Annotated in this window: 53 protein-coding genes and 1 tRNA gene (2 of these 54 cut by a window edge); 27 read left to right on the top strand and 27 right to left on the bottom strand. The window is 36.0% G+C overall.

Annotated features, from left to right (window positions below; all coding sequences use genetic code 11):
* From HN014_RS19150 to HN014_RS19130, 5 genes are all read left to right on the top strand, one after another.
* A protein-coding gene (locus tag HN014_RS19150) for an aldo/keto reductase (protein ID WP_176030451.1) crosses the window boundary here: on the top strand, positions 1-765 show its 3' portion. 180 nt of this gene lie to the left of the window's left edge; the window shows 765 of its 945 coding nt (coding positions 181-945); the start codon falls outside the window, past its left edge; the stop codon is at positions 763-765.
* Between the two features lie 10 nt (positions 766-775).
* Positions 776-1,060, top strand: coding sequence for a DUF427 domain-containing protein (locus HN014_RS19145; protein WP_176030450.1), 285 nt, complete (start codon positions 776-778; stop codon positions 1,058-1,060).
* A 100-nt stretch (positions 1,061-1,160) separates the two neighbouring features.
* On the top strand, positions 1,161-2,381 hold the full coding sequence (locus HN014_RS19140) for a bifunctional alpha/beta hydrolase/OsmC family protein (protein WP_176030449.1): 1,221 nt from the start codon (positions 1,161-1,163) through the stop codon (positions 2,379-2,381).
* A complete protein-coding gene (gene egtB / locus HN014_RS19135) occupies positions 2,382-3,539 on the top strand; it encodes an ergothioneine biosynthesis protein EgtB (RefSeq protein WP_176031166.1) in 1,158 nt (385 codons plus the stop codon).
* 2 nt (positions 3,540-3,541) lie between these two features.
* Positions 3,542-4,483, top strand: a complete 942-nt coding sequence (locus tag HN014_RS19130; RefSeq protein WP_176030448.1) for an L-histidine N(alpha)-methyltransferase — start codon at positions 3,542-3,544, stop codon at positions 4,481-4,483.
* Positions 4,484-4,563: 80 nt separating this feature from the next.
* Here HN014_RS19130 and HN014_RS19125 read toward each other — a convergent pair whose 3' ends face one another.
* From HN014_RS19125 to HN014_RS19115, 3 genes are all read right to left on the bottom strand, one after another.
* Complete coding sequence (locus HN014_RS19125) at positions 4,564-5,877, bottom strand: sensor histidine kinase (RefSeq protein WP_176030447.1); 1,314 nt, start codon at positions 5,875-5,877, stop codon at positions 4,564-4,566.
* Between the two features lie 119 nt (positions 5,878-5,996).
* Positions 5,997-8,906, bottom strand: a complete 2,910-nt coding sequence (locus tag HN014_RS19120) for a histidine kinase (RefSeq protein ID WP_176030446.1) — start codon at positions 8,904-8,906, stop codon at positions 5,997-5,999.
* Positions 8,903-9,649 (bottom strand): LytTR family DNA-binding domain-containing protein, encoded by a 747-nt coding sequence (locus HN014_RS19115; RefSeq protein WP_176030445.1) that lies wholly within the window; start codon positions 9,647-9,649, stop codon positions 8,903-8,905. Before HN014_RS19115 ends, HN014_RS19120 begins: the two co-directional genes overlap by 4 nt.
* 295 nt (positions 9,650-9,944) lie before the next feature.
* Here HN014_RS19115 and HN014_RS19110 point away from each other — a divergent pair, with 295 nt between their 5' ends.
* The 10 genes from HN014_RS19110 to HN014_RS19065 all read left to right on the top strand — a co-directional run bounded on the left by HN014_RS19110 (position 9,945) and on the right by HN014_RS19065 (position 18,791).
* Positions 9,945-10,532 carry a hypothetical protein gene (locus HN014_RS19110; protein ID WP_176030444.1) on the top strand — a complete coding sequence of 196 codons (588 nt, stop codon included), beginning with the start codon at positions 9,945-9,947 and terminating at the stop codon, positions 10,530-10,532.
* 329 nt (positions 10,533-10,861) lie between these two features.
* Positions 10,862-11,518: a DUF2589 domain-containing protein gene (locus HN014_RS19105; protein ID WP_176030443.1), complete on the top strand. Its 657-nt coding sequence runs from the start codon at positions 10,862-10,864 to the stop codon at positions 11,516-11,518.
* Positions 11,519-11,587: 69 nt separating this feature from the next.
* On the top strand, positions 11,588-12,202 hold the full coding sequence (locus tag HN014_RS19100) for a DUF2589 domain-containing protein (RefSeq protein ID WP_176030442.1): 615 nt from the start codon (positions 11,588-11,590) through the stop codon (positions 12,200-12,202).
* A 14-nt stretch (positions 12,203-12,216) separates the two neighbouring features.
* Positions 12,217-12,417, top strand: coding sequence for a hypothetical protein (locus tag HN014_RS19095; RefSeq protein WP_176030441.1), 201 nt, complete (start codon positions 12,217-12,219; stop codon positions 12,415-12,417).
* On the top strand, positions 12,414-12,878 hold the full coding sequence (locus HN014_RS19090) for a DUF2589 domain-containing protein (protein ID WP_176030440.1): 465 nt from the start codon (positions 12,414-12,416) through the stop codon (positions 12,876-12,878). The genes HN014_RS19095 and HN014_RS19090 overlap by 4 nt, the downstream gene beginning before the upstream one ends.
* A gap of 215 nt (positions 12,879-13,093) precedes the next feature.
* A complete protein-coding gene (locus HN014_RS19085; protein WP_176030439.1) occupies positions 13,094-13,873 on the top strand; it encodes a hypothetical protein in 780 nt (259 codons plus the stop codon).
* A 35-nt stretch (positions 13,874-13,908) separates the two neighbouring features.
* Positions 13,909-15,180, top strand: coding sequence for a glutamate decarboxylase (locus tag HN014_RS19080; RefSeq protein WP_176030438.1), 1,272 nt, complete (start codon positions 13,909-13,911; stop codon positions 15,178-15,180).
* Positions 15,164-16,246 carry a gamma-aminobutyric-acid receptor subunit beta gene (locus HN014_RS19075; RefSeq protein ID WP_176030437.1) on the top strand — a complete coding sequence of 361 codons (1,083 nt, stop codon included), beginning with the start codon at positions 15,164-15,166 and terminating at the stop codon, positions 16,244-16,246. Before HN014_RS19080 ends, HN014_RS19075 begins: the two co-directional genes overlap by 17 nt.
* Before the next feature lie 12 nt (positions 16,247-16,258).
* Positions 16,259-17,638 carry a PDC sensor domain-containing protein gene (locus HN014_RS19070; protein ID WP_176030436.1) on the top strand — a complete coding sequence of 460 codons (1,380 nt, stop codon included), beginning with the start codon at positions 16,259-16,261 and terminating at the stop codon, positions 17,636-17,638.
* A 22-nt stretch (positions 17,639-17,660) separates the two neighbouring features.
* Entirely contained in the window at positions 17,661-18,791 is a 1,131-nt protein-coding gene (locus tag HN014_RS19065) for an MFS transporter (protein WP_176030435.1), read from the top strand.
* A 495-nt stretch (positions 18,792-19,286) separates the two neighbouring features.
* Here the strand turns inward: HN014_RS19065 and HN014_RS19060 are convergent, their stop codons facing one another.
* From HN014_RS19060 to HN014_RS19045, 4 genes are all read right to left on the bottom strand, one after another.
* Positions 19,287-20,036 carry a LytTR family DNA-binding domain-containing protein gene (locus HN014_RS19060; protein WP_176030434.1) on the bottom strand — a complete coding sequence of 250 codons (750 nt, stop codon included), beginning with the start codon at positions 20,034-20,036 and terminating at the stop codon, positions 19,287-19,289.
* Positions 20,023-20,718, bottom strand: coding sequence for a sensor histidine kinase KdpD (locus HN014_RS19055; protein WP_176030433.1), 696 nt, complete (start codon positions 20,716-20,718; stop codon positions 20,023-20,025). The genes HN014_RS19060 and HN014_RS19055 overlap by 14 nt, the downstream gene beginning before the upstream one ends.
* A 608-nt stretch (positions 20,719-21,326) precedes the next feature.
* Positions 21,327-22,775: a GH25 family lysozyme gene (locus tag HN014_RS19050; RefSeq protein WP_176030432.1), complete on the bottom strand. Its 1,449-nt coding sequence runs from the start codon at positions 22,773-22,775 to the stop codon at positions 21,327-21,329.
* A gap of 1,270 nt (positions 22,776-24,045) precedes the next feature.
* Complete coding sequence (locus HN014_RS19045) at positions 24,046-24,573, bottom strand: hypothetical protein (RefSeq protein WP_176030431.1); 528 nt, start codon at positions 24,571-24,573, stop codon at positions 24,046-24,048.
* 369 nt (positions 24,574-24,942) lie between these two features.
* Here HN014_RS19045 and HN014_RS19040 point away from each other — a divergent pair, with 369 nt between their 5' ends.
* From HN014_RS19040 to HN014_RS19030, 3 genes are all read left to right on the top strand, one after another.
* Positions 24,943-26,160, top strand: a complete 1,218-nt coding sequence (locus HN014_RS19040; RefSeq protein ID WP_176030430.1) for a DUF418 domain-containing protein — start codon at positions 24,943-24,945, stop codon at positions 26,158-26,160.
* 242 nt (positions 26,161-26,402) lie between these two features.
* The gene (locus tag HN014_RS19035; RefSeq protein WP_176030429.1) at positions 26,403-26,981 is read left to right on the top strand and encodes a Crp/Fnr family transcriptional regulator; all 579 of its coding nucleotides are present in this window, start codon (positions 26,403-26,405) and stop codon (positions 26,979-26,981) included.
* Positions 26,982-27,059: 78 nt separating this feature from the next.
* A complete protein-coding gene (locus tag HN014_RS19030; RefSeq protein ID WP_176030428.1) occupies positions 27,060-27,662 on the top strand; it encodes a hypothetical protein in 603 nt (200 codons plus the stop codon).
* A gap of 169 nt (positions 27,663-27,831) precedes the next feature.
* On the opposite strand, the gene HN014_RS19025 is transcribed toward HN014_RS19030, so the two are convergent.
* From HN014_RS19025 to HN014_RS18995, 7 genes are all read right to left on the bottom strand, one after another.
* Positions 27,832-29,112 carry a hypothetical protein gene (locus HN014_RS19025; RefSeq protein WP_176030427.1) on the bottom strand — a complete coding sequence of 427 codons (1,281 nt, stop codon included), beginning with the start codon at positions 29,110-29,112 and terminating at the stop codon, positions 27,832-27,834.
* Positions 29,113-29,223: 111 nt separating this feature from the next.
* Positions 29,224-29,934, bottom strand: a complete 711-nt coding sequence (locus HN014_RS19020; protein WP_176030426.1) for a hypothetical protein — start codon at positions 29,932-29,934, stop codon at positions 29,224-29,226.
* Positions 29,935-29,937: 3 nt separating this feature from the next.
* Positions 29,938-30,546, bottom strand: coding sequence for a hypothetical protein (locus HN014_RS19015; RefSeq protein WP_176030425.1), 609 nt, complete (start codon positions 30,544-30,546; stop codon positions 29,938-29,940).
* 16 nt (positions 30,547-30,562) lie between these two features.
* Entirely contained in the window at positions 30,563-31,597 is a 1,035-nt protein-coding gene (locus tag HN014_RS19010; RefSeq protein ID WP_176030424.1) for a hypothetical protein, read from the bottom strand.
* A gap of 48 nt (positions 31,598-31,645) precedes the next feature.
* A complete protein-coding gene (locus HN014_RS19005) occupies positions 31,646-32,563 on the bottom strand; it encodes a hypothetical protein (RefSeq protein ID WP_176030423.1) in 918 nt (305 codons plus the stop codon).
* 139 nt (positions 32,564-32,702) lie between these two features.
* Positions 32,703-33,725, bottom strand: coding sequence for a kelch repeat-containing protein (locus tag HN014_RS19000; RefSeq protein WP_176030422.1), 1,023 nt, complete (start codon positions 33,723-33,725; stop codon positions 32,703-32,705).
* A gap of 367 nt (positions 33,726-34,092) precedes the next feature.
* Entirely contained in the window at positions 34,093-37,140 is a 3,048-nt protein-coding gene (locus HN014_RS18995) for a response regulator (RefSeq protein ID WP_176030421.1), read from the bottom strand.
* A gap of 309 nt (positions 37,141-37,449) precedes the next feature.
* On the opposite strand from HN014_RS18995, the gene HN014_RS18990 reads away from it, so the two are divergent.
* Entirely contained in the window at positions 37,450-39,021 is a 1,572-nt protein-coding gene (locus HN014_RS18990) for a cadherin repeat domain-containing protein (protein ID WP_176030420.1), read from the top strand.
* A 76-nt stretch (positions 39,022-39,097) separates the two neighbouring features.
* Here the strand turns inward: HN014_RS18990 and HN014_RS18985 are convergent, their stop codons facing one another.
* Entirely contained in the window at positions 39,098-40,033 is a 936-nt protein-coding gene (locus HN014_RS18985) for a hypothetical protein (protein WP_176030419.1), read from the bottom strand.
* A gap of 249 nt (positions 40,034-40,282) precedes the next feature.
* Positions 40,283-40,356 (bottom strand) — tRNA-Met (locus HN014_RS18980).
* 151 nt (positions 40,357-40,507) lie between these two features.
* On the opposite strand from HN014_RS18980, the gene HN014_RS18975 reads away from it, so the two are divergent.
* Together HN014_RS18975 and HN014_RS18970 are read left to right on the top strand one after the other, a co-directional pair.
* Positions 40,508-40,900, top strand: coding sequence for an START-like domain-containing protein (locus tag HN014_RS18975; protein WP_176030418.1), 393 nt, complete (start codon positions 40,508-40,510; stop codon positions 40,898-40,900).
* A 66-nt stretch (positions 40,901-40,966) separates the two neighbouring features.
* Positions 40,967-41,815: an aminotransferase class IV gene (locus HN014_RS18970; protein ID WP_176030417.1), complete on the top strand. Its 849-nt coding sequence runs from the start codon at positions 40,967-40,969 to the stop codon at positions 41,813-41,815.
* Here HN014_RS18970 and HN014_RS18965 read toward each other — a convergent pair.
* From HN014_RS18965 to HN014_RS18945, 5 genes are all read right to left on the bottom strand, one after another.
* Entirely contained in the window at positions 41,812-42,372 is a 561-nt protein-coding gene (locus tag HN014_RS18965; RefSeq protein ID WP_176030416.1) for a YqgE/AlgH family protein, read from the bottom strand. The two genes, HN014_RS18970 and HN014_RS18965, sit on opposite strands and share 4 nt — an antisense overlap.
* A 134-nt stretch (positions 42,373-42,506) precedes the next feature.
* Positions 42,507-42,779 (bottom strand): HU family DNA-binding protein, encoded by a 273-nt coding sequence (locus HN014_RS18960; RefSeq protein WP_176030415.1) that lies wholly within the window; start codon positions 42,777-42,779, stop codon positions 42,507-42,509.
* A gap of 185 nt (positions 42,780-42,964) precedes the next feature.
* Positions 42,965-43,912, bottom strand: coding sequence for a methionyl-tRNA formyltransferase (fmt, locus tag HN014_RS18955; RefSeq protein ID WP_176030414.1), 948 nt, complete (start codon positions 43,910-43,912; stop codon positions 42,965-42,967).
* Between the two features lie 7 nt (positions 43,913-43,919).
* A complete protein-coding gene (locus HN014_RS18950) occupies positions 43,920-45,812 on the bottom strand; it encodes a RecQ family ATP-dependent DNA helicase (protein ID WP_176030413.1) in 1,893 nt (630 codons plus the stop codon).
* A 12-nt stretch (positions 45,813-45,824) separates the two neighbouring features.
* Entirely contained in the window at positions 45,825-46,361 is a 537-nt protein-coding gene (locus HN014_RS18945; RefSeq protein ID WP_176030412.1) for an AAA family ATPase, read from the bottom strand.
* 133 nt (positions 46,362-46,494) lie between these two features.
* On the opposite strand from HN014_RS18945, the gene HN014_RS18940 reads away from it, so the two are divergent.
* The 3 genes from HN014_RS18940 to murA all read left to right on the top strand — a co-directional run bounded on the left by HN014_RS18940 (position 46,495) and on the right by murA (position 48,890).
* Entirely contained in the window at positions 46,495-46,788 is a 294-nt protein-coding gene (locus tag HN014_RS18940; protein WP_176030411.1) for a DUF493 family protein, read from the top strand.
* Between the two features lie 126 nt (positions 46,789-46,914).
* Positions 46,915-47,553, top strand: coding sequence for a DUF4290 domain-containing protein (locus tag HN014_RS18935; RefSeq protein ID WP_176030410.1), 639 nt, complete (start codon positions 46,915-46,917; stop codon positions 47,551-47,553).
* Between the two features lie 23 nt (positions 47,554-47,576).
* Positions 47,577-48,890: a UDP-N-acetylglucosamine 1-carboxyvinyltransferase gene (gene murA, locus HN014_RS18930; RefSeq protein ID WP_176030409.1), complete on the top strand. Its 1,314-nt coding sequence runs from the start codon at positions 47,577-47,579 to the stop codon at positions 48,888-48,890.
* Positions 48,891-49,052: 162 nt separating this feature from the next.
* On the opposite strand, the gene HN014_RS18925 is transcribed toward murA, so the two are convergent.
* Positions 49,053-49,190: a hypothetical protein gene (locus HN014_RS18925; protein ID WP_176030407.1), complete on the bottom strand. Its 138-nt coding sequence runs from the start codon at positions 49,188-49,190 to the stop codon at positions 49,053-49,055.
* A gap of 243 nt (positions 49,191-49,433) precedes the next feature.
* Here HN014_RS18925 and HN014_RS18920 point away from each other — a divergent pair, with 243 nt between their 5' ends.
* The gene (locus HN014_RS18920) at positions 49,434-50,078 is read left to right on the top strand and encodes a hypothetical protein (protein WP_176030408.1); all 645 of its coding nucleotides are present in this window, start codon (positions 49,434-49,436) and stop codon (positions 50,076-50,078) included.
* Between the two features lie 183 nt (positions 50,079-50,261).
* Here HN014_RS18920 and HN014_RS18915 read toward each other — a convergent pair whose 3' ends face one another.
* Complete coding sequence (locus HN014_RS18915; protein WP_176030407.1) at positions 50,262-50,399, bottom strand: hypothetical protein; 138 nt, start codon at positions 50,397-50,399, stop codon at positions 50,262-50,264.
* Positions 50,400-50,642: 243 nt separating this feature from the next.
* Between HN014_RS18915 and HN014_RS18910 the strand changes: the two genes are divergently transcribed.
* Positions 50,643-51,299 (top strand): hypothetical protein, encoded by a 657-nt coding sequence (locus tag HN014_RS18910; RefSeq protein WP_176030406.1) that lies wholly within the window; start codon positions 50,643-50,645, stop codon positions 51,297-51,299.
* Between the two features lie 99 nt (positions 51,300-51,398).
* Here HN014_RS18910 and hutG read toward each other — a convergent pair whose 3' ends face one another.
* The 4 genes from hutG to hutH form a co-directional block, all read right to left on the bottom strand.
* Entirely contained in the window at positions 51,399-52,343 is a 945-nt protein-coding gene (gene hutG / locus HN014_RS18905) for a formimidoylglutamase (RefSeq protein ID WP_176030405.1), read from the bottom strand.
* 120 nt (positions 52,344-52,463) lie between these two features.
* Positions 52,464-54,464 (bottom strand): urocanate hydratase, encoded by a 2,001-nt coding sequence (locus HN014_RS18900; RefSeq protein WP_176030404.1) that lies wholly within the window; start codon positions 54,462-54,464, stop codon positions 52,464-52,466.
* A 62-nt stretch (positions 54,465-54,526) separates the two neighbouring features.
* Positions 54,527-55,777 (bottom strand): imidazolonepropionase, encoded by a 1,251-nt coding sequence (gene hutI / locus HN014_RS18895; RefSeq protein WP_176030403.1) that lies wholly within the window; start codon positions 55,775-55,777, stop codon positions 54,527-54,529.
* 60 nt (positions 55,778-55,837) lie between these two features.
* Positions 55,838-57,418, bottom strand: coding sequence for a histidine ammonia-lyase (gene hutH, locus HN014_RS18890; protein WP_176030402.1), 1,581 nt, complete (start codon positions 57,416-57,418; stop codon positions 55,838-55,840).
* Between the two features lie 84 nt (positions 57,419-57,502).
* Here hutH and HN014_RS18885 point away from each other — a divergent pair, with 84 nt between their 5' ends.
* On the top strand, positions 57,503-57,671 hold the 5' end (the start) of the coding sequence (locus HN014_RS18885; RefSeq protein ID WP_176030401.1) for a LysR family transcriptional regulator. Its footprint extends 710 nt past the window's final position; 169 of the gene's 879 nt are visible here — the first part of the coding sequence; it begins with the start codon at positions 57,503-57,505; its stop codon lies off the right edge, out of view.

The following is a 57,671-nucleotide window of genomic DNA, read 5'->3' as shown; positions in this document are numbered from 1 at the left end:
CAATTATTAATCGATTGGTTGCAAGAGAAGAATGATCCAGGGATTGAGGTAGCGACCAAATGGGGATATACTTATACCGCGAATTTTGATCCTAATGCTTTAATTCATGAAGTAAAAGAGCATAGCCTCAATAAATTAAATGAGCAGTGGAATAAATCAAAAGAATTGTTCCCTTTTTTATCGGTGTATCAGATTCATTCGGCAACTTTTGAATCACAGGTATTAGAAAATAAGGAGATATTAAATCGCCTGGCTATGCTGAAAAAAGAACACGATATTCGAATTGGATTGACGACTACTGGAGAAAATCAGGTAGCTGTTATTACACAAGCACTAGCGATAGAAGTAAACGGAATTCCTTTATTTGATGTTTTTCAATCCACATATAACATTTTAGATCAAAGCATTGGTACAATTGCAAAAACACTGGAAAGAGAAAATAAACAATTAGTAATCAAAGAAGCACTGGCAAATGGGCGCTTGTTTCCTAATAATAAATATACTGCGTATCAAGATTTATATAAAAAATTAGAAAGCATCGCATTAAACTATAAAGTAGGGATTGATGCCGTAGCGATTCAGTTTTGTATGCAAATGCTCACTCCATATAAAGTATTAAGTGGCGCAAGTATGAAAAAACATGTATCTCAAAACTTAATGGCAGAGACATTTAATCTGACCGATGAAGAAATTCACACCCTATTAGAAGCTAAAGTTTCTCCTCAATTTTATTGGAAGGAACGAAAAAATATGAAATGGAATTAAAAAGAATAGTATGAAAGCAATTTGGAATAATCAAGTAATAGCAGAAAGCGATACAACCATCGTTATAGAAGGAAATCATTACTTCCCTGAAGAAAGTATAAAAAAAGAATTTTTTAAAGAAAGTACTTTACATACAGTTTGTCCCTGGAAGGGGCAAGCATCGTATTATACCATAGAAGTAGATGGTAAGATTAATAAAGATGCAGCCTGGTATTATCGCGAACCATCAGAACTAGCCAGAACCATAAAAAATCACATTGCCTTTTGGCGGGGAGTAGCAGTTGTGGAAAGTTAAAAAAATAAACAGTTATAGGTAAAAATACAGAACAAACCTCAGCGTATTTAAAGCTCGATGATCGAGTAATCACACAATGTAAAAAAACAAGTTCATTACTATGAAAAACACCAAATTAAAAATATCCAATGCCCAGGGGTATGAGTTACATGCTTATTTAGAACTGCCGGCAAATCAAAAACCGAATCAGTATGCCATTTTTGCACATTGTTTTACCTGTAGTAGCAATTTAAGCGCGGTAAAACATATAAGCAGAGCCTTAACCACGCATGGATTTGGAGTAGTGCGCTTTGATTTTACAGGATTAGGAAGAAGTGAAGGAACCTTTTCCGAAAGTCATTTTTCAGCTAATGTTAGTGACCTTATTGCTGTTCATCAATATATGAGTATGCAGTATGAAGCCCCTTCTTTATTAATTGGGCATTCACTGGGAGGAGCAGCAGTAATAGAAGCTGCTTCCCGATTAGATGCTGTAAAAGCAGTTGCGACTATCGGAGCTCCGGCTTCTGTAGCACATACTAAAAAGCATTTTTCGCATCAATTAGAGGATATCAAAGAAAAAGGAGCGATAGAAGTCAATATTGGAGGAAGACCATTTGTGATTAATGAGGAATTTGTAACAAATTTTGAAAATACAGATTTGCTAAACACAGTCAGTACTTTACGAAAACCACTGTTGATTTTGCATTCTCCAAATGATCTGATCGTTAGTGCAGAAAATGCACATGAATTGTTCGTTAATGCCTTTCACCCTAAAAGTTTTGTCTCTTTGGATAAAGCCGACCACTTACTAACTAATCAGGAAGATAGTATATATGTAGGAGATGTAATAGGAGCGTGGGTACAACGATATTTTCCTAAGCAGGATAATACAATCTTAGACGCCAAAGGAGAGCAATTAGTTGGGTACTTGAATCTCAAAGAAAATAATTTTACCACTCAGATCCAGACTAAAAATCATAGCTTTATCGCGGATGAACCCGCCACTGTAGGAGGAGATGATTTTGGAGCCTCTCCTTATGAATATCTCGCTGCCGGACTTGCCGCCTGTACTGTTATGACGTTAAAATTATATGCAGAGCGAAAGAAATGGGATCTACAGGAAGTATTTGTATATATAACGCATTCCAAAAAGCATAGTGATGAATTAGGGATCGATGTAGACCAGGCAGGATATCTTGATCATATAGCTAAAAAATTAAAATTTATTGGTAACTTAGATGAGCAACAGCAGCAAAAATTGAAAGAAATTGCTTCTAAATGCCCGGTACATAAAACCCTGCAAAAAGAGGTAATTATAGAAACTGATATTCAGAAATAAATAGTGAGATCAAAAGAAATAAAACGTTTTTTTTCTGAAGTAAGAAAAAAAACAGAAGCAATATGCCGTCCATTAGCTATCGAAGACTATTCTGTACAACCTGTTGTAGATGTTTCACCTCCGAAATGGCATTTGGCACATACTACCTGGTTTTTTGAACAATTTATATTGGTACCCTATAAAAAGGAATATTCATTGTATAACGAAGACTATTCGTATCTGTTTAACAGTTACTACAATAATGCAGGAGAGCGGGTGTTGCGCCCAAATAGGGGATTGATGACCCGACCCACTGTCGAAGAGGTGTATTCATACAGAAGATATGTTACGACAGCAGTAGAAATGTTATTAGAGGAAGCACCCGATGATACAATAATCAACCTTGTAGAAATAGGGATTCATCATGAGCAACAACATCAGGAATTACTACATTATGATATAAAGTATATATTGGGAAATCAGCCAACTTTCCCTTCATATGAGACAGCTGAAATATTAACAGAGGTAGAGAGACAAAAAAAACTAATTGCTATAGAAGAAGGAGTCTATACGATTGGGCATCGAGAATCCACATTTTGTTTTGACAATGAATTAGGAGTTCATAAAACCTACATACAACCTTTTTTAATTTCGGAAACAGTAGTGACGAATGGAGAGTATTTGGAGTTTATAGAAGATGGGGGATATGAGGATTTTAATCTATGGCATGCCGATGGCTGGGACTTTATCAGAAAAAATAAAATTACAGCACCCCTGTATTGGTATAAAACCAAAGGAACATGGCATTATTATAATGGAAAGGGATTAGAAAAAATTAATAAGAACCTTCCGGTAATGCATGTGAGTTATTACGAAGCATTTGCTTTTGCAGAATGGAAGCAAATGCGATTACCTACCGAGTTTGAATGGGAGGTCGCTGCATCAAAATTGCAATATGGTCAAGTATGGGAGTGGACAGCGAGTGCTTATTTACCCTATCCAAATTTCAAAAAAGCAGCTGGTGCATTAGGCGAATATAATGGTAAATTCATGGTGAACCAACATGTACTTAGAGGAGCCTCTGTAGCCACCTCCGATAATCACAGCAGAATAACATATAGAAACTTTTTCAACCCCCAATTACGATGGATGTTTTCCGGAATAAGGTTAGCAAAATAGAGATGGATAATACGTTTGCAAAAGAAGTCATAGAAGGGCTTTCAGCTAGGAAGAAATACCTTTCCTCCAAATATTTTTACGACGATCAGGGAAGCCGCATTTTTCAGGAAATAATGAAGATGCCCGAATACTACCTTACTGATAGTGAATTCGAGATACTATCATTACAAGCGGCAAAAATAATGGAAGCAGTGAATTTTAAAGAACCTTTTAATATCGTAGAGCTGGGAGCAGGAGATGGTTTTAAAACGTTTAAACTGTTGGAATATCTGATGGCTAATAAAATAGACTTTTATTACGTGCCTATTGATATTTCAGAAGAAGCAATTCATTTGCTTACAGATAAATTGACCAAGAAATTACCCGGACTGTCAATTCACCCCAGAGTAGGAGATTATTTTGATATCTTACGACGAGAAAATGTACAAACTTCCATCCCCAGTTTGTTATTGTTTTTAGGGAGTAATATCGGAAACTACTCACGAGAAGGCGCTGTGGATTTACTACAGTTGTTTCACGAAAACATGAAAGCGCAGGACGCATTGCTACTCGGAGTAGATATAAAGAAGAATCCAGTTACAATCCATAAGGCTTATTATGATTCCTACGGAATCACCAGACGTTTTAATATTAATTTATTACTCAGAATTAATAGAGAATTCGATGGCGATTTTAAGGTAGATGATTTTGATTTTTATTGTCATTATAATCCGGTAACAGGAGAAGTTAGAAGCTATTTAGTCAGCTTGAGAAAGCAACTCATATACCTCAGAAAACTAGATAGAACGTTTGAGTTTGATTATAATGAGTTGATTTACACAGAACTATCCAAGAAATATGATCTTCAGGAAATTGAAGCCCTGGCATCAGATGGAGGGTTTAAGGTAGGAACCCATTTTTTGGATTGTAAACATTATTTTTCAGATTCGCTACTGATTAAATGATAAATGGTATCTCGAGCTTAGTATAGGAGGTATTGTACAAGAAATGAAACGTAGTTGGAAATCTATTTTTATGTGTTTTTCTAAAAAATAGGATTAAACGGAAGAATGACTTCCACCTTCGTTCCGATAGCCTGTTGCTTATCATCATACAGGTCAATAATCGTATAGCCTATAGTATCTCCATATTGATCTTGTAGTAAGTGTAATCGCTTTTTGATAGCTTCCAACGCAAAAGAAGTGTATGTTTTAGCTCCTTGTCTTTTCTGAATTTTTTTTGCTTTTGTTCTGCCGACACCATTGTCCGTAATAAAACACTTTAGTTGTGTGGTCAGTTCAAAATGGACATGCAACTTTTTATTCCCTTTTTTATGAAACAATCCATGTATTAATGCATTTTCTACAAAGGGTTGTATGAGTAATGAGGGAATTTCCACTTCCTGACTTTCTTGGGTGAATGTAATATCATAAGATAAGAGCTCCCCAAAACGAAGTTTTTCCAATTCTAGATATACTTCCAGAAATTCAATCTCCTTTTCTATAGAAATAAAACTTTCATTCGAATAATGTAATGTATTTCTCACTAATTGAGCAAATAATACAATGTAATCATAAGAAGCTTCGGTATCTTGTTGTAATACCAAATCTTGAATCGAATTAAGTGAATTAAATATGAAATGAGGATTCATTTGGGATCGAAGGGATTTCAATTGCAGGAAAGCCAACTCATTTTTTTTGCTTATTTCCAGATCATTATATGCTTTTTCTAAAAGTAATTTTTGAGAAGCAATTGTTTTGTTTTGTATGACCAACGATTGATTACTTCGAAATAATGAGGCTTCATTTTTTTGATTTAGCCGTTTGAAAAAGTCGACAATAAGGAAGACTCCTATAAATATAAAAGCAACATTCAAATAACCAAAATACGGATCAGGGTAATTCTGATACCAGGTATTAGGGAAGTAATAAAGCACAATAGATAGTGCTAAAATAAGGTAATGAATATACTTTTTATCAAAAAAGAAAAGTGATAGTAATGGGATGATTATATATTGATACTCTGCATAAAACCCTCTAAAACTATAATTGGCATGAATAAAAATAATGATTGTTACCATAAGTAAGAACAGCAGCCTGGAAAGAAAAAAGAACTTTTTTTTGTGTAGGTATAGTATGCTGGAAAAAACAATAAATTCGGTAATAAGCAGGTATGTTCTAAAAGAACTGAGGTTTTGAGTAAAGTAATCAAAACAGAAAAAAAACAGTACAGTAAATAAAGAAATGAATGTGCATAGATTGAGAACTTTGGAACGTTTTTTCTCCAGGGCAGAAGAAGTACTACTGATTCCTATATTCAGCAATGTGGAGTATTTCTCTGATATGAATTTAATTATCATAGGTATTGATCAGTAGTTTTATAGACACCACCAAAAGGCACAATAGCTCGATGCTTATCTTGAAATTGAAAATTTGTTTCTAATAAAACCCTCGTAGCTTCCCCCGAGGTAATTTACTGCTAATATCTTTTTTTATAAGGCATTCTAATAATTATTTGCGTTCCGGTAGGCAATTCGCCTTTATAGAGATCAGTAATTGTATATCCGACTCCCATATCGTGTTGTTTATTAAGAATCTGAAGTCGTTTTTTTATAGCATTCAATGCAAAAGACTCATGATGATTCCCCCGGCGATCTAAAATCTCTTTTGCCTTTTTTCTTCCGATCCCATTATCTGTAATGGTACATAGCAATTGATCAGAAAAAGAAAAGATTATGGATAACTTCTTTAATCCGTTTTTATGTAATAATCCATGTAATAAGGCATTTTCTATAAAAGGCTGAATAAGTAAAGAAGGAATACTGAATGCATTTTCTCCTATATCAGCTTTTATTTGATACGCAAAGGTTTCACCAAACCGTAATTTCTCCAGTTTTAAATAGATTTCCAAAAACTCCAGTTCTTTGTCTAGCTCGATAAAATCCTGATTCGAATAATTCAGAGTTCTACGGACTAATTCAGAGAATAACACAATGTAATCATAAGAGTTTTCCGTATCCTCATTGAGAATAAGGTCTTGAATCGAATTCAGCGCATTAAAGATAAAATGAGGATTCATCTGAGATCGTAAGGCGATTAATTGTGTGTCTAATAAGTCTGTTTGCAGAATTTGTTTTTCTAATTTCTCCTGATTTTTTTTCTTCAATAATGAGATGCGATACTTAAAAAAAAGAAAAAATACCAGGCAAAAAAGAAGACTCATACCAGTATAGAACCACCAGGTATTCCAATACGGAGGAGCAATACGAAAAGAGTAGGTAAGTGGGGTACCTGCTGTAATCCCATATTGTGGCTTTATTTCGAAACGATACTTTCCGGGAGGAAGTGATTTATAAGTGATTTTTTTAGAAAGGGCAGCTGTTGTACTCCACTTTTGTTCGAAACCCTCCAGTCTATAAGTAAATGTTCCTTCAGAATGATATGAAACCCCCTTATATGAAGGATAAAACGACAGGTGATTCTTATCATAGCTAAATGTTTCAGAAAGTGTATTGGAGATTTTCTTTCCTGATACAATAATAGAATCTAAGGAAACGGCTATATTGGGCGGTGCTACAGGAAGTTTTTTCAATTCGATAGAGGAAATACTCGAATTGTTACTTAATACCCACAATCGGTCATCACTGAAGTTAATATCATTAATATGACCCGTAAGACCTTCTCCTATCCCTATATACGAAAATGTGTGATCAGATAGCGAAATGCGCAGGAGTCCCTCTTCTGTCAGGGCATAGAGTACGTTGTTTTTTATTTTTAGCGTAGATACAGTATTACTGATGAATCCATTTGCTGTTGAATAGGAGTGGATTAGTTTGTTATGCTCAAAAACTAATATCCCATGATCCTGAGTTGCTACCCAGATTTTCCCATCATAAAAAGCAAGTTTATTCGCATTGATACTTTTGTTTTTGTATAGTAATTCTTTGATTTGATGGTGGTCTTCAATGGTAAAGAGTTGAGAAACCGTAGCCAACGCAATCTGTTTGTGGATAGTGTCGTATACCACAGATTTGCATCGGGTGGAAATGGGCATGTATCTGGAAAATATGCGATCAGTCTCTTGCCAATCGATATTGTTAAACATCTTTTTTTTACCAAAGATAAGCAAGCCGGAGGAGGATACTACAAGAGCAGTTTGTGGATCGACCCGAAACATATCTTTAATATTGAAGGCACCTAATTTTTTATTTTTGGTAAAAGGAGCATCATAGAGGAGACCCGGATGTTGTTTGTTAATCGAAAAATCAATTACAGGATCGTAGAATATACGATGATAATTTCTTTGGGTACTGGTATCAAGTACAGTAGTTTTATCGTGATGATACAAAACAATTCCCCGATCTCTTTCTGTAGTATAAATGGCATTTTGGGGACTAACAGCGAATCCTCGTATACTGTTATAACGAGCAGTAATAGGGGATGTAATAAAATGTTGGTTTGGAATAACAATAAGCCCTTCTCTGAAGGTTCCTAAGAAAAGCGTTTGGTTTGTCCCTTTGGCCATCGTAGAAATAAAGGTTTTTTTAAAAAAGTGATTCGCAACTACCAGACTGTCATTTCTGAGAAGGATTCTTTGTATACCACTGGTCGCACCTAATGACCAAACGTCTTTGTCATGATATTGAAAACAGAGCTTGGTCGTTTTTTTAGGCAGTATATTGTGTATCGAAGTATCGGATAAGGAAATAATTCCTTTATCCATTGTTTGATTAAACAAACGCCCATTGAGCATAAAAAAATTCCGAAAGTGATTGTTTTTTATTTGGGAATATAGATGAGAGAAATCCCTATAGTGAATTGTACCATCTTTAATGATGAGTGCTTTCTTTTTTGTACTGAGAATATACAAGTCTCCATTGGGAAGCGAATTCATAAGCACCGTATCGTCATTTGATATGTTGAGCACCTCTTTCTTTTCAGAAAGTATAAGCGCTTTTTTAGATACAATCACCAGATTGTTTTGGGAATCAAAAGCGATATGAACCCCATAGGGACCTACATATTCTTTGGGGAGCGAATAATATAGTTCGAGAGAATCATTAACAATCTTAAAAACCTGCCCGCTTAGGTTATTACAAAATACTGCCCCCTGTTTATCTTCAAGCAAATTAAAAAAGGAATTCCCATTTTGATGCATGGCTCTTTTTAATATGTCGAACTGACCATTCGTATACCTGTAAATCCCCTGGTTCGTAGCGACGTATAATTGTTGGTTACGCGTGTGCAATACAGAATATATATCTGCATTACCGAGTTCTTTTTTTCCAATAATAAAATGATAAGGGTCCTGTCCGAAAATAGTACTGCTTATCAATAAACAGTATATCAGCATACAATAAAAAGAGGGAGTAACTTGTGTTGATGTCATTGTATAACCTCTTGGAATTCAGTAAGCTTAGCTCTTGATACTTTAACCTGTAAATCACTGTTTAGTAATGAAATAATAAGTTTACTTTTATGTAAGGATACTACATGCTTTAAGTGCACAATCCAGGTTCGGTGAGATCGAAAAAAACAATGATCATCAGGGAATAGAGAATCGAAATACTTTAGGTTTTTACTGGTAGTGATTACCTTATCCTGCACCAAATGAATTTTGCTATAAGCTCCATCTGCTTCTATTGCCAGAATATCTTCAATAGGAATGACACGTCTGTTTCCTAATTCGGGAATAATAATTTGTTTAAATTCTTTTTTCTTAATGGTGCTTAATAATAATTGATAATCAGCCAGTTTTTTTCGAATACTAATTTTAGCTTCTAATTTTTGTACAGCCGTTATTAATCGGTTTCTGTCAATTGGTTTTACCAGATAGTCTATCGCATTTAGTTCGAATGCTTTGATCGCGTATTGATCATAAGCGGTTACAAAAATAATTTCAAAATCAATGGTATCAAAAAAGGAAGCGATCTCATACCCGGCATAATTAGGCATTTGTACATCTAGGAATACAACATCAGGTGACTTATCATTGATTTCCTGTATCGCCTCTGTAAGCGAAGCACATTGGGCGACTATTTTAATAGTCGTTGTATATCGTTTTAGTAGCTGTGTCAGCACATTGCGTGCTCTTTCTTCATCATCTACAACAATTGCATTAAAAGATCCCATAAAAGTAAATATACGGAGATCCTTTCGGATGCAAAAAAAGAGTTTGTGAATACGAAAAAGAGCTCGTGAACAGCAAGTACTTAGGTCGATTTTTATGGGGACTGTTAATAAGGAGGGTACCCGAAACTTGCCTTGAAATTGAAAATTTGCTTCCGGAGAATACCTCGGGGTAGTTTCTTTATAGCAGCAAATAGGTTGTTTATATCCATCGCTATTCGGTTCATACCATTTCAGCCATAATCCGCCTGGGCTTGCCACTACATTCGTAAGTGTAAAACCATAAAACGATATAGAAATGCAATTTGCCTTAGAACGAATACAAGAAGTACTGGATATCAAAGGATATCAGTTTTTTGACGACGGGAAACCATTCACAGTAAACATCATCGGCGTGCGTAGCGAGCAGTTAATCGCTAATTCATTTGATGACTGGTTATATCTGATTTACAAAGACGAAAATGGAGCAGCACAAATACATGAATTTCCAATCACTACAGATCCGGGAACTTATTGGTTACAACACCCTATGAATGTAAATGGAACCGCTATCGTTGTTCCGGGGCAATATATCAATATCTATGAGGTAGGGTTGCATCAGGGAAAATACGAAGCCCTGAAACAAAAACGACCTATAAAGATTTGGAGAGATAATACCAAAGACAATAAGATAGATCAAGGCGGAACGATTTATGAAGGAGTTTTTGGGATTAATATTCACCGTAGTAATGCTAAAACAGCCTCTACAGTCGTAGAAAAATGGTCTGCTGGTTGTCAGGTATTTAAAAAGGCATCAGATTTTAATTTCTTCATGGAAATTTGCAAAAAATCGGCTCATAAGCAATACTCATACACTCTGTTAGAAGAAAGTGATTTTTCACATTAAGATAAAGGGGGATTTTTGCAACTATCATTTGTTTTCTGAAATATGCTGGAAATTGTTAAGAAGCTATTAGTCTAACTTGGCAGAAGTTTTCTGGATATTATTTATAGAGATTAATAGCGTAGTAACAATATAGCTAACAGTTACGAATATAGTAAAGCAACAGTCTATCCCCCCTTTTTTCTATAGCGATACGCTCAGACTTTTCGATGTTGTACCATTCTGTAGATGGAATCGTACCGGTCTGTACTTTTTAATCCAGCATCGAATGTAGAGAATATAGCTATCAGAAAGGATTCAATTATTTCACAAATTAATTAAAACAAAAAATTATGTCGAAGAACTTAGTCTCTATGGCGCAGCAATTTTCCGGGTTACCTATGGATTCCTTAATAGGAGGACCGTTGAATGCAGCTGCAAAAGCAAATGCGAACATGGCATTAACACAAACCAAATTTTTATTGGATACGTGTTTCTCAAAAGAAAAAGATGGGGATAATTACAAGCCCATTATGATCAGTATGGAATTGGAACGAGGGGTATTAACTCCTGCTGTATTAAAGGAAGATGGTACAGTAGATACGCCGGCACAAGTTGATACTGTGGTAACCAAGTTCAATTTGCCAATACTAACGATTATTCCATTAAACTCATTAGCAGTGGAAACGGTAGATATAGGGTTCGAAATGGAAGTGAAATCTAGTTATGGAGAAGAAGAGTCAGAGTCTTCTACTCAGAAAAAATCAGGAGAAGTAAGTTTCGAAGCTAAAGTAGGATATGGATGTTTCTCTGCTACAATTCAGGGATCTGCCAGTTACTCTAGTGAAGATACCAAATCCAGAAACTCTCACTACGAGAAGAGCAACTCTGCCAAGTATACAGTAGGTGTACATGCAGGTCAGTTGCCATTACCTAAAGGGGTTACGACCATCATTCAGGCGTTTTCTAATGCTATTGAACCGATTGAATTACCTGCTACTAAAGCATAATCATAGCTGTGTAAAAGAGGTTCGGTGGGAACCGTGCCTCTTTTCTCAACATATTAACACATAAATCATATGGCAAAGAAAACACCAAATAATAGTCAGGGGATTGCAATAGAGCAATTATTAGCGGCTCCATTTGTAGCTGCAGCCAGTGCTAATGCTGCTATGGCTAAAAAACAAACTGCTTTTTTGATGGATACTTGTTTTGATGTGGAGAATGATGATGGGTTTGGAGAAGATGTATATCATCCCAAAATGATTAGCATGACCATCACTAAGAATACACTTTTGTCAGATAAGGAAGAGAAAGGAACGCCCAAAATGGAACAAGTTACCTCTACATTTCAGGTTCCATTACTGACATTGATTCCGTTTAATTCATTGTCGGTAAAAGAAGTCAATGTAAAATTTGATTTGGAAATCATATCCCAAAATGATGAATCTGTTACAACTACTAAAAAAGGGGAAAAGGGGAAAGATGAAGCACAGCTAAAAGGTGCTGTGAGCTATGACTCGAGTACTAAAGAACAAAATCAATATCAAAGGCGCAATGCATCAAAGTTGTCTGTAGAGATGAATGCAGGAACCTTACCCTTACCAGTAGGATTTACAGCATTATTAGACTTATATACCAAGAATATCAGCTCGAGTTCATTGGAGCGAAAAGCAATAACAGCCAATAAATAAAACCAAGAAATATCATGTTTGAACAACGTATCAATTGTCCGAATTGCGGAACCCCTATACCCTTTGATGTACACATCCTGTTGCAGGGGAAAGGATTTACCTGTAGTGGGTGTAATGCAAGTATAAAGTTATCCCGGGAGAGTAAGGATACTGTAGCCTCCTCCATGGAAGAATTCGATAAAATAAAGAAAAACTCATTTAAAACTGCACCATGATTAAATTAAAGAAACTAGTAGAAGCTATCAATGATGCAGCTGAGATCGCCAATGCGACCTTAGCAAACTCTCAAGATCAGGTCATCAATGATTTTTTTGATCAGGATGAAGAAACAGAACGATATACCGCCAAAACAGTAAGTATTAATTACCCCAGGACAACCACAGACGGTACCGTATCCGAGCATATTGTAGAAGTTCCTTTGCTGACAGTGGTGCCTATTTCATCTGCCAGAATTGAAGAATTAAGATTCACGACCAACTTAGATATTGCTATTGAGAATGATGAGCTCCTGGTAAGCTTTAGTAATAAATCAGCAGAAAATTCAGAGTGGAATACCAGTACCAAACAACCTTCAGCAAAGTTAGATTTAGTCATCAAACCTCAGGAAAATACAGAAGGGTTGAATAAGTTGATCGAGGGGTATGAGAAAGCCCTGCGAGCTCAGATACCTGGTTAGGAAGGAGATTGTATATCTTTTGAAAATCAATAAAATATCCTTTGTTTCTTACAGTATCACTTCATTGTTGTCTATCCGTAACAGTATGTATACACACCATGTATTTCGCTGAGTAGTGTACCTGTGTATGATATGAAACTGCTACAGTAAAAGAAGCATGTTCCCAACTCCACAACCGCAAAAAAACAACGAAATAAACGATTAAAACCATGGTCATGAATAAACCAACCTACCTAAGTTATTTTCTTTTGTGGGTAGCTTGTCCTTCCGTATTGATGGGGCAGGACACTATCCCTATTGAAATCCCAAAAGAAACCCCCATGATATCAAAAATATCAGATACCCCGACAAAAGAACCCCCCAGTGTATTGGATTTTCAGCTATATGTAACGTCTAATTATATATGGAGGGATATTGTAACAGATTATGAAGCCATACAGCCCAGTACTACCTATACATTATATGATACCGGATTATCACTTAATATCTGGACGAGTTTTGGAGTAAAGTCTACTACCCATAATCTGGAAACCTCAGTTACGATGAGTTATCAAAATGAAATCGCCAGAAACATTTCTTTTTCCATCGGTGGGGTGTATTATTATGCGCCTGCTGATAGTGCTTTGGGAGTGGAGTACAATACCAATTTTTATGAAGTTACAGCAGGGATCGGTTATACGAAATACCTCAATCCATACCTACAGATTTATGTTAATAATAAAGAAGAGATCTATACCATTCTTACGGTAAACGAAACACTCTTCAAAAAGAAAGGGAAATATATAGATTTGAGTGGAAGTGTAGCCTATCGCAGTAATACTGTATCTATTGAGGGGATACCAGCTACTGATGGGTTTAGAGATGCTACGCTGAGATTAGCAGCACATACAACATTGCATAAAAAGGCAGTTGTTTCTTTTTCTTTAGGAACCACCTATATCATTGCAGAAAAGACCACTCATTATCAGGCAGGATGCAACCTGAGTTTACAGTAATTAACATCATAACCTAACTTAACCTTGTTTGATCTATGCAAAATAATAACACGCCTTATGAAAAAATACATGTGCTTCAGGAAGGAATCCCTGCCTATGAAGCACTGGAACGAATATCAAAAGAATTAGAAAAAGATGGATTGCCTAATTATGATCTGGGAAGTTATACAGCTATAGAAATGCCTGCTGAGGCAAAGTTACTTATACAACTCACTCTGGGAAAGAATATGATTAATAAAAATGAGTATTCACAAACGACCATTATTCATGAACGTCTGGTTAAAATTATAGGGAATTTATTACATGTACCCGATGAGAATGATATTTGCGGAAGTTCTACCACAGGCTCTTCTGAAGCGATTTTTATGGCGTTACTGGCTGCTAAATGGAGATGGAAACAAAATGGAAATCAAGGAGATCCTAATTTGGTGCTCTGTAGCAATGCACATATATCTTGGCATAAATCTGCCCGGTTTTTAGATATCCAGGTTAGGGAAGTCCCCCTTCATATTGTTAATGAATACCCGATAGAAGCCGTGAGAGCCTCTATTGATGAAAATACCATAGGAGTAGTGGCAGTTCTGGGATGCACCTATGTAGGATTTTGTGACCCGATTGTACAAATCAATGAGATGCTGGAAGCAGTTAATACGCAATACGGATGGGATGTAGGAATTCATGTAGATGCAGCCATCGGAGGGTTTGTATATCCATTTGTAGCACATTTGCAAAAAGTACGATGGGACTTCAGGTTACCCCTTGTAAAGTCGATAAACCTTTCCGGACATAAGTACGGTTTGGTATATCCCGGCTTGGGATGGCTTTTGTTTAGAGACCAAAACTGTTTCCCCGAAGAATTAAAAACTACTGCAGAATACCTCTATGGGGTATCAAAATCTTTTACGGTAAGCTTTTCCCGTTCATCTTCCCTGATTATAGCCCAGCAATTCTGCTTTTTGCATTATGGAATGAATGGGTATAAGAATATTATAGAAAACTGTTTGTGGAATGCCGAGATTCTGACAGAAGCCATTCAAAAATGCAATTTCCTGCAACTGGTGTCAGAAAGTACCTTACCCATAGTAGCATTTAAGTTTACAGAAGAACCCTCTTTCCCTTTAGTGATCTATACTGAGTTATTAAGAAAGCGAAAGTGGATGTTACCCTATTATAAACTCTCTGGGGAATTAGAAGATACGGTGATGCGAATTGTCATCAGAAAAGATATGACACTGGAGATGATTTTTCGATTAGTAGAAGATCTGGAAGAATGTTATAAAATCGTAAAAAATGAATACACTACTTGATCATATAGTACGGAGCTGTTTCGTGTGGTTTTCGGTTTTATTGTTTGGTATATTGACTGTTTATGGAAATGATAAGCCGGATGATGCAGACGGATTAATAACGCATCCTGAGTTAGCGGGTATTCCAAAAACGCCGGTAGCGATGGATGTCAAGATACAGGTGAATAAGATTTATGGGATTAATACCGTAGACGAAACCTATAGTGTTGATGGATATTTTGTAGCAAGCTGGTATAATGATGCTTTTGATAAAGCTGCTCAGGATATACGAATTTATGAAAATAACAATGCTGATGAGATTATTGGAAAGTTGATATGGATCCCTGCATTTGAGTTTATTAATGTAATCGGAAACCGCAATGTATCCAATAAACAGATTATCATTCATCCCAATGGGAAAATCACATATAATGAACGGTTTAATGCGGTTTTTACGACAGAGATGAACTTTAGGAAATTTCCTTTTGACAGCCAGAAATTTGTCGTACAGTTAGAGGGCTTCTCCTATGATACTAATACTCTTTTCTTTTCAGAAGTAACCCCGGAGCTGTATTATACGCAAGGTGAGATCACCGAAGAATGGAAGATCACAGATAAAAAAGCATTTATCAGTGCCCATAAATATTCTCATTTAAATGAAAAAGATCCTATTAGTTTTTCCAGATATAATATAGAAATTACAGCTACGCGCTCGGTAGTCTATTATTTTTGGCAGTTCATTTTTCCATTATTTCTTATTATCAGTATATCGTGGTCTGTTTTCTGGATTAAAAGTATGTCTGATCAACTAGCGACCAGTTTTACCCTGATGTTAACTCTGGTAGCTTTTAACTTCAATGCCTCGAGTATACTGCCTAATTTGCCGTATAGAACCTTTATAGAATCACTGATTACTCTGGGGTATCTGAGCATATTCATCAATCTGGTAATGATTGTCATAGGGAACTCTATCCTGAAGAAAAAATCCAAGGCATCGTATAAAAATCTGATGCGCTACTGTCGCTATATATTCCCCATTGCATTTTTTGTGCTTACGATACTACAAGCTATTGCATTTTTATATTAAAAAACGAATCCTATGAATACGCATAAAATAATGGCCCATATCAGACCCAAAACAGAAGCAATTACAACTGCTTTTATCGTAGTAGTACTCATCTTTTTCTCTACTTACCTTACCTACCTGAAATCTATTGAAGCTTTAGAAGCAGAGATCAAAATCGGACTAAAATCAAATGTAGAAGCAGCAGCTACTACCATTGACGGAGATAAACACCAATTATTTAATAAACACACTGACAGAAGCGATAGTCTGTTTATAGCACATAATGATCCGCTGGAAAAGATTCGAGCAGCGTCTAAAGACATCCGCTATATATATACCACGGTACTTAGGGATGATGAGGTGTATTTTGTACTGAACCCCAGTCCGCAGGATGATAATGATAATGATGGGGTACCGGATCAGGCACCAGCTCTAATGGACCCGTATACAGATCCTGCTCCGGAGTTATTGACAGCCCTAAAAGAACAAACCACAACTGTTTCGAATGCCTATCAGGATGAATGGGGGATTTTTATCAGTGGATACGCGCCATTTTATGATTCTAAAGGCACTTTTGTAGGTGTATTGGGAATGGATCTGGAATTAAATAACTTTTACAAGCGTTTGGAACCTATTAATATTGCATTCGAAAAGTCTGCAGTCATTATTCTTTTTATAGGATTAATCATAGGGTTGTTAATCTTGTATATTCGTAAGCATACACAGAAAACTCTTGATAATAGTCAACTGTATATTCAGACAGTGGACCAGTTACATCATACGATACGAGAAGCGAATTCAGAAAGTATAGCAGTACTAAAGAAAATCAATAATAGGTTGTTGTATAGAGGAGTCCAAAAGGAGAAGTATCAAAAACAATTGTACAACTGGATTACCCATGTAATAGCCTATAAAGAGAGTAAGCAGGAGCAAGCCGCTGTATTAATCGGGTATGAGAATTTTGATCTCGATGACTTGTTTTCAGGTCTTGTATTAGAAATGAGTACACGACAGATAGTATTAGAGATCAGTCAGGAAACAAAAATGCCGAGTAGGGTATACGGTCCTTCCGTTATCTATTGTCAGGAATTAGTAGCGAAGCTCATTGCCTTTGTAGCCGATAATGGCTGTTCTAATACGATACGGATGAAAATAGGTATGATAGAAGAAGATATTACCCATATCAAGCTAAACTGTCGTATTGAAGGAAGGTATACAGAAAACTTTGCGGCATATTTTAGAAATTACCATCACCCCGCTATTGATAGCAACAGTCATAGCAATGCCCGGGAGTTTGATCTAGCCACCCTAATAAATCAACTAGGACGATATCATATGGTCGTCATTCCATTAACAGCATCTGATGTTTCGGGAATCGTACTGCAAATGCATTTGGAAAAACACAAAGAATAACCCTTTTTTTAAAAATAATCTTATGTCTGGTAGAATTATTCCTGTAATTATTATCATATCCACCTTCTGTGTTCAGGTAAGCTCGGGTATAAACTATATTATTTTTCCTTTGACCATGCAGGCACAAAACTATACGACCACATGGATAGGAATTGTGATGTCTTTTGAGATTTTAGCCACCATCCTTTTGTTTAAGCATGTGTCTCTGGCTGTACGAAAATTAGGGATTACTCAAACAATTGTTGGCGCCTCTATGATTCGGATGTTTTGTATCTATTTTCTGGGAATGAATGAAAGCTTTATAGGATGGTTGTTAGGGGTTTTTATGTATGGATTGACAACTAGTATGTTGTTAGTTGTAATACAGACCTGGTTAAACCTGATGGCAAAAGGAAAGTTAAAAGGACTTTTTCTGGGACTTTATTCAGCATCCTTATCATTAGGGATAGCCTCTGGTCCGGTAGTATTACAATTTATAGATGATATGAATGTACGTTTCCTTCTCAATAGCATGCTTCCGGTTATTCCGATTTTTTTGCTGATTGGGATTCGGCAAAAACCAAGCATTCATACGGATACCACCATCCGTCTCGGATTTATTTTTAAATATGCCAAAATCGTAATGCTGTCAGCACTTTTGGGGGGCGTTTGCTTTTTTGGATTGCCTTCTTTTTTAACCATCTATGGTGTAGCGAATGGTTTATCTTACAGCGAGTCCTCCTTATTAGTGACCATGTTTATGATTGGGAGTGTCAGTATTGGAACTTTAGTCAGTTCCTTATCTGTATTTATCGATCGTATTCGCATTATATATGCTTGTGTATTTATCTCCGTAATCTGTGCGGTGTTTCTGGCTCTGGCTGTATATGCCAGTTTGGGAGTGGCACTGATTATGCTGATTATCTGGGGAGGATGTATGGGAGGAATTTACGCCACCGGTTTAGGTTATATCGGTAAGGTCTTTAGGAAAGAAGATCAGATATCAGCCAATGCTTCCTTTGTTTTTATGGATGCACTGGGAGGATTTTTAGGGGTTTGTATTATAGGAAGCAGTATGGATCTTATAGGAAAAGAAGGATTGACATATACAATTGTCATTGCAGCTACTCTGTATTTGATCTTTATCACCAAGCGCTCAATTAGTAATTTATAGATGGAATCAATACGATGACACATAACATATAAAAACGGGAAGAAAACCTTCCCGTTTCTTATGTAATATCCTAGCTTCATATAGCTCAGAACCTATTCTGATTGAACCTTTAGAGGGCTGCCAGAAGGAATAAATAACCAGATACGTATAGAAATACCTCGTAACCTTTTTCTGAGAGAGGATACTTCTTAGTATAAGAACTCATATCCTTAAACCGAGGGGGTTCCCTCAATAATGGTAACCCGGATTCTGTATTAGAAAATATAGTACGGACCTAAACTATTTCAAAATAGATGACTGTATAATGTATCATATGATCGAACTTCATAACGAAGTGCTAATGCATAATCCGGGTTTACAATGCGGAGCACTGCGGAGGTTGTGTTACAGATAAAAGGGATAAGAATGAGAAAAAGTAATTTATACAGTCAGTTTACTAAAACAGAAAAATTAGTTTTCTTAGCCAGGACATTCAAAATACAAATGATATTGTCATTATGTTAGGATTTCATAATGCCGAACAAACTCCTGCCGATATTGCCTGCCCAGGGTAATATTTGCTTTGTTTTGCAATACGATGAGGTTGTCCGATAAAAATACCCGCTCGATTTTATCCATATTAATTACGTAATTGCGATGTACCCTGATAAAATTAGGGGTGTTTATTTTGGCAAGAAATTGTTTTAATGACAGTTGAATAATAAATCGTTCCTGGGCGGTTTTAATACTGCTATATCGATCTTCTACTTCGATACAGTAAATATCAGATAATTTTACTTTGATCAGAATGTTGTTTTTTTTGATAAAAAAAGTTTTATCAATTAATAAAGAAGCATACGGTGCTGTTATAAATGTATTAGGAGTGTTGGCGAATTTTTCCAGTGCTAACTCCAATGCGTATTGTAACTGTAGTTCATTGAATGGTTTTAGAAGGTAGCCATATGGGTGGGTTAGTTTGGCAGTATCAAATACCAGCTTAGAAGTAGAACTGGTCAAAAAGACAAAAGGTTTAATGGCTTCCGGGTGCTTGGAAATGATTTCAGCAAATTTGATGCCTTTAGGCTTTCCTCCCAGAAAAATATCAATAATAACCAGATCGATTTCTGAAGAAAAATACAAATGAGTAGCTTCTTGTAATGAAGAGGTAATGGCTACCACATTGTATTGTAGTTGTACTAAGCATGTTTCCAGAATTTCTGCCTCAAAAGGGTCGTCTTCAATGATGAGAATATTAATTTTTGACATGATTGTGTGATTTTAATGTTGGTATCGTTAGTATGATGGTGGTTCCGATATGTTTCTTGCTTTCTATTGTAATAGAAGCTCCGTTTTTGTGTAATAACTGTTTGCATAACTGAAACCCGATCCCCATACTATTTTTCTTTTCAGGATGTTCTTGTACGCGTTCCTGAGTATGTAATAGTTTGTGTACGGTATCTGATTCCATGCCTTCTCCGTAGTCTCGGATCGTGAACTTGCAATACTCCATAGTACTGATATAGGAAGCTACAATCCGGATGGTTCCTTTCTGAAAAGAATACTTGAGGGCATTGTCTATAAAGTTTTGAAAAATAACTTTATAAGAATGCAGATCTCCATGGATATAGATGTCTTTAGGGATATTTTTATGAATGCGAATCTCTTTGTTTGTGATTTTCATGCGGAAATCATGAAGTACCTGATCAATAAGGGCATTGCCATGAATATGTTCTTTTTGAAACAGTAGCTGATTACTTTGCAGCATTGTCCAGTTGAGCATATTATCCATAAACTGATAGGTGTGCTGATTCATAGTGATTCCCTGGTGTAGGGTATCAGTAAGTTTGTTGTATTCTTTGTGATCTGCCAGTTGTATGGCACGCCTCCAGAGATGGGTTAACTGGTATAGAGGGGATCTCAGGTCATGAGCCACCATCATCAGCATCATATCTTTTTGTTGATTCGCTTCTGCCAGGGCTTTATTCTTTTTATATAAAGCTCTTCTTTGCTGTAGCAGTTTATAGCAATAACAAAAATTGATAAGACTAAGAAAGGAGAGTATTATAAAACCGATAAGAATATAAATTAGAATTAATCAACTACATCTTTTATATATCCCTTATACAATTTTCCCAGTTGTATGTTTTCAGAAGGGTATTGATTACTAAAAAGTACCGTGACCCGTTTGCAGATCTCGATATTCGTTGTATCCTTTATCCCCTGGCTATTGTTTGTACATTACTTAGGAATATCTTTTGGGGAGTATTCCCTCAGACAGGGGCTAAAACTTAGCACCCTTCTGTTTCATTGTAGGCAAACATTAAAAAGTCAGGGGTCTCGGGCTAAGCACTCAAGGTGTCCCAAGAAAACCACTATAGAATATTTCAATACCAGTGTCGGAGCATTTACATCTTACTTAGTGAGTAAAAATATGGATAAAACGTAGAGTGTATATGGGTGAAAATACCTAAAAGAGCATTTTTGTAAAACCGCAACATAGTGGTTATCTGTTCAGTAATAAGAAGTAACACCATTATCATTTCTACAGACAGAGATTTAGTATGAATAGGATAGTTTTCTCATATTCTCAGTACTAATGTCCAGTTCTTTACTTGTTCCTTTTGGTTTTCGATAATCACTTCTTTGCCAAACTACATAGCCTTTTTTCTTCCATGCCTCAGGGAGTTGAGGAGTCGTTGTTTGGGTCGTGTCAATAAGCCATAAGGGATAATTGCCAAAAGGAGCATTCGCATCCGATAGGTAGGTGTTGGCAGTACCTGTATCTGTATAAACGATAGGGGTTTTCTTTGTTTTTTGCTTAAGTTGTTTCAGAAAATGGATAAATTCTTTTTGGAATTCCGGTACTGTTTTTTTCAATTTTTTAGAAAAACTCTTTTGAGAAAGATATACGATAGGAGGTAATTCCAGAGAATCAATCCTTTGCAAAGCCTTATAATAATTAGTTGCTTGTCTTGCCGGGGTTTTGTTAGCAAGATACATATGGTAGGCACCTTTTAACCAGTTATGCTCCGCCGCAAAAGCGTACTGTTTTTTTAAGCGGGCATTTTTATACCAGGTACCTCTCGAAGCCTGAAAAATAGCAAAAGACATCGCCTCGTTTTTAGCCAGTTGCTTTAAGGATTTAGACGGGTATAAAGAGAGGTTTGCTCCGTAATACTTGTCAGAAGCAGGGGAGGTAGGTTGTTTATCTGTTACCAGGCGTTTTTTTCTTCCGGATTGTTGCTGCACGTTTAGTTCTGTTGTCATTACTTCTTTTTCTACAGTATCAGATGTTTTTGGTGTAGTGGATTCGTGTGATGTAGGGCGGTAATAGGTGTATCCCAGAAATACGACAGTACCTATGAGGAGGAGCATCATTATATGGATGATGAGGTTTAGTTTGCTAAAAAATGAAAGAGATGCAAGGGAAGGAGTATGGTTGGGTATGGGGGGAGCTTCTTTTGTATCAGCAGAAGGGGGAATCAACTGTTTGATCGCTGGGGATATGCATAAGGTTCCGGTGAACAATTGACTCATCCGGTAAAAAGCATTTGTAGTAAAAATAACCCCTTTGTAGATCACTTTGCCATCCTTATCCCGGATGATTTCTGATTGAGAGGTGTTGTCTCCCCGGGCGTTGAGAATTATTTTCCCATCTACTGTTTTAGGGGCGATAAACTGATCATTGAGGAATATCATCGTTCGTTCCTTCAAGATATTTTTGCTGTGTAAGGTGATATAAGATGCTGTTTCCAGGAATTGCAATAATTCGATAAGGGCTACTAATTGTTGAATCTCCTGATGTTTTTTGAGAGGATTCGAAAATGTCAATACAGGCATGTAATAAATGGCTTGTTTTGCCTGTAGTTGTAAGATCATGGAGCGCCCAGCTGCTGCTTTAAAAAAGACCTCTTCCAGAAAGTCAATCATCTGGATTTCTGTATCCTCACTACGCTGTGCCAGACGTTCCAGTAGTTGCTTTTGTACTTCATTAAATTGTTTCATGATGTGTGTTATTATATAACCGAAAGCTATCAGAAAATGGGTAGCTTATAAGGAAGAGATGGTATAAAGTGTTGATTTTTGGTTGTAAACTGCACATGGGGTGATATAGAAACCGGAACCGTGGATAAGCAAACTTCCTTAGGTAAGGGAATCATATTATTAAGCAGCTAAATTCCTGTTTCTACAGTTGTAGATACCAAACAAGGGGGAGTCTCCCTTTGAGGATGGGGACAAGCCCATCAGGAAGTATTTCGAAGCGTTAATTTACTATTTCGAAGGCTTCCGAAACGGGTTCTGAGCCTTTCTATTAATAGCTGTTTGCCCAAAATAATAGAAAAAGGGCTTGGCTTATGGGGAGGTTGCCCAAAAAATAGGATAGATGAGTGCTACAGTAATGTCTCGATTGATTAAAAGCATTCTTCGAAGTAGTTTGAGAATACCTGGAACGCGTCTTATAGGGGATATCAGTAAGTGTATGTATCCATAGTGTACTTATAAGATACGCTAAGGGGATATTCTACGGGGGAATCCTTATAAGAGGATGCTACTGCTAGGCGTGCCTTGAAATTAAAATTTGTTTCTAACGAATAGCTCGTGGAATTGTCTCGAGGTAGTTTACCCGAGCAATTTCAAAGCAAAATAATATAAGACAAAAAAAGCGATATCCTTTGGATATCGCTTTTTGCCCATTACCCGGTAATCGAGATATAACTGCTAGAAGGTACCCCCTACGAATAAAGAGGTACTTCTGATACAGTTTTATCTGTTTACACCGAGTTTATTTAACGAATACCATTTATACTTTAAAGCTACTGGAATAAAATGTTCTTTTTTCATCTTAGTTTCAGAATAGAAATAAACCGTAACGCTCTATGCTTGATTTTTTTCTTTACTGAAACAAAAAAATAATAATTTTCTTTGTCAGTACTTTCAAAATACAAATGGTACAACTAAAATTAGTATATCACGATGTATCTTACGGAACTTGTTTCAACAAATTCATTATACATATTGATATGAACCCGCTACAGTGCGTGGATGTTCTCCTCGCCTGTCTGACGAGGAGACTCATACGATTCGTACCTTACATTTACCGGAATGAAATGTTCTTTTTCATTTCAGTGTTATAAAAACAGTGTAGCGCTGCTATGCTTGATATATTGGCATCGCCAAAAGATATATTACCACAAGGTTTGTCCCGGGGTAGTATACTGAAAAAAACATATTTTTTTTGCCGGTATATGTAAAATACAAATGGTACAAGAGTTCTCTACTTGTTATAGGTTGCCAGTCCTTTCCAGCGGTCACTATAACACCAGGCGAGAATTACAATCGCCTTAGAGGCACCGAAATACTTTTTCCAGGTATTTGGAGGGGTATCCTGATTGACATTGACCGCTTTTACGGTTTGTAGTTCAAGGGTTTTATCCTCTGCAAAAAACACTTTTTCTCCTACAAGGTCTCCCTGGGTATTCCCGTGTGTCCCGGAAAGGATGTAGATGATTACTTTATTCATTTCTGCAGTACCCAGATCTTTTCTGATCTTGGTAACCAGCGCGCTAACTTCAGATGCATTAGTTACCTTGTCAGAAGCATAAACAGGTCGTTCGCGACCTGATGCTGCGATATTTCTATATCCCATGTTTATAAAGATTATGATTCTTACTCTATTTAATAAAGGCTTTTCAGATTCCGCCCGGGGAATCAATACGAGAAGGAGGTAGCTACTTTTTCGAATCTCCTGCTCTTTGATTCGTAGGTATGAAATCACAGGAAATAGTAGCTTCCTGATATTCATATTGAGGGTTCAAAAATGCCTGATTAGAAAGAGAAAAATCGAGAGGAATGGTATAGAACCACAGTTTTTGGCTATAAACTTCGTGTTTTTAGGGATGGAAATTAGAAAATATTTAAAATTTAGAAAGAAGATAAAAATGATGTAAAGTACAGAAAAAGACTTTTCAGTATGATATTTTTTTGGTTTTGACAAGGGTGTTAATAAACAAAATATTAACGAATTTAATGCGGTAGCCTATGGAAATAAACCTACTTTAGGAGAGCGTGTTCATTTAGCTATTGACGACATTGTCTCAGGGCAATATAGGGAAAGTGAAGCGTATTTTAGGGAGGATTCCCTGTGTATGATATTTTTTTATTATTGAATTTTATGGCTGTTGTAACACCGACCCATTCATCAGAGCGATTACAGCTTCTGGACGCATTAAGAGGATTTGCTCTTTTTGGAATATTATTAGCCAATCTGTGTAGTTTTATGGGGCTTTATACTTATACCCCCGAAGAGGTAGTGGAATTACCGGTACCCGACAGAATTGTTTTGTTTTTTATCGATTGGTTTGTGGAGGGGAAGTTCTATGGGATATTTTCTATACTTTTTGGCGTAGGTTTTGCCCTTCAGGCAGCGCGTTTTCATAGTGCTTCCGGGAATTTTAAGGCATTCTGGTGGAGACGTATGGGGATTCTTTTTGGAATTGGACTGTTGCATATGTATCTGGTATGGCACGGAGATATTCTGATGCTCTACAGTATACTGGGGGCCTTCTTACCGTTATTTATGAAATGTTCCCGAGCTACTTTGCTGCGATGGATTGTAGTTTTATTAGTCCTTCCGTTACTGATTCACGGTCTTTTGTATATGACACAGGAAGCAACTTTTTGGGGAGTACTGCGGCAGTTTTCGGGAGTGCTGAAAACCCGGTGGGGGTTCGGGGAATATTCGGTATTAGAGATGCGTACAGCGGATAACGCACGAACAGTGTTTTCTGTCAATGTTCTAAAAGCCATTCCAAGACCGATGAGTTACTTAATGTCCGGGCGGTATTTTCAGGTTTTAGGCTTATTCTTGATCGGGATCGTACTCGCACGAGATTGGTTACCAAAAATACAAAATAATGAACGATCAGTACCCACTACAGCCATTTGGATTGGAGGAATTGGACTGTTGCTGTCTTTGGTATATGCTATTATCAAAGCCGTTATAGGAACGCCTTTTGACTTGAGCATTACAGGGCTCATTCAGGGAGTTATTTATCACAGTGGTTCTACTGCATTGGCACTTGGAATTTCCACATTTTTTATGGTCATATGGAACAGAGGTAGGCTAAGGAGTATTTTTCGTAACCTGGCAATATTGGGGCGCATGGCTCTGACTAATTATATCGTACAGAATGTAACTGCCGTGCTCTTATTTTTTGGGTATGGAGCGGCATTAATGCGAAAAATTCCCTTTGTATATATTCCTTTACTGGCTATTGGAATTGTGTGTATACAATGGGGAATTAGCCGGTACTGGCTTAGCAAATTCAAACAAGGACCACTGGAATATATATGGCGCACATTAACATATCGCGCTAAAACATCTTCATGAGCAGATACGTTTTTTGGATTGTATTTAATTGATTTATTAGAGAATACCTTGAGTAATTTTTTCCCAATTTAAAATGCGTTTCTATCGGAGGTGTTTATTGCGTATATATTGTAACAAATCGTATGAGGTTCTGTCTGTAAGGTAGTGAACTGTTCAGGAAATTTCTTAAAGGATTTTTACTCGATAACCGAGATTGATATGTTCTTTGAGGTGGTGTACTGATAAATTATGCGATATATTATATGATTGAAAAAAAGTTAAAAGAAGCATTTGATCCCTATTATAATGCTCCGCTAGAGGTATGGAGTCACTTTTATACCTTATGTGAAGAGGTGAGCTATACAAAGAATGAAAAAATTAAAGAGAGCGGTTTTAGAGCTAAGTATGGATATTTTTTACTGGAAGGAGTGGTGGGGTCTTTTGTCTGGAAGAAAAATAACTATGCGTGTCTGGACTTTTTCTTTGAGGGAGATTTCTTTGCAGATGATTACTCATTAACGACAGGACTCCCTTCTGACCTGGAACTAATCGCTTTGGAAAATGTAGTAGCTTTGCAAATTTCAAAAAAGAACATCAATATACTCAAAGAAACTCCTATTGGCAAAACATTGTTTTTAGTTGGGGAAGAACAAGACAATGCAAAAAGAGAAAAACAACGGATGGATCTAATGACACAAACAGCAGAAGAGCGCTATCTGCATGTATTGCATACCAGAAAAGATATTCTAAAACGAATTCCTCAAAAGCATATCGCCTCATATTTAGGAATTACTAAACAAAGTTTAAGCCGGATTCGACGAAAAATCAGTTGCCCGGATTAGTTACCATAGGATAACTCCCTACGGAAAAAGAAGCCATAATTTGCGCTCATTATTGTTTAAAATCAATTCGTAATTACCATGAGAGTTATTCTATTTATAATTATTATTTTCACATCTATTGGAGTTAATCGCTGTTGGACTCAACAGAATACATCAGTAAAAAAAACTAAAATCAAACCTTTTGCAGCCTTGGAATTAGGACAGGCAGTGTTCAATGACTTTAAGTCTTATTCCGGGGAGATAGGAGTGAAGTTCCCTAACAGTCATATGATGCGGGTATTATACATGAATACAACTATGTCTGAGGCTCATTTATCTTCGGATTTTGTGATTGTGGTAGACGGGGATCACGTCCAGGGAAAACAAGTTGGTTTTGAGACTTTTTATGACATTCCTGTTTATAAAAAAATGCTGTATGTAAGTCCTTCTTTTGGATGGTATACTAATGAATATGAACATACCATCCTGGCAGAACGCTTTCAAAAAAAATCAGCGACCGTAGGAGTTGCAATTAGTTATAGAGAGGAGGATGTTTTTGGTCTCAAAGGACTTTATTATACAGTATCATTTCCGATGCGAACCCCATTTGAACCTATCAAAAAAACAACATTAGGTGACACGGTTATTAAAAATAATACGTTTGATAATAACCTTTTCTTTTTTGTAGGATTTCAATTTTGAAAGGTTCAGGTCGTATCGTATATAGTTTACTTAACAAAGCTGCTATATGTATATAGCAGCTTCTTTACTAACTGATTGATGCATATTTCTTAGGAGACAAAAAAAGGAATGCAATAGTAACATTTTATCTTGTATGAGAGTTTCTATCTCATTAGTTTACAGGTTGCTTTTATGATCTGTGATACCGTAATTCCATAAAATTATAATAGAGTACACCAAACCTGTCATACCAATCTTCTAATCCGTATTGTCGCTCACAGACATCTAATTCTAACAACGTATTATTAAGCTTGTTTAGCAATTCTATTCGTTTTTTATCATACGATGTATCTAAGGACGCGATACTTTTCATGATTTTTCTTCTTTCTGATTGCCATACAATGCCTACAACTCCATGATAACCGGATGCGTTATCACCAAAAGCAATGGCTGATTTAGTATAGGTGGTAGTACAGTTATAGATAGCTTGTAACTTTTCTAATTTGTACCTGATCTGATTAAATTTTTCGCGCGCATTTCTGAAACAAGGGGCACAACCTTCTTTATCGGCGCAGAAAGAAGGAATTTTAGGGGAGTTCGCTGGAGGAACCGTACTGATACAACTATCTAAGTTTTGATAAGCACCGATAAGGCTTTCCAGGGCAGAAGCCGTTTTGAAAGCCTTATTTATAGAACCTATACGATCTTTTATATATTGATTTCTTTTTTTATTTAATTCGGTTCTTTGTCGCTCTCTTTCTAATTGCTCTTCGGTACGCTGCTGTATTTCTTCACCAATCGTTGTTTGACTGGATAGGGAAGGATGAAAACTTACTATCGTGATTAACAGAAGTATTGTTTTATTTTTTTTAGACAACCTTCCGGCTAATAACCCAACTAGTAACACCAGAATTCCTATGATACTATACAACCAGGGAATACCAGATGAAGTACTATCATGCTCTTTTGCCTGGGAAGGGTTCGGGGCTGTATTTTCTTTTATAGCCTTTACAAAGGGGGATGTTAGATGGTTCTGAACAGGAGTGCTTGCATTGATAATAATGCCAAATGGAACAGGATGCTTATCTGTTGTTGTAATTTTTATGCCAATATCGTTAAAACTTCTCACCTTAAAATTAATAACTCCTTCTTCAGAAGATGAAGTGTTTTTTGTAATTATAGCGTCTCGCCAGTTCTCAATAGCTAATGCTGCTTTTAGGTTGGGGTGCCCTTCTTGAGCGTAAATAAAAATATCGACATATTGATACATATCGTGTCCTTTGACATAGTAATACTGTACAGTATCTGTCGGAATAGTGTTGTAATATTCTAAATAACCGGCACCTGGATGTTTAGGGTTCCCCTGTAAGGTTAGCTGTTTAGCTTTGATATCTTTATTTAGGGTGTAAGGTTGTGCGTACAGCGTTGTTTTTACACAAAAAAACATGATAATAACGATTGAGTACTTCATAAACGATTACTTTATTGGCACCGTCAAAGGAGGGATCTCTCCAAAACGAGCCTTGAAATTGAAAATTTGTTTCTAACGAATGTTTCGGACGTGTCCGAGGTAGTTTACTGATTAAACGAGTTCTATTCCTACAGCGTTAATGATTAAAAATAAATTAGGATCGACACGTTCTCCTTTTATCTTTATGGATATGTTTAAGGGACCGTCCAGTGGAATAGGGGATACCTCAAATACATGATGATTTGTCGGTCCCCATAGTTTTAGGTTATCTTTATTGAAAATTCGTTTTTCGGCATCGTGTACCCATATAGAAGAGATGTAAAATAACGCTTCACTAGAACTACTTTTAATACGTACCTTTTTAAACCTCTGGCGTTTATTATTGAGAATAACCGGAGTTGTAATGGCGTAATGCACCCAAAATTCGCCACTTTTATTTTTATTTTCTGTTCCTCTGTCCCAAATAAAAAAAGCCATTCCTTTTTCTGTTGATAGTGCTGTAGCAGCAGCTTTCCCTTTTAGCGCTATGGAGTTTCCAGGCATAGTACTGCCACTGCCAAACGTATGGAACCCTGCTGTGCCAATTTCATGTGCTATATCAAATACTTTGTCAAAAAAGCGTTTTTCACTTTTTCCGTTATGAGGGATTCCTTCTATGCGCCCCTGACTACCATGTATGTGGAGTACCTGGACGATATTAGGTGCGGTCTCTTCTTCTTTTTTATAAGCGAAACTTACACTGGGAAGTAGTGTAAGCCCTGTTATTGCTACTGTCTTGTTACTTAGTTTTTTTAAAAAATTTCGTCTTGTATTTTTCATCATTTTCTAAAATTTTAACCCATTAGACAGATCACTATACCCTACATTAGAAAATTGTAAATCAGTGATATGAAGTATTTCATCATGTTTGTTTTTAATGAGGTGTTTCTGATTGTAATTAATTATAGCATTAGCATTTCCTGATAAGGTATTAGCTCCCGAAGTATCTATAGTTCCTGCCATGCTTTCGTTTGAATCTTTTTTATCAGTACTAAATAATTCATAGGTAGTTCTTTGCATGCCGCCAGCAAGTCCTGTATGTTTATTTTGTTCTACATAAATACTTACACTTATATTTTTTAATTTTTTAGTGATAACATCGTAATAGAGTTGTACGCTTTCTGTTTTTTTATTGATTTTTTGTTTAAAAGTAACAGTAGCTAATGTCTCATTCGTTCTTTTGTTTTTGGTAATAATCCCGGATGCTTCGGTATAGGACCAGTTTTTTCCATTTATTAGACATAAAAGCATGCCTTGAGAAGTTGTTTTATCCGTGTTTTTGGCAAGACTTTTTTTATTGTTTTTGACTGTTGTTTCCAGTGTGCCCGGAGTTTCTTTTTCATTTTTGCAGGCTATAAAAAAGAATACGAGGATGATATAGATGGATAGTTTCATAATGCTTACTTATTTGTTAAAAAGTGATATCGGTTTTTATAAGTTTGTCATCTTTTCCGGAATGTTGTGTATTTATCCAGAGATTGTTTCCATCAGAAGTCAATCCGTAGACACCTCCTGAGTCAGATATCTCATAGGTTTCTATAGCTTGTAATTGATTTTCGATGCGTTGACATTTATGGATGTAATCCAGTGTACTTATATATAGATGACCGTTGGTGTACTCGATTCCATAGGGACGTTTGTTCAGAACATATTGTTCTTGTCCCAAATCGTTGTGAAAAATTATAGTGTTTGCGGCGGTGCTTGCTATCCAGATGTTATCATTATGATAGGATAGGTAGTTGATGGGCATATCGAGAAGTAAGTCTGCAAAGTTTATTTCGGTACCGTCCGTTTCTGTGGCATATAACAATTGATCATTGGCATTTGAGTGTAGAAATAAATCTCCTCCTAAGTCATATGTTACTGCGCGTGCCTCCCTGTTTATCCGAACTCCTCCATCAGTGCTAAGAGTGACTGTATTAAGAGAGGATAAAAAACCGGAGGAATCATCATAGCCTATTATTAGCCTATTACTATCAAAATTTATAAACTCTATATCTGTAGCATGTGCCCACGGGGTTACTGTTTCTACTTCTCTGTTTATTGTTTGTATCCAATTGTCATAAATAGAAGCATCGTCATTTCTTGTAAAAGTAGCGGTGGTATTGAGTGTGCTTTCTGAGACAGTTAACGTATTTCCACTAATTGTGTATGTATAGACAGTAGGTCCCTGGGCATTATAGGTAAATGTTGTTTCGGTTATGTTTTCTATTACATTGTGATCAAAACGACTTTTAAACCCTAATTCGTCTTGAAAAAGAAGCTTGATGTTGTTACCATTAAAGATGGCATATTTGGTTTGGTTCCCATTAAAATTACCACTGGTAAGTTTCCAGCTTCCCTTTAATTGTTCTGCATTGGTCGGTTGTACTGTAGTATCGTCATTACTACAGTTAAGCAGCAGTGCTGTAAGTAGTACAAAAGAGATGGCTTTTATTGTATTCATTTCGAGTTATATGTTTTTAATAGTTATTGAATTTTTTGTGAAGCAGGATTATAGGCAACTGGTTTTAAAACTTACTGTAGTATCATATACCCAACCATCTGTGTTAGAAGGAGGGACTTCGAATTCAGCATCGATTTGAATGCAGCTTAAATTGGGATTTCCATTAAAAAAGGCATTTGAGAAATTGTGATTATTCCCATTGGCAATATTTAAGTTGCTTAGGCTGTTATTATATGAACAAGTAATTTTTTTTAATAATTTATTGGAACTTACATCTAGTTTCTCCAGTTGATTAGAAGAACAGGCCAGGACAATCAATTCTGTATTGAATTGTAGATCGAGCTCCTTGAGATTATTTGTAAAACAAGAAAGAAGTGTTAATGCATTATTGTTACTGATATCTATATTGCTAATATTATTTTTAGCACAGTACAGTTTTTCCAAAGAAGAAAATGCTTCAATGCCAGTAAGGTCAGCAATTGATTTATTCTCAGCATCTAATACTTTGATGTCTTTTACTCTGAAGTAAGAAATTTTTTGATCCAAATCTCCATTATCAATTCCATTATCTATAAGCGATTGTTCAAAATTAGAATCCGGAATGTAAACCATATCAGAAGATGTGATGGAAAAATCGGATGTTGTTTTGTTTCCACTTTCATCTTTTGCTACAATTTTTCCGGTAAGGATAATGCCATATGAGCCGGCATCGAAAGAATACGTTAAACTTGTAGTGTTTTCTTCTACGGTTTCGTCATTAACGATAATATCGTATATCACTTTTTCATTTTCAGGGTCAATAGAAGCTTCCCAGCTAAGGGTGATTCCTAATCCTATATCGGCAGCTTTAGGTGTAACATTAAAGTCTTTTGGAGCTAAATTTAATGCTACTGTTGCGTCATCATTTCTACTACAGCTATATATAAATAATACTGTTATTAATGGAATGTATTTTAGTGTTTTCACGATTGATATTTTTTGTTAGATTGTGTATAGTAAACTACTTACTTAATAAGATGTTAATATTCCGGCACTGGTGTCTAAATAGTGTCTCGTAGTTTCCCGGCAATGCTTTGTGGCTGATCCTGAAGAAACCCTGATTATGCTAATCTTCTTTAATACGAATTATTTGCCCTGTTACTGCAGTAGTGCCTCCGGGTTCTGTCTCCAGGTATCCCCCAAATAACCATATGGCATCTTTGTAATTTAGTGCAGCATGATGTGATAATCCTAGCGCATCTGCTGTGAATCCGTCATATAAGTTCCAGTTGATCATATCATTACTATACCATATGTCTGTAAGTGCTATAGAGGTGGTGTTTTGCCCTCCGATAAGCCAGACTTTATTATTGTATACGGTTGCTGTATGGTTCCACCTTCCTGAAAAGACAGAGGAGCTTGTATTGACCTCACTCCAGGAGATTCCATCAGTACTTTCATAGATACTATTATAGAAGGTAGGTCCTGTAGTAACACCTCCAATAGCATATAATTTGTTATGGAATAATACGATATCACAATCCTCTCTATAGGGAAATGCGTTAAGGGTAACAGTACTCCAATTAGCACCATTTGGGGAATTAAAAACAGCTACGACATCAGTACCGTCATGATGTAAGGTGGTTACTATGTATAACATATCGTTAAAGACAAATGATCGATGCTTATATCCTATCGTAAACTCTGTACTGGAATCTGCCGTATCTACTTCACTCCAGGTAATCCCGTCAGAAGTTTTTAAAATTGTATTATATAGCGCTCCACTTTCATTCGATCCTCCTATTAAAAACAGCTCATTATTAAAAACAGTAAGGGTTGATTTTCTACGTTTAAAAGCATCATTACTAATGACAGAAGACCAGGTTACTCCGTCGTTACTGTTCCAGATCATTGGTGTCAAATGACCAGCCGCATAGGAGGATACTCCGCCAACAGACCATACTTTATCGTCGAATATTACCATCGTGTTTTCGGCAAAATCTCCTATCTGATCTTGCTGCGTTTCTTTTGTGATTGTCAATGAAATATCGACTGTCTTATTAGTTTTATCACGGTCGTCATCATTCGTACACGCAATAAAAAAATGAATTGTCAGTGCCAGTATGAATAGTGGTTTGATTGTGTGCATCTCCTTAAAATTTAATTATTCCCCTTATGTTTTATGAACACTCTTAGAATTACTTCTTAATGAATGTCGTTTTTTTTATCACTTTGTTTTTATGGACGATTTTTAGAACGTATTTACCAGCCTTCAAATAGTTTATATTGAGATAAATTTTTGTCGAGGGGATTCTATCTAATTTTCCTTCATATGTATCTATACTCATTTGTTGATTTTAAGTGTAAATGATTTTTGAACTAAAAAATCTAGGGTAAAAGTAAATTGCAGGAAATGAAATACTTATGATCAATGTAACATTGATTATAAAAATTGTAACATACATATAGAAAGGCGGTAACAGGAGACAGCTACAAGAAAAATTGAATATAAAAGATCAACCAGTGCGGTGTTTTTTCTGGTATTCAGAAGGGGTACAATGGTACATTTTTTTAAAGCATTTACTAAAATATGCATGATCATTAAAACCGACACTATATCCAACTTGCGAAATGTTAATATCGGATTTTTTGAGTAATTCTGATGCCAATTTTAAGCGTTGTGAACGAATGAACTCTGAAGCAGATAATCCTGTCAAAGCTTTTAGCTTTCTGTGTAATTGCATTCTGCTCATTCCTAATAATTGGCAAAGGTCTTCTATAGTGAAAGAAGATTTTTCTAGCTGATCGTCTAAAATACGTTGAAGGTTATCTAAAAATTGTTCATCTACAGAGGTTATAGCAATGCCTTTGGGCTGTAAAACTACTTCTTGACGATAACGGACTTGAAGTTTTCTTCGAATTTCTATCAGTTTTTCGACTTTTACGATCAAAAGTTCTTTGCTAAAAGGTTTATTGATATAATCGTCTGCTCCTGTTTTTACCCCTTCTAGTTTATTTTTTTCGCCGACTTTGGCAGTAAGTAAAATAATAGGGATATGGCTGGTGCGTTCATCATTTTTTAACGCATTACATAATGCAATTCCATCTTTTACAGGCATCATTACATCACTAATAATAATATCGGGAATATGTTCAATCGCAAAATCAATTCCTTCTTGACCATTTTTGGCTTTTAATACATGATAGTGTTCTGTAAAGAAAGTACTTATGTAACTTCGTATGTCTTTATTGTCATCAACAATCAAAAGGATAGGTTTGTTATAGGTCATGATTGGGGTTTCCTCTTCATCTTCTACATAAACAGAGGAAGAAAGTGGTGGAGCTTTTGAGATGCTGGGCAGGGAAGGATGTATTTCTTCTCTGGAAAAACTATGTTTAGAAATAGGTATGATTACTAAAAATCTGGTCCATGCATTTGGGATGCTTTCTAAGGTAATTGTACCATTATGAAGCGTTATAAGCTCTTTAATTAATGCTAAACCAATACCAATACCTTCTTTATGTGGGTTGGTTTGATAAAAACGGTCAAATATTTTTGATTGTTCTTTTTTTGAAATACCCTTCCCTGTATTTTTTACTGAAAAATACAATTCTCCTGATTTTATATGTACATTACAAATGACAGAACCGCTTTCGGGAGTATATTTTATAGCATTAGAGAGCAAATTAGCAACCACCTTCTCGATAATATCAGCATCAAACCAGGTTTCTTGATCTGTTGGGTGTATGTATATCAGGTAATTAAGATCCTTCTGTTGTGCTAAATAGTGAAAACTATCTGCAATACTACCAATAAATGGAATAATATTTTGCTGTGTTACTGAGAGTTGAGTTGCTCCTGTTTCTGCTTTGGAAATGGTCAATAGCTGGTCGACCAGAGATAATAACCGATTCGTATTCCTTTGGATCATTTCAAAATTTCTTCGCGCATCATCAGTCAGATCTTCACGTTGTATTTCATTCTCGATTGGTCCGGAAATAAGTGTAAGGGGTGTTCTGAATTCATGAGAAATATTAGTGATTAAATCTGTTTTTATACGATCAATTTCCCGAAGTTTTTTGGTGGTTTTTCTCAATACGCTATACCTTCCCAGCAAGTAAATGATGGAAAATATAAACAATACACAGACTGTGATAAATACGGATGTTTTATAGAATGGCTGGTGTATTGTAAAAGAGAGTTTTCTATTCGCTAAAACGTTTCCTTTTTTATCAGTTGCCCGGATCAATACTTCATTCTTTCCTGTGCTTAGGTCGTTTAATAGCAATGTGTTGTTAGTGTTTATCTCTTCCCATTTTTTTGAATTTAATTGGTATTGATAAACAATAGAGTCTATAGCGCTGCTTTTAGATAATGAAAATTTGAGTAACACATTTCGTTCATTCTCGCTAAGTTTTATGTGGGGATAATTATCAATGGATGGACGACTTTTTAATTCATTATTGGCGATGAAATCGGTAACATCAATAATCTGTTTATGTGATTGTTTTCTCTTGGTAATCGGTTTTATTGATTTAAAGATTCTACCTCGTTTTGAAGCCCAGACATACCCACTTCTGTCCGGATCTAAAAAAACGCCATCTTTCATAGGTTGTGGTGTTTTTAACCACTGATACTGATGAGTGTATTTATTATATAAACCATTACCTAATTCAACTGCATTAATAAGAAAAATGCTATCAGTAATTGATACCATGGATCGAATGACATTAGGAGCTCTTCGGTATGCCTTATTTTTTTGTGTTAGGTGAGTGGAGAATTGTTTGGCAATGGTATCAAATCTGACAACACCTAACCCATGAGTGGGAAATATAAAACCGTTATCATCTGGAATAATTCGATGAAAATTATGAGGATAACGATATGGAGCATCTTTTATCTCGAAGTGAGTAATTGCATCCGTTTTGGTATTAATTTTATAAAACCCATCCGGCATTGCTGTCCAAATAGTATTTTTTTCTTTTTCGATATAAAAAGATTCTACAGCATGGGCACTATTCCGGTGTCTAATATCTGCTCCATTGGTGAGATACTTTTTTATGATTTGATTATTGTGTTTATTAACGAGGTATAATCCGTTAGAAGTACCTACATATAAAATAGTATCGATGAGCTGTAATTTTAAAATATAATTTCTCCAATTGGGAGGGTGAAGCGGGGTGTCTAAAACTATTTTATGTGCTGTTTTTTTTTGCAGGTTTATCTTGTACAGACCTTTGCGTTCTCCATACCAAATTATTCCATTTTGTTCAATAAAAAAAGTAACCCCTGCCTGTTCTCCAACATCCAGATTGTAAAATGTCGATAAATAATTATTGATATTTATAGCAGAAAATCCATTGAATCGATATAGTCCGTCATCAATGATACACCATAGAATACCGTTTTTATCTTCATAAAACTGTTCAATGTTTTCCCAGGCTTGTAGTCCGTTATCTTCAGCAATTATGACTTCTTCAAATAAAAAAGTATCTGATTGTTGAGAAAAGTTTTCCAAAGAGAAAGTAAGAAAAATCAACAATAGGAACCCACTGTTTTTCATTTAGTATAGAATTTGAGTACAATTATATACGCTCACGGACATAATAGCTATAACCATTGTAACAAAGGTTCGTACAATACTTATAATTGTTATAAAGATACTAAAATATAAGAGTTTTTTTATCTACACGCACGCTGAGTAATGTAAACTCAGAAAGCTTATTAGGTAATTGTAACTTTAATACGACCGTTGATAAAACTTCTTTGTTAATTGGTTGATTAATGTATCTTTAGCTCGTCAAAAAAGGAATGCTATAGTAACATTTTGTTTTGTTGTGACAATTATACTATAGATTGTAATTAAAAAAATATGTTGGAAAAAAAAATACATTTGTGGGGGCTGTTGATAGGGTTGCTGGTAGTGGTTTCGTGTAGTGATGATAATTCAGTAGAAGATCAGGAGGTTTCGATTACAGTAACGACAGAGGATATGTCTTTTTCGATTAAAGAGAATCCGGAGGAAGGAGCATTGATCGGAATGGTTACAGGAAGTACAAATCAGGGAAAAGTGAAATTCTCGATCATTTCTCAAAGCATAACAGATGCTTTTACAATTGAAGAAAGTACCGGAAAGATATATGTAAAAAACAAAACCATATATGATTATGAGGTGACTACTACGATTACAGGAGTTGTAAAAGTAGCTAACGGAACAGCACAAAAGGAAAGTAAGATCAATATACAGATCAAGGATGAAGAAGAGGTGTTCTCAGGAGAAGTAAATCTGAAGACTCAGGAAGAAGTAGATGCATTTGCAGCGAATAAATACAATACGATTGCCGGAAATTTACATATCGGATATACAGAGGAAGGGGATAAGATTACGGATATAGCTGCTTTATCAAGTTTGAAAACAATCACCGGGAATTTGCAGGTAGTAAAAAATGATGCCTTAAAGACGCTGGAAGGGCTACAGAATGTCACTACAGTAAAGGTTTGTGTAGTATATGATAATGCGATGCTGGAAGATATTTCTGCCCTGGCGAATCTCAACTCAATAGAATCGATACGAGTGTCTTCCAATCCGCTGCTTACCAATGTTAATTGTTTCTCCAAGATTACTTCTTTGCGAGGGTTTATAGAAATAGGTAGTAATAGCGCATTGATAGATCTGCAGGGATTGCATAATATTACCACAACAGGGCGCAGTGTTCAGGTTTTTGGGAACCCCCAGTTAAAAAACTTAAAAGGGTTAGAAGGCTTAAAAGAAATTGATCGCCTTCTGGTTAATAGTAACCAATCAATGATGAGCTTAGAAGGGATTGAGAATTTAGAAACCATAGAAGAGGGAATACAGATATGGAGTAACGAAAACCTTCTAGAAATAGATGCATTAAATAAAATTACTTCCCTGACGTATGTTGATATTAATGAGAATCCCGCGTTGAACTCCCTGAATGGATTGCGCAATGTAACTACTTTATCAGCTTTCTCGAAAGAGTCAACTGTGGTCAATATTCGTAAGAACCCGTCATTACCTAATTTAGAAGGCTTACATAATGTTACACAAATTAATGGGAAAGTAGTTATAGAACAGAATGAAAAATTAGAAAAGATAGATGGGTTTGGGAAGGTTATCTCTGTATCAGGACTGGAAATAGGAGAGAATCCAGCACTATACTCTTTATCAGGTTTATCAAAGCTGGAAGAAGTAACGGAAACACTGATTATCGATAGAAATACTTCCTTACAATCATTAGATGGGCTCAATCGGTTAACCACTGTAGGGAAGGCTGTATATATACAATATAATGATCAATTGAGTGATTTTTGTGGTGTAACGACCTTAGCAGCAAATAACTTCCCTTCGGATCATATTATAACTGCGAATCAGTTTGATCCGTCTTTAGATGATTTAAAGAATGGAAATTGTAGTATGTAATCGGCTACTAATAAAATACGCCCCTATATTTCATAGGGATTATAAACTATGAAATATAGGTGTGTTAGTACCGCGATTATTGCTTTTTCTTTTGAAAAGCTTTATACTCCTGTATAAGTGCTTTTAGTTTTATTCTGGCAATAAAACGAGTAGGAATACCCAGATTTTTGACAATGTGAAATGGGTTTTGTCTACGAACATAAGCTACTTGTATAATCGCTTCTAGTAAGACCTTAGCATCTACATAGCCAACCTTATTATATTGATCTGCGGTCTTTACATAATCATACCCATCCAACATGATAAAACCGAATCCTACATAAACAGCACAGATTTCTGTAAGAAATTCATTTTCGTTGGTATTTGCCATTCTGATATTGTGATGTTCTAAGTAGTAATGAGTAATTTCATGCGCCAGGATGGCGTATTTTTGGTGGATATTATGCTTTGATTGGTCTCCATTGATAAAAATACAATTCATCCCATTGATATGCTCAAATTTTCCGGCATCAACAGTATTAATTGTCATTACCTTGATGGGTTTATCTAGTAATAAATGTACACACATCTTATCTGCGATAAGCTGTAACTGCTGATTTAATGTAGTGTTAGGTGGTATTCCTTCTAATAGTTTATCAAGGGGAATCTGATAATTGTATTGTGTAGCCTTGGGAAGACTTTCTTTGAGATGCTGTACAAAAAGAAGAATCTTATCTTTTTGAACATTACTAAAATAATCGGTGCCTGATTTAGTGCTAAACAGGTATTTTCTAAAAAAAATGACAGGACTGATAATGAGATAAGCGATTAATGCGATGACGAGCCCTATAATGGTACTGTAGATAGACCTGGCATGTACATTGGCTTTTTTGACATCACTCCAGTAATGTGCTACCGAATTAATTTTAAAACAAAAAGAAATAATAGAGAAAAGATTCGCACTGGTCACAAATAAATTATAAAGAATGATGATTACAAATGCGACAATAGAGATGATGTAGATTACTTCCATATAGTATTAAAGTTAGTGAAATAGTACAGTATACAATGTATCAAAAGGTACAAATGTTACTATATCCGAATACTTGACATGATCTAAACCTACATAAAATAGATGACAAAAGGATGTAAAAAGTAATTATTGATAATGATTTAGTAAGGTGGAATATTGTTTAAATACTTGTTGTGTAGGATGTTATCAGAGGAGGAGGAAGGTTGTGTATAGATATAAAAAAACCTCTTGATTTCAAGAGGTTTTTAGTAGCGAGAACGGGAGTTGAACCCGTGACCTCCGGGTTATGAATCCGACGCTCTAACCAACTGAGCTATCTCGCCATTTCCGTTTGTTTGCCGTTGTTTCGGTAACGCGGGTGCAAATATAAAAACAAAAAACAATCGTGCAAATAATAATTGAAAAATTATTTTGTTTTAAATACTTTTAAAGTCGGTAATTAATGTATATATTGGCATTCTAACAAATTATAATATGGCTGAAAAGATTAAATATGAGCTTGAATTTGTGGTGCATTCTTCGCCGCAATTATTATTTCAATATATTTCTACACCATCCGGGCTTTCGGAATGGTTTGCAGATAATGTAAATTCTCGTGGAGAGCTATTTACTTTTATATGGGATGATTCTGAAGAAGCAGCTAAATTATTGAGTAAGAAAGCAGGAGAGAAGGTGAAATTTAAGTGGGTTGAGGATGAAGAAGAAGGAAATGATTATTTTTTCGAAATGAGGATTCAGGTTGATGAAATTACAAAAGATGTTTCTCTGATGATTACTGATCATACCGAAGAGGATGAAATGGAAGAAAATAAAATGCTATGGGAAAACATGATTAGTAACTTAAAACATGTTTTAGGTTCAGCCTAATTTCTATGCTATAAAAAAATGTATATTTGCCCCCGATAATTATTAAACTAATTAAGGGGTTTTTTTATGATCAATATTAACGGAACATTATGGAATGATCATGAGGCATCATTAACGGTAGATAATCGCGGATATGCCTATGGAGATGCTGTTTTTGAAACCATACGTGTAAATGCAGGAAAAATTCTTTTTTGGGAGGATCATTACTTTAGACTAATGGCTTCTATGAGAATTATGAGAATGCAAATCCCTATGAGTTTTACTCCTGAGTTTCTACAGGAAGAAATTACCAAGCTTATCACTGAGAATGAACACCATACGGCTGCTGCCCGCGTGAAGATTATTGTAAGCAGAAAAGCCGGAGGTTTATATACGCCCACTTCTAATGAAATCGAATATGTGATGACGAGTGCTGCAGTGACCACTCCTTTTTATACAATTACCAATGAAGCATATGAGGTAGCTTTATTTAAAGATCATTATGTCATTGCAGATATCTTATCAACCCTGAAATCAAATAATAAAATTGTCAATGTATTAGGAGGAGTTTTTGCCCAGGAAAATGGTTTTGGTAATTGTTTGTTACTGAATCATCATAAAATGGTGATCGAAGCTCTGAATGGGAATTTATTTGTAGTAAAAGGCAATGTTATCAAAACACCTCCGATTGCAGATGGTTGTTTGAAAGGAATACTGAGAACACAGTTGTTACGCATTCTGGAAAAATTACCGGAATATCAGCTGGAAGAAGCTTCTGTTTCTCCTTTTGAGTTACAGAAAGCAGATGAGTTGTTTATTACCAATGTGATTCAGGGAATCAGACCAATTACCAAGTTCAGGAAGAAAGAATTCGAAGTAAAGGTAAGTAAACGCTTGTTAGGAATTCTGAATACGAAAATACGATTGGGGAATTAATTAAAACTGGGATCTTCGGGAGAATTGGACCAAATAAGATATTCTCCGCCAAGTTCTACCATTTTTTCTTTCCAGAAGGTTTCATAGGATTTTCCTATAATATTCATTTTATAGTTGTTTTCTACAATAACCCAGGAATTTGCCTCTAATTCTTCACTTAACTGATGCGCATCCCATCCGGAATATCCCAGAAAAAACTGAATTTCATTAGGGGTTATTTTACCTTCAATAATAAGCTTAGAAACAATAGTAAAGTCTCCACCCCAGTAGATACCACAGGAAATCTCGACACTATTGGGAATCAAGTCAGGAATTTTATGTATAAAGTATAGGTTGTCCTGCTCTACAGGACCACCTTTGTATACAGTAAATTCTTTTTCTATTTCAGGAATCAGGTCTGATAAGAAATATCCCATGGGTTTATTCATAATAAAACCAATAGATCCCTGATTCCCATGATCCGCTAATAGCACCACAGACCTGTTAAAGGAAGCGTCTCCTAAAATGGAAGGTTCTGCGATTAATAAATGGCCTTTTTCTGGTTGGAGGGATATCATATGAGGTCAATGTTTATTCTAAACTAGTTAATTATTTCTAAAAATCAAAGAAGTTGTTATATTTTTTTGTATAGTTTTGAATAAAAAAAAGCCCCTTTGGAGGGGCTTTTTCTATAATATCATAAATTAACTGACTAGTTTACTGAATTTTGTAAATCTGCACCAGCTTTGAACTTCACAACGTTTTTAGCAGCTATCTTGATAGTTTTCCCAGTCTGAGGGTTTCTTCCTTCTCTTGCAGCTCTTTTAGAAACTGACCAAGATCCGAATCCAACTAAAGAAACACGATCACCTTTTTTTAGAGATCCTTCTACATTACCTAAGAAAGATTCTAAAGCTTTTTTAGCTGCTGCTTTAGTAATTCCAGCGTCAGCTGCCATTGCATCGATTAATTCTGTTTTGTTCATAATTCTATTTTTAAATTAATTGTTGGTTAAACCAATTTTTATTAAATGCTCTACAAATTTATACGGAATTCTCATTTGTGCAAGGATTACCCCAGTAAATACAAGGTTTTGTTGATAACTAGGATAGATTGTTAATAAACAATTAAGGTTTTTAGTAATTTCCTAATAAACTTGTAATATAGGCTTTATATCATTTTGGCATTTTCATCAAAATGATATCCATTTAATAATGCTTTTGATTCCATGGCTTTTTTTCCAGGAAGTTGTAAGATGTTGATAATTATATACCCTCCTGTGACGGCAACCTTGATTTTGTTATTGGCTACAATAATGATTCCATTGGTGTGTGTATGGTCTGCATATTCTTTGGTTACCTGACGTATCTTAACAGCTACTTCTGTTTCTTTATTAGATAATAAAGTCCAGGCAGAAGGGTAAGGACTGAGTCCTCTGATTAGATTGTAGATGATGTCTATTGGTTGCTCCCAGTTTATTCGGGTATTATCCCGATGTAGTTTATACGCTGTTTTTGGGTTTTCATTCATGGGTTGTGGGGTGGTAGTTACTGTACCTCTTTCTATAGCCTGAAGAGTTTTGATAACCAGTCCTGCTCCCTGTACCATTAATGTATCGTGTAAATCCCCTGCGGTATCAGTTTCCTGAATAGAGACTGCTTCCTGAAGGATAATATGACCAGTATCGATTTTCTCGTCTATAAAAAAGGTCGTATTTCCTGTGGTTGTTTCTCCATTGATGATCGCCCAGTTGATAGGAGCGGCACCTCTGTAATCGGGAAGCAAAGAAGCATGGAGATTAAAGGTTCCGTATGCCGGCATATCCCAAACTACTTTGGGGAGCATTCTGAAAGCGACAACGACAGCAAGGTTGGCATCTAGCTCACGAAGCTCCTGAATAAAGTGCTCGTCTTTTAGATTGGTAGGTTGTAATACCTTAAGCGATTGTGACTGGGCGTATTTCTTAACAGCAGATGCGTTGAGTTTTCTTCCTCTTCCTGCAGGTTTGTCAGGTGCGGTGATAACTCCCACAACCTCATACTGGTGAGCGATAATCGTTTTGAGTGTTTCCACTGCAAAATCAGGAGTTCCCATGAATAAAATACGTAATGTGTTCATAGATGCTTTATGCTAATTGATATTTGTTGTTAGAATTGATAATAAGTACCCCTTCTGAAACCAGTTCCTGAATACAATTCAGGATTTCCGAAGTTTCGATTCCTAATTGATCGGTCAGTTCCCGGGAAGAGCGTTCTTTTTCCTGAAGTAAAAATAGGATTTGTTCCTTAATTTCTTTCGTGTTTTTGGAAATTGTGTGTTTGGCTAGACAGTTGCTACATATACCACAGTGTTGGGAGTCGTCTTCTCCAAAGTAAGCTAATAGTTGCTGACTTCTGCAAATAGAATCATTCTGAATATATTGAATGATGGATTGTACTTTTTTAATTTTGGCAGCTGTTTGTTCGGAGATGTAGGAGCTGACTCTGTTGATGGTACGGTCATCTTCTCTGGGAACTAAAAAAATGATTTCGGCATCGGTCTCATTATAGCTAAAATGAATAAGCGCTGCTTTTTCCAAATGTTGTAAAGTGTGTACTACCTCTTGTTCTGTTTTATGGGTACGAGATGCAATATGCGAAATATTGATGGGTACTTCTCCTTCAAAAACACCGGTATAGGTTCTTAGAATTGCCTTGGTGATAAGTGCATGTTCAGCATTTGTGTGTAGGTAACTTAATAACTGATTCCCGGTAACAGTAATGTGGATTGCTGTTTTCTTGGAGTAGTGCTGCGTAAACCGAAGAATTCCACATCGATCGAGTGATTGCAGGGTATTAAAGACTAGTAGCGGGTTTAATTGATAGGTTTTGCAAAAGTTAGTATAATAGAAATTATGTTTTGTCTGTTCTCCTTCTCCATAGGAAACCTGAAAATAATTACAGAGTTTTCTGTATACATGTTTTACAAAGCTGATATCAGGCAATACATTGATAAATTGATCTTTGACCCGTGCGATGTCATGGTCACTTTTTAGCAAATATGCATATGCTTTTTTTTGATCTCTTCCAGCTCTTCCGGCTTCCTGAAAATAACTTTCGATACTTTCCGGAAGATGACAGTGAATAACGGTTCGGACATTGGCTTTGTCAATTCCCATTCCAAATGCATTGGTGGCAACCATTATCGGGATTTCTTCCTGCATCCATTGGGCAAAGCGTTTGTTTTTTTCGGCAGTTTCAATCCCTCCGTGATAATATGTACTTAGAAGCCCTGCCTGATTGAGGTGATCAGAAAATTCTTTTACAGCTTTTCTGTTTCTCAAATAAATAATAGAAGGACCTGGATGTTTCCGTAATATTTTTTCTACAGAATATTTCTTATCCAGTGAATTGTATACTAAATAGGACAGGTTTTCTCTAAAAAAGGATTTTTTAAAAACTTTGGGATCGAACAAATCCAGTTCTTTAATAATATCAGTACGTACAGAAGGAGTTGCGGATGCAGTCAGTGCTATAATTGGAGTGGTAGGGTGTAATATTCTGAGAAGCTTAATTTTTAAGTAAGCAGGTCTGAAATCATGTCCCCATTGAGAGATACAATGTGCCTCGTCAATCGCAATCAGGTTGACATTCATGAGTTTGATACGTTCCTGGACAATATCTTGCTGTAATCTCTCCGGAGAAAGGTATAGGAATTTATAATTCCCATAGATGCAATTGTCCAGTGCGGTGTCCAGTTCCTCGTATTTTATCCCACTGGGAAGTGCCAGGGCTTTAATGCCTTTTTTACGCAACTGAGCTACCTGATCCTGCATTAAAGCAATCAGTGGTGAAATGACAATACAGATTCCCTCTTTTTGCATAGCAGGTACCTGAAAGCAAATAGATTTTCCTCCCCCTGTAGGCATGAGCGCAAATGTGTCATTCCCTTCTAAAACAGCTGTAATAATAGCTTCTTGTAACGGTCTGAAGCGGTCGTATTCCCAAAACTCTTGCAATATTTTTAAGGAAGTACTCATCGTTTTCAGGAATTACATAGACTTGTTTAAAATAAAATCACATCGTTCTTCGACAGTCCCTGTAGGAACTTCTATACAATCGTAGGATAAAGAATTGTAGGTTTCTAATAAGTGTTCGTGAATTTCGATTGCCTGATCAAAATTTTCATATCGCTCATTATCTGTGATGTGAATTTCTTTCCATGGAGGTAATAGAAAAATCATATCGTATTTATATAAGTCGCAAGCTTCTATAAACTTTTTAGGGTTTGACTGGTTGATATAATTCATGTAGGCGATGACATCCGGAATTCCCCGATCCATAAAAATGCAGGAAGTTTCTTTTTGTGCTGCGTCCAGGAATTGATCAATTCTGCCTTCGAGTAGTTTTTGACTAAAAAGCGTAGGATCCTCCAGGAATAATTGCTCAATATTTTGCTTTTGAGCTTCCAGGGTAATAGCTCTGGAGATCTCGTGATAGCAGGTCTTACCTTTGGTTTCCAGATGATTAATAATAGTAGTCTTACCGGTAGATGGACCTCCGGTTATTACAATTTTCTTCGTAATCAAGGGTTTCAATTTGTGCAAATTTCGCAATTTAAAAGTGATTTTAAAAATATTCCCTTATTCATTATACCAATTAGTATATTTTGTATTCTGTAAATACGTTAAGAACACGTATATTTGACAAAAAAAAGAGTGCATGAGCAATACCCCGAACAGCGAGGAGTTTTACAAAAAATTAAAGGCACAGCTAGAAGATACTTCTGAGTGGCCCAGTGTATATCTATATAAGTTTATCGTTCCTACTACAACTGATAAGATCAAGCAAGTAGAGCATATTTTTGATAATATGGGGGCTATTATCTCTACTAAAAAGTCAAAGAACGGAAAGTATACAAGTGTATCAATCCAGGTAAAGCTGAAAGATGCAGATCACGTTATATCAAAATACAAAGAAGTGACCTCAAAAGTAGAGGGCGTTATTTCACTTTAATCTGCTAAGTGACATTAACTTCAGAAATCTTAATCAATACTTGTTTTATTTTAGTATTTTGCAATTCGAATAGAAATTATTCCTGTACACCTCTTAGGCAGGAATGTCTCACATATAAATAATTAAATGATTAACAGTAATTTAGAGTATAATACTCAAAGAGAAAAACTGATCATACCGGAATATGGGCGTCATTTGCAGAAAATGGTAAATCATGCCCTGTCTATTAAGGATAGAGAAGAGAGAAATAAAGTAGCGAAGTCTATTATTGATGTGATGGGAAATTTGCAACCTCATTTAAGAGATGTTCCTGATTTTCAGCACAAATTATGGGATCAGTTATTTATTATGAGTAATTTCCAGTTGGATGTGGATACACCATTTCCTGTACTGACGAAAGAAAAATTAGAAGAACGTCCGGAACCTTTGGAGTATCCTCAGAATTTCCCGAAATATAGATTCTATGGTAATAATATCAAGAGAATGATTGATGTTGCCTGTAGTTGGGAAGAAGGAAAGCTAAAAGAATCGTTGGTGTATACGATTGCCAATCATATGAAAAAGTGCTATTTGAGCTGGAATAAAGATGTAGTGGATGATGAAACTATTTTTTCTCACTTATTCGAACTTAGTGATGCAAAACTGAACCTGATGGGTAAAAATGAGGTATTGAGTGATGCAAATGATCTGCTAAAAGGGAAAAAGAAATTTAATAACAACAAGAAGAACTACAAGAATAACAATAATCGTAAAAAGCGTTATTAACCTAACCAAGTCTAACCAAATTTATGAGTACTTTTCAGATAGAAGGAGGGTATCAGCTCAAAGGAGATATTACTCCTCAAGGAGCTAAAAATGAAGCCCTACAAATACTTTGTGCCGTTTTACTAACCCCCGAAAAAGTTACGATATCTAATATCCCCGACATTCGTGATGTCAATAAACTGATAGAGATATTGCGTAATCTCGGAGTGAAAATTCAAAAACTGGGAAAAGGATCGTATTCTTTTAAAAGTGATGATCTGAACCTTTCTTATTTGGAGAGTGAACAGTTTAAGAAAGAGGGAAGCGGTTTGAGAGGTTCTATTATGATTGTAGGACCACTGTTAGGTAGATTTGGAAAAGGATATATTCCTCGACCGGGAGGAGATAAGATTGGAAGACGAAGGTTGGATACCCATTTTGAAGGGTTTATAAAACTGGGAGCTACTTTTCGATATAATAAAGAAGAACGCTTCTATGGAGTAGAAGCACCTGATGGTTTAACAGGGACATACATGTTACTGGATGAAGCTTCTGTAACAGGAACAGCAAATATTGTGATGGCCGCAGCATTGGCCAAAGGAACAACTACGATCTATAATGCTGCCTGTGAACCTTATCTACAGCAGTTGTGCAAAATGCTCAATGCTATGGGGGCTAATATTAAAGGTATCGGGTCTAATTTACTTACTATTGAAGGAGTAACTTCACTTAATGGATGCGAACATAGGGTGTTGCCAGATATGATCGAAATTGGATCGTGGATTGGGTTGGCAGCGATGACAAAAAGTGAAATTACAATTAAAAATGTAAGTTGGAAAGATTTGGGGATTATCCCTAATACATTTAGAAAGTTAGGGATTACCCTGGAGAAGAAAGGAGATGATATTTATATTCCCTCTCATAAAGATGGGTATGAAATAGAGAGTTTTATCGATGGTTCATTTATGACGATTTCGGATGCTCCTTGGCCGGGATTCACTCCAGATTTGTTAAGTATTATTTTAGTGGTGGCTACACAGGCTAGAGGAGAGGTGATGGTACATCAAAAGATGTTTGAAAGCCGACTTTTCTTCGTAGATAAATTAATTGACATGGGCGCAAAAATTATTTTATGCGATCCACATAGAGCGACAATTATAGGACATGACTTTAAATCTCAGTTAAAAGCAACTACCATGGTTTCTCCTGATATCAGAGCAGGAATCTCACTTTTGATTGCAGCATTAAGTGCCAAAGGAACTTCTACTATTCATAACATAGAACAAATAGATAGGGGGTATGAGAATATAGATGAACGTCTGCGGGCTATTGGAGCTAAGATAATCAGAGTAGATTGATTATTTTTCTATAATATTTAAAAAAAGACTGCCTGAAAAATGATTTTAGGCAGTCTTTTTTTGTTATAATTTTCTTCGTTTATAATTTTTAATTTTAGAAAACTTATTTTGATTGTTAAATGATAGATATTCCATCCTGATTTACTACACTCATCTTTTTTTTTAATTATGTGTCATAGCAATAAGTGCTATTTCGGTTTCTGCTTTCTGGAAGTAGTGTCTGCTGTAGTGGTATAATTGATAATAAACAGGTTTGTAGGTTATAGTTTGGTTTGAGTTGCTCATTATGCGTGTAATCATCTTTCATGCGTATAAAAGTGACGTCTGGAGCAGTTTTATTCATACTACCGCGATCCTTGTCTCAATAAATTTTTATAGAGTTTTTTATAAAACGAATGCTGTTTTATATTCTAATAATTGCTGTTGTGTAGAGATTATAAAGCTTTATACAAACAGAAAACTTCTTCATACAAATAAGAGAAATAGTATAAGTGTTTAATAATAATTTTGATTCGAATATTAATATTAAAACAATTTAAATTAATGAAAACACAAAAATTTATTTATGCAATTATGGCTGTTACTCTTTTCTTTGTAACCTCATGTTCTAAAGATTCAATAGTTGATCACAATTCAGAGGTAAATGAGGCTAACTCAGAAACTGCGTTTTTGGAAAACCTAGACTCAGAATCGTCTTCCAAAAGCGGTATTGTTTTTCCAGATTCACATCAAGATTCTCTAGATTCAAACCAAGAATTTATTGATTTTCTGGAAGGGGATTGGAAGGTTATACGAACTACAGATGAAGATTCACAGAAACGAATCAATGCTATTTTACATTTAAGAAATCAGAGTGGTGATAACATTATAAATGGGGAATTAGAAGAATGTAATGGTAATGAAGGTAATCCAATGTTTTTTGCTTTTAAAACACGTAGTTTAAAAAAAATAGCTTCTGGAGTTAGAGGAGTGTTTGATGGTGTAGAAAATAGTTTTATTGAAAATGGTAACTTTCTCGGCTGTGGACTTCGCTCATCACCTATAGGTAAAGTATTAGGGTATTCTCATGATCGATTTGGTGTTTATACAAAAGAGAAAAACAAAGAGGTTGCTATAAGTATAAAAAACAGTTTATTGGTAATAGGTGATTTTTCAAAAAACGAAGTTATTGTATTTAAAAAAATGTAGTTATATGATGAACACATTTTTTTAGAATTACAATCAAGAAAAAAAAGACTGCCTGAAAAATGATTTTAGGCAGTCTTTTTTTGTTATAATTTTCTTCGTTTATAATTTTTAATTTTAGAAAACTTATTTTGATTGTTAAATGATAGATATTCCATCCTGATTTACTACACTCATCTTTTTTTTTTAATTATGTGTCATAGCAATAAGTGCTATTTCGGTTTCTGCTTTCTGGAAGTAGTGTCTGCTGTAGTGGTATAATTGATAATAAACAGGTTTGTAGGTTATAGTTTGGTTTGAGTTGCTCATTATGCGTGTAATCATCTTCCATGCGTATAAAAGTGACGTCTGAAGCAGTTTTATTCATACTACCGCGATCTTTGTCTCAATAAATTTTTATAGAGTTATTTATAAAACGAATGCTGTTTTATATTCTAATAATTGCTGTTGTGTAGAGATTATAAAGCTTTATACAAACAGAAAACTTCTTCATACAAATAAGAGAAATAGAATAAGTGTTTAATAATAATTTTGATTCGAATATTAATATTAAAACCATTTAAATTAATGAAAACACAAAAATTTATTTATGCAATTATGGCTGTTACTCTTTTCTTTGTAACCTCATGTTCTAAAGATTCAATAGTTGATCACAATTCAGAGGTAAATGAGGCTAACTCAGAAACTGCGTTTTTGGAAAACCTAGACTCAGAATCGTCTTCCAAAAGCGGTATTGTTTTTCCAGATTCACATCAAGCTTCTCTAGATTCAAACCAAGAATTTATTGATTTTCTGGAAGGGGATTGGAAGATTACACAATTTACTATTGACGAAAGAGAAGGGAGAAAAAGTTTAGTCAATTCTATAGCACATTTACAGTTAGATAACGATGGGATTTTGGCAGCTATAGATGAATGCCCTGGTGGTCGTAATGGATATTTTGTTTTTTTTAAAGTTCATAGCCTTGAGAAAATAAATTCAGGTGTTAAAGGAATTTTAAGGGGAGAAGAAAATCCTAGAAGAGGAGGTTTTAGCACGTATAACAGATCTCTTGGTTGTGGTACAGATCCACTTGCTCTGGCTGAAGGATTTGGGTACTCTTTAGATAGGTTTGGTACTTCAGCAGGAACTGAAAACAAAGAGGTTGCTATAAGTATAAAAAACAGTTTATTGGTAATAGGTGATTTTTCAAAAAACAAAGTTATTGTATTTAAAAAAATGTAGTTATATGATAAACACATTTTTTTAGAATTACAATCAAGAAAAAAGAGGCTGTCTGAAATCACTTTTCAGATAGCCTCTTTTATGGTGTTAAGGTTTTTGTTACAGTGTTTCTATAATGTTATATATCAGTCGGGCAGCCAGACGTGCTGTACTGTTATCAATGTCATAGGTAGGGTTTAATTCTACCAGGTCCACACTGATTAGTTTTTTTGAATCACATATGCACTTAATGGTTTCTGAAGCTATAGCAACTCCAAACCCAAAAGGAGAAGGGGCGCTTACTCCGGGTGCAATGGCAGAAGAAAAACCATCCAAGTCAATGGTTAGATACACGTAATCCACCTCGTTGATAAAGTCATTGATCGTTTGTAGTACATGAGCCTTATTCTCCAGAGTGTATTCAGTATTTTCTAGGTGTTGAACGTTTAATGCTTTTGCAGTTTCGAAAAGTTCCCGGTTATTGGAGGCTTTTTGAATACCAAGACATAGATAGTGAATATTACCATTTTCCTTGGCAATTTGATAAAAGGGAGTTCCGGAGTTAGGTTTGTCGGTAACGGTTCTCAAATCAAAATGGGCATCCAGATTAATGACTCCGATTTTTTTATTAGTAGAGCATTTCTTAATTCCATTATAATGTGCGTATGCCAGATCGTGACCTCCTCCCAGTACGATTGGAAAAGATTTATTTTCTATCAGGTAACTGATAATATCAGAAGCACTTCTTTGTGATCTTTCTAAATCATTATTCTGGCAGATAATATTTCCGACATCAAATATTTGGGTGTCCTTTTTAAAGTGATTCGATAAAGGAGCTAACATTTTCCTGATAGCATTAGGACCGGCAACTGCACCAACCCTTCCTTTGTTTCTGGCAACGCCTTCATCACATTCATATCCTAATATACTGATTACTTTTTCATCAGTCTTAGGAAGTGTCTCTTCGCTTAGATCAAAACATTTTATTTTTTCATGGAAGTACAAAGTTGATTCAGAGGTTCTTCCATTCCAAATAGTTTGATCAGGTTGCCTGTAGTTTTTCATCGATAGGGTCTTATGTGTGAAAAGTATGCTGAACATGTTCAGCATACTTTTTATTAGTAATTATATGTGATTTATCTAGGGCAAGATAGAATCTATTCTTCAATAAATAAAGTCATTTGGCTAAAATAAATCATTTAACAGCTTGTCTTCTACAATGATTGGCAAGGTTACTTTGAGTTCTGGAGTTCTTTCCATTTCTCTTTTGATAGCGAAGAGCGCTTCTTCATTTCTGGCCCAACTTCTTCTGGAAATTCCATTGTTTACATCGTAGAACAGCATATTCTTTAATTTTCGGGATGCCTCAGGGCTTCCGTCTAATAGAAGTCCGAAGCCACCATTGACTACTTCTCCCCATCCAACACCACCACCATTGTGAATCGATACCCAGGTAGCTCCTCTAAAACTATCACCAATGACATTGTGGATTGCCATATCAGCAGTGTATTTACTACCGTCATAGATATTACTGGTTTCTCTATATGGAGAATCCGTTCCGCTGACATCGTGATGATCTCTTCCAAGTACAACCGGAGCAGCTAACACTCCTGAAGCGATTGCCTTGTTAAATGCTTCTGCTATCTTGGCTCTTCCTTCTGCATCAGCATATAATATTCTGGCTTGCGATCCTACTACTAGTTTATTGGTTTTTGCTTCTTGTATCCATGTGATATTGTCCTGCATTTGCTGTTGAATTTCCTCAGGAGCATTTGCTTTGATTTCAGACATAATATCAATAGCAATTTGATCGGTTTTATCTAAATCTTCTGGTTTTCCGGAAGTACATACCCATCTAAACGGACCAAATCCATAATCAAAACACATAGGACCTAATATGTCCTGTACATAGGACGGATACTTGAAATCAATTCCGTTATCAGCCATCACATCGGCTCCAGCTCTGGAAGCTTCTAATAAGAATGCATTTCCATAATCAAAGAAATAGGTTCCTCTTGCAGTGTGTTTGTTAACAGCAGCAGCATGTCTTCTAAGAGAGTCTTCTACTTTTTCTTTGAATATTTCCGGCTGATTGGTAATTAGTTCGTTTGCTTCTTCAAAACTTACTCCCGCTGGGTAGTACCCTCCAGACCACGGGTTGTGAAGTGATGTTTGGTCTGATCCCAGGTGAATATATATGTTTTCGTCATAAAAACGCTCCCATATATCTACTACGTTTCCTTTATACGCAATGGAGACAACTTCTTCTTTATCAATGGCAATTTTTACTCTGTTTACCAGTTCGTCAATGGTATCAACAAGTTCATCTACCCATCCTTGTTCATGTCTTTTAATAGCCGCATTAGGGTTTACTTCGGCACAAATGGTAATACATCCGGCGATGTTTCCTGCTTTGGGTTGTGCTCCGCTCATTCCTCCTAAACCAGCTGTTAAGAATATTTTACCAGCAGGAGTTTCGGATGGTTTTAGGGTTTTTCTGAATGCATTCATCACAGTGATGGTTGTTCCATGCACAATTCCCTGTGGTCCGATATACATATAGCTTCCGGCAGTCATCTGTCCGTACTGCGTTACTCCTAGGGCATTGTATTTCTCCCAGTCATCCGGTTTGGAATAGTTAGGAATCATCATTCCATTAGTAACAATAACTCTGGGGGCATCTTTGGATGAAGGGAATAATCCCATTGGGTGACCAGAATACATATGCAGGGTCTGCTCATCTGTCATTGTTGCCAGATACTGCATGGTTAATAGGTATTGTGCCCAATTCTGAAATACTGCTCCATTTCCTCCGTAAGTAATTAGTTCGTATGGATGTTGTGCTACTGCATGATCTAAGTTGTTTTGAATCATTAACATGATTCCTGCCGCCTGAGAACTTATTGCCGGATAGTCTGTTATTGGTCTGGCGTATAAATCGTACTCAGGCATAAAACGATACATGTAGATCCTTCCGTATTCGTTCAGCTCTTCTTTGAATTCCTGAGCTAATTCCTGATGCCAGTCTTTTGGGAAGTAGCGCAGGGCATTTCTGATAGCAAGTTTCTTTTCTTCTTCCGTTAGAATTTGCTTTCGTTTAGGTGCTCTATTTACAGTAACATCTAATTCTTTTTTCTGAGGTAATTCAGAAGGAATTCCTTGTAATATTTGTTCTTTAAATGTCATTTTCTTCTGTTGTATTGTTTTATAACCGCTTTTTTTTGAAAGCTTTTATAGGGATTGATTGCTTACTTTTTTGTTAAGATTTGCGCTCCGTTTTTCCAAACCATATCAGGTGTTAGTTTCCCTTGATGGTAGCATATTTCGTTGTAGTTATCTGTAGGGAATAGGCAAAAATCGGCTAAGAACCCTTCCTGTAGCCTTCCTCTGTCTGATACATTTAATGCGGCAGCAGCTCTAAAGGTAATTCCAGCTAATACTTCTGTATTAGATAGTTTTTGAAAGGTTCCTAATATTGTTGCCTGAGTTAATAAATCACCCATTGGAGCAGATCCAGGGTTCCAGTCACTTGCGATGGCTAGTGCTCCACCGGCATCGAGGATAGCACGGGCAGGTGTAAAAGCACATCCTAAACCTATAGAAGCTCCTGGTAGTGCAACAGCGATTACCTCGCTATTTGCTAAATGTTTGATTTCTTCTTCGGTACTTGCTTCCAGGTGATCTGCGCTAATCGCATTAAAATCAATAGCTACTTTACTTCCTCCCGGTGTAAACTGATCTGCATGCACTGTGATATCAAACCCCATTTCTCTGGCAGTACTAAAATATTCGTGGATATGATCTGCAGAAAAGGCGCTTTGTTCTATAAAAGCATCTATTCTGTTTGTTAGTCCTTCTTCTCTGAGAATTGGGAATAGAGTAGTACTGATCTCTTGTAAATATTCGGTATGTGTTCCTTCGTAGTCTTTGGGAAGCATATGTGCAGCCAGACAAGTTCCAATCAGATCTATAGTTGTTTTGGAAGCTGCGTTTTTGATAGCACGCAACATTTTTAATTCTTCCTCAATAGAAAGTCCGTATCCGCTTTTGACTTCGGCAGTAGTTACTCCTGTTTGTAGCAGACGTTGAGTTCTGTGGATAATACCTTGTTCTAGTTCCTGAGGGCTTGATTTTCGTGTTTGGGTAACAGTATCCCAAATACCACCTCCTGCTTTTGCGATCTCCAAATACGATTTCCCTGCATTACGCATAGCATAGTCATTAGCTCTGGATCCTCCAAAACAGATGTGTGTATGTGCGTCTATAAAACCGGGAAGACATACATAAGAACCTTCGATGGGAATGATTTCTGCATTCACCTCAGCGGCGACCTCTTTTATTGCTTCATGAGGACCAACACTGTGAATGTAATTGTCCTGTATTAAAATACCTGCATTATGGATGATGTCTAATTCTTCATCTTTTAGAGCGCCTTTTACAGGTAGTTTCTGCATGCTGATTAACTGAGAAATCGGACCTATATATGTGTATGATGCCATTTTTATTTTTTTAAATGTATTGTTTAAATAAAAGTCTTTAATTATTTAAAATACATGATTTTAATACTTGTCCAATTCGTTAGAAAATTGTGTTTTTAAAGTGTTGCTTACTGTTTCGTCAAGTCCGTCGATTACTCGTAAGATAGTTTGATCTTTGACTAATGAAATAGCTTTTTCTATATCAATAGCAAATACACGATCTTTATCAGCAAAGCTGACATGTTCTCTTACTTTTTCATGAACCGCATTGAGAATAGTTCCTGATTTTAATGGTTTTCTATAATCAAAAGCCTGTGCTGCTGTTAGTAATTCAATGGCTAATATTTTTTCTAGATTGTTAATAACACGAAGGGCTTTTCTACCTCCAATAGATCCCATACTTACATGGTCTTCTTGTCCTAAAGAAGTAGGAATACTATCCGCACTGGAAGGGAAACACAGACCTTTATTTTCACTAGCTAAAGCAGCAGTAGTATATTGGAGGATCATATATCCTGAATTGATTCCTGTGTTCTCCAATAATAATTTTGGAACTCCGGGAGAAGTTCCTTCTAAAGCGAGGTAAATTCTTCTATCTGAAATATTTCCTAATTCTGAAGCAGCTAAACAAGCATAGTCTATAGCCATAGCTAAGGGTTGCCCATGGAAACTTCCTCCACTAATCGTAAGCTCTTCACTTATTACTATAGGGTTGTCAGTTACTGAATTAAGTTCGACTTCGAGTAACTCTTTAAGGTGTAACCAGGCATTTCTGGAGGCCCCGTGAACTTGTGGCATACAACGCAATGAATAAGGATCTTGTACACGTTCACATGCTGCATGATCTTCCATGATCTTCGAACCTTCTAATAAGGCTTTGATTCTTGCTGCTACATGAATATTTCCTTTATAGGCTCTTAGCTGATGTAATTCCGAAAAGAAAGGTTTGATGGAACCTTGTAAGCCTTCGATCATTAAAGCTCCGATAATATCAGCCTGTGATAAACAACTTTGTAATTTGGCAACTACCTGTACAGCATGTGCTGCAATGAATTGCGTTCCGTTTATGAGTGCTAACCCTTCTTTTGGTCCCAGGTCAATAGGAGATAGGTTGTGTGCTTCAAATAGTTCTGAAGTAGGGATTCTTTTTCCCTCGTATACAACTTCTCCAAGTCCTAATAATGGCAAGAATAAGTGGGATAAAGGAGCCAGATCTCCTGAAGCACCTACTGATCCCTGACAAGGGACTATCGGAATCGCATCATTGTCGATATGCCATAAGATTCTGTCCAATGTAGTTTCTGCAATTCCAGAATATCCTTTGGATAAAGATTGTACTTTAAGAATCAGCATTAGCTTGGCTAATTCCGTATCTATTGGTTCCCCGACACCAACACTGTGACTCTGTAATATATTACTTTGTAAAATTCTGGTTTCTTCTTTAGAAATCATAGTGGTGCATAAAGGACCGAATCCTGTATTAATTCCGTATACAGCCTCTCCTTTTGCTACTATGTTTTCTACTACTTGTCGATTGTCTTTTATTTTGGTTCTAGATGCTTCTGAAATAATTCCTTTTACTTCATTTCTAGCTATTTGCAAAGCTATTCCTGCGGTTAGATATCCTTCTCCGTATAAAAATTGATTCGATATAGTTGCCATTATGTTTTATTAATATTTGAAAACACTAAATTAATGTTTACTTTTAATAATTAGAAATACCAATAATATCAATTATTAATAACTATGGGTTATCAGTTAGAGTTGCGTCATTTTACGTATTTTCTGGCAGTAGCAGAAGAATTGCATTTTAGGAAAGCGGCGGAACGCCTTTTTATTTCTCAACCTGGACTTAGTAGGCAGATTAAGCAAATGGAAGAAATAATTGGGGCAGCTTTGTTTATAAGAAATAAGC

The sequence above is a fragment of the Aquimarina sp. TRL1 genome (assembly GCF_013365535.1).
In the GTDB taxonomy this organism is placed as follows: Bacteria; Bacteroidota; Bacteroidia; order Flavobacteriales; family Flavobacteriaceae; genus Aquimarina; species Aquimarina hainanensis.
The sequence above is the reverse complement of the archived record's forward strand: the minus strand, read 5'-3'. Positions and strand labels throughout refer to the sequence as shown.

What these genes read in the sequence shown, in the direction of transcription:
- HN014_RS19145 (WP_176030450.1), top strand. Translation starts at nt 776, where the DNA reads ATGAAAGCAATTTGGAATAATCAAGTAATAGCAGAAAGCGATACAACC.
- HN014_RS19140 (WP_176030449.1), top strand. Translation starts at nt 1,161, where the DNA reads ATGAAAAACACCAAATTAAAAATATCCAATGCCCAGGGGTATGAGTTA.
- HN014_RS19130 (WP_176030448.1), top strand. Translation starts at nt 3,542, where the DNA reads ATGGATAATACGTTTGCAAAAGAAGTCATAGAAGGGCTTTCAGCTAGG.
- HN014_RS19125 (WP_176030447.1), bottom strand. Translation starts at nt 5,877, where the DNA reads ATGATAATTAAATTCATATCAGAGAAATACTCCACATTGCTGAATATA.
- HN014_RS19120 (WP_176030446.1), bottom strand. Translation starts at nt 8,906, where the DNA reads ATGACATCAACACAAGTTACTCCCTCTTTTTATTGTATGCTGATATAC.
- HN014_RS19115 (WP_176030445.1), bottom strand. Translation starts at nt 9,649, where the DNA reads ATGGGATCTTTTAATGCAATTGTTGTAGATGATGAAGAAAGAGCACGC.
- HN014_RS19110 (WP_176030444.1), top strand. Translation starts at nt 9,945, where the DNA reads ATGCAATTTGCCTTAGAACGAATACAAGAAGTACTGGATATCAAAGGA.
- HN014_RS19105 (WP_176030443.1), top strand. Translation starts at nt 10,862, where the DNA reads ATGTCGAAGAACTTAGTCTCTATGGCGCAGCAATTTTCCGGGTTACCT.
- HN014_RS19100 (WP_176030442.1), top strand. Translation starts at nt 11,588, where the DNA reads ATGGCAAAGAAAACACCAAATAATAGTCAGGGGATTGCAATAGAGCAA.
- HN014_RS19095 (WP_176030441.1), top strand. Translation starts at nt 12,217, where the DNA reads ATGTTTGAACAACGTATCAATTGTCCGAATTGCGGAACCCCTATACCC.
- HN014_RS19090 (WP_176030440.1), top strand. Translation starts at nt 12,414, where the DNA reads ATGATTAAATTAAAGAAACTAGTAGAAGCTATCAATGATGCAGCTGAG.
- HN014_RS19085 (WP_176030439.1), top strand. Translation starts at nt 13,094, where the DNA reads ATGAATAAACCAACCTACCTAAGTTATTTTCTTTTGTGGGTAGCTTGT.
- HN014_RS19080 (WP_176030438.1), top strand. Translation starts at nt 13,909, where the DNA reads ATGCAAAATAATAACACGCCTTATGAAAAAATACATGTGCTTCAGGAA.
- HN014_RS19075 (WP_176030437.1), top strand. Translation starts at nt 15,164, where the DNA reads ATGAATACACTACTTGATCATATAGTACGGAGCTGTTTCGTGTGGTTT.
- HN014_RS19070 (WP_176030436.1), top strand. Translation starts at nt 16,259, where the DNA reads ATGAATACGCATAAAATAATGGCCCATATCAGACCCAAAACAGAAGCA.
- HN014_RS19065 (WP_176030435.1), top strand. Translation starts at nt 17,661, where the DNA reads ATGTCTGGTAGAATTATTCCTGTAATTATTATCATATCCACCTTCTGT.
- HN014_RS19060 (WP_176030434.1), bottom strand. Translation starts at nt 20,036, where the DNA reads ATGTCAAAAATTAATATTCTCATCATTGAAGACGACCCTTTTGAGGCA.
- HN014_RS19055 (WP_176030433.1), bottom strand. Translation starts at nt 20,718, where the DNA reads ATGATGCTGATGATGGTGGCTCATGACCTGAGATCCCCTCTATACCAG.
- HN014_RS19050 (WP_176030432.1), bottom strand. Translation starts at nt 22,775, where the DNA reads ATGAAACAATTTAATGAAGTACAAAAGCAACTACTGGAACGTCTGGCA.
- HN014_RS19045 (WP_176030431.1), bottom strand. Translation starts at nt 24,573, where the DNA reads ATGAATATCAGGAAGCTACTATTTCCTGTGATTTCATACCTACGAATC.
- HN014_RS19040 (WP_176030430.1), top strand. Translation starts at nt 24,943, where the DNA reads ATGGCTGTTGTAACACCGACCCATTCATCAGAGCGATTACAGCTTCTG.
- HN014_RS19035 (WP_176030429.1), top strand. Translation starts at nt 26,403, where the DNA reads ATGATTGAAAAAAAGTTAAAAGAAGCATTTGATCCCTATTATAATGCT.
- HN014_RS19030 (WP_176030428.1), top strand. Translation starts at nt 27,060, where the DNA reads ATGAGAGTTATTCTATTTATAATTATTATTTTCACATCTATTGGAGTT.
- HN014_RS19025 (WP_176030427.1), bottom strand. Translation starts at nt 29,112, where the DNA reads ATGAAGTACTCAATCGTTATTATCATGTTTTTTTGTGTAAAAACAACG.
- HN014_RS19020 (WP_176030426.1), bottom strand. Translation starts at nt 29,934, where the DNA reads ATGATGAAAAATACAAGACGAAATTTTTTAAAAAAACTAAGTAACAAG.
- HN014_RS19015 (WP_176030425.1), bottom strand. Translation starts at nt 30,546, where the DNA reads ATGAAACTATCCATCTATATCATCCTCGTATTCTTTTTTATAGCCTGC.
- HN014_RS19010 (WP_176030424.1), bottom strand. Translation starts at nt 31,597, where the DNA reads ATGAATACAATAAAAGCCATCTCTTTTGTACTACTTACAGCACTGCTG.
- HN014_RS19000 (WP_176030422.1), bottom strand. Translation starts at nt 33,725, where the DNA reads ATGCACACAATCAAACCACTATTCATACTGGCACTGACAATTCATTTT.
- HN014_RS18995 (WP_176030421.1), bottom strand. Translation starts at nt 37,140, where the DNA reads ATGAAAAACAGTGGGTTCCTATTGTTGATTTTTCTTACTTTCTCTTTG.
- HN014_RS18990 (WP_176030420.1), top strand. Translation starts at nt 37,450, where the DNA reads ATGTTGGAAAAAAAAATACATTTGTGGGGGCTGTTGATAGGGTTGCTG.
- HN014_RS18985 (WP_176030419.1), bottom strand. Translation starts at nt 40,033, where the DNA reads ATGGAAGTAATCTACATCATCTCTATTGTCGCATTTGTAATCATCATT.
- HN014_RS18975 (WP_176030418.1), top strand. Translation starts at nt 40,508, where the DNA reads ATGGCTGAAAAGATTAAATATGAGCTTGAATTTGTGGTGCATTCTTCG.
- HN014_RS18970 (WP_176030417.1), top strand. Translation starts at nt 40,967, where the DNA reads ATGATCAATATTAACGGAACATTATGGAATGATCATGAGGCATCATTA.
- HN014_RS18965 (WP_176030416.1), bottom strand. Translation starts at nt 42,372, where the DNA reads ATGATATCCCTCCAACCAGAAAAAGGCCATTTATTAATCGCAGAACCT.
- HN014_RS18960 (WP_176030415.1), bottom strand. Translation starts at nt 42,779, where the DNA reads ATGAACAAAACAGAATTAATCGATGCAATGGCAGCTGACGCTGGAATT.
- fmt (WP_176030414.1), bottom strand. Translation starts at nt 43,912, where the DNA reads ATGAACACATTACGTATTTTATTCATGGGAACTCCTGATTTTGCAGTG.
- HN014_RS18950 (WP_176030413.1), bottom strand. Translation starts at nt 45,812, where the DNA reads ATGAGTACTTCCTTAAAAATATTGCAAGAGTTTTGGGAATACGACCGC.
- HN014_RS18940 (WP_176030411.1), top strand. Translation starts at nt 46,495, where the DNA reads ATGAGCAATACCCCGAACAGCGAGGAGTTTTACAAAAAATTAAAGGCA.
- HN014_RS18935 (WP_176030410.1), top strand. Translation starts at nt 46,915, where the DNA reads ATGATTAACAGTAATTTAGAGTATAATACTCAAAGAGAAAAACTGATC.
- murA (WP_176030409.1), top strand. Translation starts at nt 47,577, where the DNA reads ATGAGTACTTTTCAGATAGAAGGAGGGTATCAGCTCAAAGGAGATATT.
- HN014_RS18925 (WP_176030407.1), bottom strand. Translation starts at nt 49,190, where the DNA reads ATGATTACACGCATAATGAGCAACTCAAACCAAACTATAACCTACAAA.
- HN014_RS18920 (WP_176030408.1), top strand. Translation starts at nt 49,434, where the DNA reads ATGAAAACACAAAAATTTATTTATGCAATTATGGCTGTTACTCTTTTC.
- HN014_RS18915 (WP_176030407.1), bottom strand. Translation starts at nt 50,399, where the DNA reads ATGATTACACGCATAATGAGCAACTCAAACCAAACTATAACCTACAAA.
- HN014_RS18910 (WP_176030406.1), top strand. Translation starts at nt 50,643, where the DNA reads ATGAAAACACAAAAATTTATTTATGCAATTATGGCTGTTACTCTTTTC.
- hutG (WP_176030405.1), bottom strand. Translation starts at nt 52,343, where the DNA reads ATGAAAAACTACAGGCAACCTGATCAAACTATTTGGAATGGAAGAACC.
- HN014_RS18900 (WP_176030404.1), bottom strand. Translation starts at nt 54,464, where the DNA reads ATGACATTTAAAGAACAAATATTACAAGGAATTCCTTCTGAATTACCT.
- hutI (WP_176030403.1), bottom strand. Translation starts at nt 55,777, where the DNA reads ATGGCATCATACACATATATAGGTCCGATTTCTCAGTTAATCAGCATG.
- hutH (WP_176030402.1), bottom strand. Translation starts at nt 57,418, where the DNA reads ATGGCAACTATATCGAATCAATTTTTATACGGAGAAGGATATCTAACC.